Genomic DNA, 57147 nt, shown 5'->3' with positions numbered 1-57147 from the left:
GGAGGCAAGCTTTTCCAGGTTGGCCTTGTATCGGCGAGACCAGTTGGTCGGTTCCTCGGTGTGTGGGGCGCGCAGCACCTGGAAGACCTTGTCCAGACCTTCCTGACCCACTACGTCACGCACGCCGACATATTCGGCATTTTCTGCGGGAACTCGAACTGTGAGGTCGCCCTGCGCCACCTTGAGGACCAGATAGTCCTTCTGCTCGCCTTTGATGGTCCGGGTTTCAATCGCCTCGATTAACGCTGCACCGTGGTGTGGGTATACGACGGTGTCTCCGACCTTAAAGATCATCTGATTTGAGCCCCTTTCGCTACCCCATCCTAACACGTCGCTCAGACGCCGGACGATCAACGGTGCAGGTCAGGGGCATCGCAGGCCCGGGCGAGGGCTTGACAGCAAGGATAAACCGTGCATGACGTGGGCCACCATGGGCCCGTTCGGGGCGGTCGATCACGCTTTAAAGGCGAGCCCGAACCCTGAACTACCGCCGCTATCAGCGTGCTACTACAGTGCATAGTCACAAACCGCAGCGCCGAGCAGGAGGCCTCAAGTGAACCGGTTCAACAGGGTCGTTACCGCGTTGGCCGTCGCCGCGGCGCTCGCCGGGTGCGGTACCGGCCAGATCTCCCAAAGCGCCGACCAGGCGTCCGCGGTCAACGGCGCCTCGGCCACCGTGGGCGAGCTGGCGCTGCGGGATGTGCGGATCCAGGCGGTGCAGGCCGGCGACGCGCTGGAAGCCGGCCAGACCGTGGACCTGGTGTTCGTCGCCAGCAACCGGTCGACCGACACCGGCGATGAGCTCACCGGGATCAACAGCTCGGTCGGCAAGGTGTCGGTGATCGGCGCCAAGTCGGTTCCCGCCGGCGGTGTCCTGATCGTCAGCGCCCCGGCCGGCCCGGACCAGCCGACCGCACCGGCGTCCAAGGCGCTGCCCGAGGTAACCAACGCCAGCACGGCGGCGGCCGCGGTGACGCTGGACAAGGCGATCTCCAACGGGCTGACCTACGACTTCACCTTCGACTTCAAGAAGGCGGGCCCGATCCGGGTGGCCGTGCCGATCTCGGCCGGCACCCTGTTGCACCCCTGACTCCGGGCGTAGCCCCCGCTCACTGTCAGACCCACCGGATACCGTCAGCGGGTGGCTAAAACCTCCAGGGCTCGATCGCTGTATCGCTGTGCGGAGTGCGGGCACACCTGCGCGAAATGGCTGGGGCGCTGCCCGGAGTGCGGTAGTTGGGGCGGCATCGACCCGGTGGCCCAGGCGGCCGCACCGTCGCCCGGACTGCAGCCGGCGGCGCCGGCTCGGCCCGCGGTTCCGATCAGCTCCATCGCGCCCGGCCGCGCACACCCGCAGCAGACCGGCGTGGCCGAGCTCGACCGAGTGCTGGGCGGTGGGGTGGTTCCCGGCTCGGTGACCCTGCTGGCCGGAGATCCCGGCGTCGGCAAGTCCACGCTGCTGCTCGAGGTGGCCCACCGGTGGGCGCTGGCGGGGCGGCGGGCACTGTACGTCTCCGGCGAGGAGTCCGGCGGGCAGATCCGGCTGCGGGCCGAACGCACCGGGTGCAGCCACGACGAGATCTACCTGGCCGCCGAATCCGACCTGCAGACCGTGCTGGGCCACATCGAGGCCGTTCGGCCCACGCTGGTGGTGGTGGACTCGGTGCAGACGATCTCCGCGGCCGACACCGACGGGGTGGCCGGCGGGGTTACCCAGGTGCGGGCGGTCACGGCCGCTCTGACCGCAGCCGCCAAGGGTGGCGACGTGGCGCTGATCCTGGTCGGCCATGTGACCAAAGACGGGGCGATCGCCGGCCCGCGTTCACTGGAACACCTCGTCGACGTCGTGCTGCACTTCGACGGCGACCGTAACTCGGTGCTGCGGATGGTGCGGGCCGTGAAGAACCGCTTCGGCGCCACCGACGAAGTGGGCTGTTTCCTGCTGCGCGACAACGGAATCGAGGGCATCGCCGACCCGTCGGGGCTGTTCCTGGAACAGCGCAGCGAACCGGTGCCCGGCACCGCGATCACCGTCGCGCTGGACGGCAAACGTCCGTTGATCGGCGAGGTGCAGGCACTGCTGGCAGACCCGGTGGGCGGGTCGCCGCGCCGGGCGGTCAGCGGCATCGACCACGCCCGGGCCGCGATGATCACCGCGGTGCTCGGCAAGCACGCGCAGCTGCCGATCGCGGCCGCCGACATCTACCTGTCCACCGTGGGCGGCATGCGGTTGACCGATCCGTCGACGGATCTGGCCGTGGCCATCGCGTTGGCGTCGGCCTATTCCGGTCTGCCGTTGCCGGCGACCACCGTGGTGCTCGGCGAGGTAGGGCTGGCCGGCGACCTGCGCCCGGTCAGCGGCATGGACCGCCGGCTGGCCGAGGCCGCCCGGCTCGGGTTCACCGCCGCGCTGACACCGCCGGGCGCCCCGGCCACCGTGGGCGGCCTGCGCACGGTGGCGGCACCCAATATTGTTGCGGCGCTGCGCAGTCTGGTCGATATCGCCGGTCATCGCCCCACCAGGCCGGCGCCGTTACGGCTGCTGGACCCGAATTAGGACCGATCAGTTGCCCGGCGGCAGGGCGTCTGGCGGCGGGAAGTTCTCGACCGGCGGCGGAGCGTCCGGAGACGGCTCCGTCAGCATGAACGGCACCGTCGCCGATCTCAGATTGCCCAGTTGAACCACCAGGTTGTAGGTGCCCGGACCGATCGGCTGTCGCGGCAGCGGGCATTGCGGCGCCGAACCCATTCCCGTCCACGTCACCGTGGTCGTCACCTGCTCGCCGGGGTCGAAGGTCTTCACCAGGGTCTCGTTCGAGGGCGCGCAGTCGAGGTTCGACCACAGCCGCTGGTTGTCCAGCGAGTAGACGTAGGCCGCCAGCACCGCCGCCCCCACGTCCCGCTTGCAGGCGACCAGGCCGATGTTGGTGACGACCATGGTGAACTGGGGCTGCTCGCCGACCACATACTGCGGACCGGTGATGCCCTTGACCGCCAGCGTCGAATCGGGGCAGTCGTCACCCGGCTTGAGCACCGGGGGCGGGATCACCGCCGCGGTCGGGGTCGCCGAAGGCGGCGGCGGCTGCTCGGCAGGCGGCACCAAGGGCGTCTTGACCTCTTCTGGTGCGGCGCCTTGCGGGTTGGCGTGCTGCCCGGCGGCCGGCGTCTTCGTGTCGGTGTTCTCGGCGCCCGCGCTGCCGTGGACGACAGCGAAGACGATGGCCGCAATCACCCCGATCACGGCGACGGCGATGCCCAGCGCCAAGCCGCGGCGTCGCCAGTAGATCTGCGATGGCAGCGGGCCCTGCGGTTCCAAATCGAGCACGTTCTCACGGTAGGACGTGCTCAGGCAGAGTTGTCCGACCCTTCCCGGCGTGTCGTTGCCGCGTTGTGACCTTCGGCGACTAATCGCCGATATCGCCGAGGTGATCCCGGGTCTGCACCCGCCCGTCGGACAGGTGGTAGGTGGCGCCGACGATCGCCAGCGTCCCGGCCTCGATCTGCTCGGCGATGACGGTCGATCGGGTCGCTAGTTGCCGCACGGTCTCGTTGACGTGGCAGGTCTCGAACTCATCGATGCTGCGCAGGCCTTCGCGCCGGCCGACCAGGATCGACGAGGCGACCCGTTCGGCGATATCACGCAGGTAGCCGCCTGGTACGGCACCGTCGTCGAGAGCCGCCAGCGCGGCCTTGACCGCCCCGCAGCTGTCGTGACCGAGCACCACAATGAGCGGCACGTCGAGTACCGCCACCCCGAACTCGATCGAACCCAGCACCGCTGCATCGATGACGTGGCCGGCGGTGCGGACCACGAACATGTCGCCCAGGCCCTGATCGAAGATGATTTCGGCCGCGACCCTGCTGTCGCCGCAACCGAACACCACCGCGGTCGGCTTCTGGCCGTTGGCCAGCTCGGCGCGGCGCGCGACGCCCTGGCTGGGATGGAGGGGTTCGCCGGCGACGAAGCGCTCGTTACCCTCCTTGAGTGCCTTCCACGCGGATATCGGGTTCGAGTTCGGCATACCCGACATTGTGCACGGCCAGCCGATGAGCATCGACGCCGGCGACCTGCTCGGCTGGTTCGACGCCGCCGAACGCGACCTGCCCTGGCGGGCGGACGGTGTGACGCCGTGGCAGATCCTGGTCAGCGAGTTCATGTTGCAGCAAACCCCGGTGGCGCGGGTGCTGCCGCTTTGGTCGGAGTGGGTGGCGCGCTGGCCGACTCCGTCGGCGACAGCGGCCGCGACCCCCGCCGAGGTGCTGCGGGCGTGGGGAAAGCTCGGCTATCCGCGTCGGGCCAAACGACTCCATGAGTGCGCGACCGTGATCGCGCGCGAATTCGCCGACGTGGTGCCCGACGACGTCGAGGTCTTGGAGCAACTGCCGGGAATCGGCAGCTACACCGCGCGGGCGGTGGCCTGTTTCGCCTACCGCAAACCGGTTCCGGTGGTCGACACCAATGTGCGCCGGGTGGTGGCCCGCGCCGTGCACGGACGCGCCGATGCGGCAGCCCCGTCGGCGAAACGCGACCATGCCGATGTCGGTGCCCTCCTCGCCCTATTGCCCGAAGCCGCTCAGGCCGCCCGCTTTTCGGCGGCGCTGATGGAACTGGGCGCCATGGTGTGCACGGCCCGAACGCCGCGCTGCGCTGTGTGCCCGTTGCGTTCCTGCGCGTGGCGAGACCGCGGGTTCCCACCCGGCAGCGCCGTCAAACGACCCGCCCAACGCTATGCCGGCACCGACCGCCAGGTCCGCGGGCGTCTACTGGATGTGTTGCGCGGCAACGTATCTCCGGTTACCCGGGCCGAGCTCGACGTGGCATGGCCGGTCGACGAGGTCCAGCGCGAACGCGCCTTGGGATCATTGCTGGACGACGGCCTGGTCGAACAGCTCGCCGGCGACCGCTTCGCGCTGCCCGGTCAGGACAGAAACGACTCGACGGCCTCGCGATAGAGCTGCGGCGCCTCGTCGTGCACCAGGTGACCGGCATCGGGAACGCGCAAGTAGGTACTGGCCGAGGCGATGCGATGCATCTCGCTCATCTGGCCCGGGGGCGTCACCGAGTTCCCGGCTTCGATCAGCAACGACGGCACCTGCACCGCGCGCCACTGGCCCCAGTAGTCGCGGGTGCCCCACTCGGCAGCGATCTGCACCCAACGCGCGGGTTGACCGTGCAGCCGCCAGCCGGTAGCGGTGCGGTCGAAGGCTTCCAGGAAGTACCGCCCCGCGACGTCGCCGAATTCGGCCACCACCTGATCTGCCCGGGCGAACTCGACGGGCAGGGCATGCACCCACGGTTCCCACGGCCCGGTGGTGCGGCCCCGGAAGTCCGGCGCCATGTCTTCGACCACCAGCGCGGAGACCAGCTCCGGATGGCGGGCCGCCAGGCACCAGGAATGCAGCGCACCCATCGAGTGACCCACCAGGCGCACCGGGCCCGGCAGCTGCTGTACCGCGGCGGCCAGGTCGGCCACGAAGCGTTCGGTGGAGATCGGATGCGGGTCGACGACGTCGCGGCCACGGTGCCACGGCGCGTCGTAGGTGTAGACCGCCCCCAGCCGGGTCAGCCACGGCAGCTGCCGCGGCCAGGTGCTGCCGCGGCCCATCAGCCCGTGCACCAGGACCAGCGGCGTCCCGTGGCCACCGCGATAGGTCAGCAGCTCGCTCGGCCCGGTGTCCACCCGGGGCACGGTAGCCTAGGCCGTATGGCAGTGGTGAAGATCAACGCAATCGAGGTACCCCCGGGCGCCGGTCCCGAGCTGGAGAAACGGTTCGCCAACCGAGCGCACACGGTGGACTCTTCACCCGGTTTCCTGGGCTTCCAGCTGCTGCGGCCGGTCAAGGGCGAGGACCGCTACTTCGTGGTCACCACGTGGGAATCCGATGAGGCGTTCCAGGCCTGGGCGACCGGGCGCAGCGCCGAGGCACACGCCCAGGCCAGCAAGAACCCCGTCGCTACCGGTGCCAGCCTGCTGGAATTCGAGGTCGTGTTGGACGTTGCCGGAACCGCCGCCCAGGCGTAGGCCCGTGCGGCGACACCTGGCGGTATGGACGGCCACGGTAAGCCTGGCGGCCATCGCTGCCGCATCGGCTGCCGGTTGCGCGCCCTCCCCCGCAGCACCTTCGGAGCCGGACACCGGCCCGGTGACGATCTCCACCAAGACCCCGCCCGGGCTGCGCGCCAAGCAGACCATGGACATGTTGAACTCCGACTGGCCGATCGGCCCGGTCGGGGTGGCCACCCTGGCCGCACCGGACAAGGTGGATCAGGTCGTCACCACCATGGAATCGCTGTGGTGGGATCGACCGTTCCGCCTCGACGGCGTCGACATCCGGGCCGGCACGGCCACCCTGCACCTGACGACCTCCTACGGTGCCCGCCAGGACATCCGGATCCGCACTGACGACAACGGGATGGTGGACCTGTTCAAGCCCACCACCGAGGCCCCACCCATCCACTCCTGGCATGACGTCGACGCGGTGCTGAGTAGGACCGGCGCCCGCTACTCCTACCAGGCCTCCCGCATCGAGGGCGGCGCGTGCACGCCGGTGGCCGGCACCAACACCAGCCAGTCGCTGCCGCTGGCATCGATCTTCAAGCTGTATGTGCTGCTGGCGGTGGCCAACGAGGTGAAGGCCGGGCGGGTGTCCTGGGACGACCCGCTGACCATCACCGGCCGGGCCAAGGTGGTCGGGTCGTCCGGGCTGGAGAAACTGCCCGAGGGCGCCCACGTCTCGGTGCGCAAGGCCGCCGAGAAGATGATCGCCACCAGCGACAACATGGCGACCGATCTGCTGATCGGCCGGGTGGGCACCCGAGCCGTCGAGCGGGCACTGGTGGCGGCCGGGCACCACGACCCGGCCAGCATGACGCCGTTTCCCACCATGTACGAACTGTTCTCGGTGGGCTGGGGCAAACCGGACCTGCGCGAGCAATGGCAGTACGGCTCGCCGGAGCAGCGCGCGAAGCTGCTGCAGCAAGCCAACTCCCGGCCGTATGAACCGGATCCGGTCCGCGCGCACATTCCGGCCTCGGCGTATGGCGCCGAGTGGTACGGCAGCGCCGAGGACATCTGCCGGGTGCACGTCGCGCTGCAAGCCGGTGCGGTGGGCAAGGCCGCGCCGGTCAAGCAGATCCTGTCCGCGGTGCGCGGCATCGACTTGAGCCGCGCCGATTGGCCCTATATCGGCGCCAAAGCCGGTGGGTTGCCCGGCGATCTGACCTTCAGCTGGTACGCCGTCGACGCGACCGGCCAGCCGTGGGTGGTCAGCTTCCAGCTCAACTGGCCGCGTGACCACGGCAAGAGCGTCGGCAGCTGGATGCTGCAGATCGCCAAGCAGGCTTTCGGCCTGCTGCCGGTAGCGCGCTGAGCGGGCGAGCAGTCACGAAAGCCCCCAAATCCTCACGGAAAAGGGGGCTTTCGTGTCTTCTCGGCTATTCGGCCGGCGCGCCTGCCTGAGCCAGATCCGCTTCGGCCGGCTTCTGGCTGCCGACGAAGGTGAACACCGCGCCCTCGGTGGGACCCTCGCCGTCCCAGTTGTCGACGTCGACGGTGACCAGCTGGCCGGGGCCGATCTCCTCGAACAGGATCTTTTCGGAGAGCTGGTCCTCGATCTCGCGCTGGATGGTCCGCCGCAGCGGACGTGCTCCCAGCACCGGGTCGAAGCCGCGCTTGGCCAGCAGCGCCTTGGCCTTGTCGCTCAACGCGATGTCCATGTCCTTGGCCCGCAGCTGCTTGGCCACCCGCCCGATCAGCAGGTCGACCATCTGGATGATCTCTTCCCTGCTGAGCTGGTGGAAGACGATGATGTCGTCGATCCGGTTGAGGAACTCCGGCCGGAAGTGCTTCTTGAGCTCGTCGTTGACCTTGAGCTTCATCCGCTCGTAGTTGTTGTCCCCGCCGCCCTGGGTGAAGCCCAGCCCGACCGCCTTGGAGATGTCGGAGGTGCCCAGGTTAGAGGTGAAGATCAGCACGCAGTTCTTGAAGTCCACCGTGCGGCCCTGACCGTCGGTGAGGCGGCCGTCCTCGAGCACCTGCAACAGGCTGTTGTAGATCTCCTGGTGCGCCTTCTCGATCTCGTCGAACAGCACCACCGAGAACGGCTTGCGCCGCACCTTCTCGGTCAGCTGGCCGCCCTCCTCGTAACCGACGTAGCCCGGAGGAGCACCGAACAGCCGCGACGCGGTGAACCGGTCGTGGAACTCGCCCATGTCGATCTGGATGAGCGCGTCGTCGTCGCCGAACAGGAACTCCGCCAGCGCCTTGGACAGCTCGGTCTTACCGACCCCGGACGGGCCGGCGAAGATGAACGAGCCGGACGGCCGCTTCGGGTCCTTCAACCCGGCCCGGGTGCGGCGGATGGCCTTGGAGACCGCGTTGACCGCGTCGTCCTGGCCGATGATCCGCTTGTGCAATTCGTCTTCCATCCGCAGCAGGCGGGTGGTCTCGGCCTCGGTCAGCTTGAACACCGGGATACCGGTCCAGTTGCCCAGCACCTCGGCGATCTGCTCGTCGTCGACTTCCGCGACCACGTCCAAATCGCCGGAGCGCCACTGCTTCTCGCGCTCGGCGCGCTGCGCGACGAGTTGCTTCTCCCGGTCCCGCAGGCTGGCGGCCTTCTCGAAGTCCTGCGCGTCGATCGCAGACTCCTTCTCCCGGCGAGCGTCGGCGATCTTCTCGTCGAACTCGCGCAGGTCCGGCGGCGCGGTCATCCGGCGGATCCGCATCCGGGCACCGGCCTCGTCGATCAGGTCGATCGCCTTGTCGGGCAGGAACCGGTCGTTGATGTAGCGGTCGGCCAGGGTGGCGGCAGCCACGATGGCCGAGTCGGAGATCGACACCCGGTGGTGAGCCTCGTAGCGGTCCCGCAGGCCCTTGAGGATCTCGATGGTGTGCTCGACGGTGGGCTCACCGACCTGCACCGGCTGGAACCGGCGCTCCAGTGCGGCGTCCTTCTCGATGTACTTGCGGTACTCGTCGAGAGTGGTGGCGCCGATCGTCTGCAGCTCGCCGCGGGCCAGCTTGGGCTTGAGGATCGAGGCCGCGTCGATGGCGCCCTCGGCCGCGCCCGCCCCGACCAGGGTGTGCAACTCGTCGATGAACAAGATGATGTCGCCGCGGGTGTTGATCTCCTTGAGGACCTTCTTCAGCCGCTCCTCGAAGTCACCGCGGTACCGGCTGCCAGCGACCAGCGAACCCAGGTCCAGGGTGTAGAGCTGCTTGTCCTTCAGAGTCTCGGGGACCTCGCCGGCCACGATCGCCTGCGCCAGCCCCTCCACGACGGCCGTCTTGCCGACGCCGGGCTCGCCGATCAGCACCGGGTTGTTCTTGGTGCGCCGCGACAGCACCTGCATGACCCGCTCGATTTCCTTCTCCCGGCCGATCACCGGGTCGAGCTTGCCCTCCATGGCCGCGGCGGTGAGGTTGCGGCCGAACTGGTCGAGCACCAACGAGGTGGACGGCGAGCCGGACTCCCCGCCCCGGCCACCCGTGCCGGCCTCGGCGGTCTCCTTGCCCTGGTAGCCACTCAGCAGCTGGATGACCTGCTGGCGCACCCGGGTCAGGTCGGCGCCCAGCTTGACCAGCACCTGGGCGGCGACACCCTCGCCCTCCCGGATCAGGCCGAGCAGAATGTGCTCGGTGCCGATGTAGTTGTGGCCGAGCTGCAGCGCCTCACGCAGGCTCAGCTCGAGCACCTTCTTGGCGCGCGGGGTGAAGGGGATGTGCCCGGACGGCGCCTGCTGGCCCTGGCCGATGATCTCCTCGACCTGGCTGCGCACCCCTTCCAGGGAGATGCCCAGCGACTCCAGCGACTTGGCGGCCACGCCTTCGCCCTCGTGGATCAGACCAAGCAGAATGTGCTCGGTCCCGATGTAGTTGTGGTTGAGCATCCGCGCCTCTTCTTGCGCGAGGACGACAACCCTGCGGGCCCGGTCGGTAAATCTTTCGAACATCGGCGGCTACCTGCTCTCCCTCACCATCGGTACTTGGTCGGCCTTGGCTCGGCCTCGCGCACCTGCCGTCCACTGTAGTGGGCGGCCGAGCGCGCTGTGACCTGCCGGGCAATGCGTACCGAATCGAACGCTTGCGATGGCAGACCTCGAAAGGCCTGGCACCTGACGCAAGAGAGCAACGCTGGGGCGCCGGAATGCGTTCCGATGGGTCACCCGGTTCGCCAGGAGCGAAATGCCGGGATCGTCGAGCCTCGCTGAACCGCTCGGTTCATGCGGCGGTCCCAGCTTCGGCTCTCCTCCGTCGAGCCTCGCTGAACCTCCGGGTTCATGCGGCGGTCCCAGCTTCGGCTCAGGTGGCAGCGTGAAATGCGTCGATGATGTCGGCCGGGATACGGCCGCGGGTCGACACGTTGTGGCCGTTGCGGCGGGCCCATTCACGGATGGCGGCGCTCTGTTCACGGTCGATCGTTCCGCGGCGGCCACCCCCGGACCGTCCCCGCCGGCGACCACCGACCCGACGGCCCGCGTCGGCCCACTTCTTCAACTCCGCGCGCAGTTTCGAGGCATTCTTGCTTGAAAGGTCGATCTCATAGGTGACCCCGTCCAGCCCGAATTCGACCGTTTCGTCGGCGGCACCCTCACCATCGAAATCATCGATCAAGGTGACGGTCACTTTTTTCGCCATATTAGTTGCCCCTCGGTTAGCTTTCAGCTGCAAACTGTGCGCAAAGCCGCATTCGACCTCGCGGACCAATGTGCCATAAAAATACGCCTGCTTCAACACAACAGGCGAGCGGGCCGATCAGTTGCCGTGACGCCGAACAATCGGGAACAAAACAGTCTCGCGAATTGACAGACCCGTCAAGACCATCAGCAGGCGGTCGATACCCATTCCGGTGCCGGTGCACGGCGGCATCGCGTGTTCCATCGCCGCCAGGAAGTCCTCGTCGAGCGGCATCGCCTCGTCGTCGCCGGCCGCCGCGGCACGCGCTTGGGCCGCAAAGCGTTCGCGCTGCACCACCGGGTCGATGAGCTCGGAGTAACCGGTGGCCAGCTCGACGCCGCGCATGTACAGGTCCCACTTCTCGGTGACACCGTCGATACTGCGATGCTGGCGGGTCAGGGGCGTCGTCTCCACCGGGAAATCCCGGACGAACGTGGGTGCGCTCAGGGCATTGCCCACCGCGTGTTCCCACAACTCTTCGACCAGCTTGCCGTGCCCATAACCACGGTCTCGGGGAATTTCGACTCCCCGCTCGTCGGCGACGGCCCATAACCGGTCGACGGGGGTCGCCGGAGTGATCTCCTCACCGATCGCTTCGGACAGTGACGGATACATTTCAACTGTCGCCCATTCGCCGTCAATGTCGTAGATGCTGCCGTCGGGCAACGGCAGTTGACGAGTGCCGATCACCTCGTCGGCGACCTCTTGAATAATCTCCCGAGTGGCCACGGCCGAGTCGTCGTAGGTGCCATAGGCCTGGTAGGTCTCCAACATCGAGAACTCGGGCGAATGGGTGGAATCGGCGCCTTCGTTCCGGAACACCCGATTCAGTTCGAAGACCCGGTCGAACCCGCCGACAACGCACCGTTTCAGGAACAGTTCGGGTGCGATTCGCAGGTAAAGGTCCGCGTCGAGCGCGTTCGAATGGGTGACAAACGGCCGGGCGGCCGCCCCACCGGCCAACGTCTGCAACATCGGTGTTTCCACTTCGAGGAATCCGCGGCGCTCCAGCGCGTGACGCACCGCGCGAATCACCGCGATCCGCTGGCGGGCCACGGTGCGCGCCTCCGGGCGGACGATCAGGTCGACGTAGCGCTGCCGAACGCGGGATTCCTCGCTCATCTCCTTGTGCGCGACCGGCAGCGGCCGCAACGACTTGGACGCCATCTGCCAGGCGTCCGCCAGCACCGACAGCTCGCCGCGGCGGGAGCTGATCACCTCACCGCGCACGTAGACGATGTCGCCCAGGTCGACGTCGGCCTTCCACGCGTCCAATTCCTGTTCGCCGACGCTGGCCAGGCTGACCATCACCTGCAGCTGGGTGCCGTCACCCTCCTGCAGGGTGGCGAAGCACAGCTTGCCGGAGTTGCGGGCGAACACCACCCGGCCGGCGACGCCGACGACGTCGCCGGTGGTGGTGTCGGCGGCAAGGTCGGGGTAGGAGGCCCGAATCTCGGCGAGAGTGTGGGTGCGATCCACCGCGACCGGGTACGGGTCACGGCCCTGCTCCAGCAACCGCGCCCGCTTGTCGCGGCGGATCCGGAACTGCTCGGGGAGGTCGGGATCCTGTTGCGGCGACGTGTCTGGGGTATCGGCGGAGCTCACGACTGGCCAGCTTAATCAACCGGCAGAAGCTCAGCGCGCCGGCCGCAGCCTGCCCCGTTGACTGTCCCGGTTGCGTTCGAAGACCAATCGCAGCCCGTCCAGGGTGAGGTTGGCGTCGTAGTGGCCGACCGTTTCCAGATCGGCGAGCAACAGCGGAGCGGTGTGCCCGGTGGCCACCACGGTGGCGTCGGCCAGACCGGGCGTATCGTCGCGTACCCGGCGCACCAGCCCGTCGACCAGTCCCGCGAAACCGAACACCGCACCGGCCTGCATGCACTCGACGGTGTTCTTGCCGATCACCGAGCGCGGGCGGGTGAGCTCCACCCGGCGCAGCCCCGCCGAGCGGGCCGCGGCGGCATCCGAGGAGATCTGGACACCGGGTGCGATGGCGCCGCCCAGGAACTCGCCCTTGGCCGAGACGACGTCGACGCAGATCGACGAACCGAAGTCGACGATGATCGCCGCCGTGTTGAACTTGTGGAAAGCGGCCAGGCAGTTGACGATCCGGTCGGCGCCGACTTCTTTGGGGTTGTCGACCAGCAGCGGGATCCCGGTGCGAACGCCCGGCTCGATCAGCACCGAGGGCACCGAGGGCCAGTACTGGTCGAGCATCAGCCGCACTTCGTGCAGCACCGACGGCACGGTGGACAGCGCGGCAGCGCCGGTGAGCTGTTCGCCGTCGTCGCCGATCAGGCCGTCCAGGGTCAGGGCCAGCTCGTCGGCGGTGATCTCCGCTTCGGTGCGAATCCGCCACTGCTGCACGACGTTTCCGTGCTCACCCGACCCGGCGATCAGGCCGATGACGGTGTGGGTGTTACGGACGTCGATAGCCAGCAGCACGGCTACCCCACGCTTCTGGGCGAAAGCAGGTCGGCTACGTCATCCGGCACGAAGGCCGGGTCGTTGCCGAGGTCGACCTGCTTGTTGTCGGAGTCGACGAACACGATCCGCGGCTGGTAGCGGCGCGCCTCGGCGTCGTCCATGGTGCCGTAGGCGATCAGGATCACCAGGTCGCCGGGATGCACCAGATGCGCTGCGGCACCGTTGATTCCGATGACACCGGTGCCGCGCTTCCCAGTAATGGCGTAGGTGACCAACCGAGCGCCGTTGTCGATGTCGACGATTGTCACCTGTTCGCCCTCGAGCAGGTCGGCGGCTTCCATCAGATCGGCGTCGATGGTCACCGATCCGACATAGTGCAGGTCCGCGTGGGTGACCGTGGCACGGTGAATCTTCGACTTGAGCATCGTCCGAAACATCAATTCCTCCGGTTTTCTGCGGGATATCCATCCGAACCGACCGACGCCGAGGCGGCGGTGGTGGAAAGTCCGAGCGTTATGGCGGCGTTGTCGATCAATCGGGTGGTACCGACCCGGGCGGCGATCAGCAGCCGCGCCGGCCCTTCGTCGGGGGCCGGACCGAGATCGACACCGCGCACCTGCACGTAGTCGACGTCGACCCCCGCCCCCGCGGCGCGCCCCGCGGGGGCGGCCTCGAGTGCCGCGGCCGCTCCCGCCGACGCGGCGTGCTCTGCGGCGGCCAGCGCCGCCGACAAGGCTGCCGCGGCTTCGCGCTGCACCGGGTCGAGGTAACGGTTGCGCGACGACATCGCCAGGCCGTCGGGTTCGCGCGCTGTCGGCACGCCCACCACCGTCACGTCCAGGTTGAGGTCGGCGACCATCTGCCGCACCAGCACCAGCTGCTGGTAGTCCTTCTCGCCGAAGAACACCCGGTCGGGTCGCACGATCGACAGCAGTTTGCCCACCACGGTGAGCATGCCGGCGAAGTGTGTGGGGCGGGCGGCGCCCTCAAGCTCGGCCCCCAGCGGACCCGGGTGCACCGCGGTGCGCGGACCGTCGGGATACATCGCACCGGCGGTCGGGGTGAAGGCCAACTCGACACCTTCGCCGCGCAGCAGCGCCAGGTCGTCTTCGAGGGTGCGCGGATAGGCGTCGAGGTCCTCGCCGGCGCCGAATTGAAGCGGGTTCACGAAGATCGACACCACCACCACCGAGCCGGGCATCCTGCGTGCGGCACGCACCAGCGCCAGGTGGCCGTCGTGCAGCGCCCCCATCGTCGGCACCAGCATCACCCGGCGGCCGGTCGAGCGCAGCGCCCGGGTGACGCGAGCGATCTCGTCGGGCCGCGCGTACACGTTGAGCCCACCGGCGGTGAAAGTGGGCGCGTTCGGCCTCACCGGGCCAGCACCGTCAGCACGTCGTCGGCGGCGTCCGCGCAGTGCGCCGTGCGCAGCGCGTTGGTGCGGTAGGCCTCGGCCAGATCGGGGTCCACGTCGGCCAGCGCTTGCAGGTGCCGGGCCAGGGTGACCGAGTCACCCCGGGCCACCGGCCCGGTCAGCGCGGCCCGCCCGTCGCGCAGGGTGTTGGCCAGTGCGGCCCGCACCAGCGGCCCGAGCACCCGCTCGGCGACGCCGTCGGGGTCATTGATCCCCAGACCACCGGGCAGTGCCGCCCGCAATGCTGCCAGGGCGTCGTCGATCACGGTAACCACGTGGTTGCCGCCGTGACACAGCGCGGCGTGGTAGAGGGTGCGGGCGGTTTCGTCGACCCGGAACGGCTCGGCGCCGATCTCCAGGGTCAGCGCCTCGGCGATGGCATAGCCGATTTCGTCGCCGGCGGTGATGCCGAAGCAACTCTCAGTCAGCCGATCGATGTCGGAGTCCGCGCCGGTGAACGTCATCGCGGGGTGGATCGCCAGCGGCAGACAGCCCTGCTCGGTCAACGGCGCCAGCACGCCGATCCCGGTGGCACCGGAGGTGTGCACGACGATCGTCCCGGCCCGCACCGCGCCGGTGGCGGCCAGGCCGGACACGATGCCGTCCAGTTCGGTGTCGGGAACCGACAGCAGCAGTAATTCCGAGTCGCCGGCGACATCGGGGGCCGGCCGCACGAGGGTGTCGGGCAGCCGCCGTCGGGCACGCTGACGCGACTCTTCGGAGATGGCGCTGCACGCCACCACGACGTGGTCGGCCCGCTCCAGTGCGACGCCCAGGGCGGTGCCGACCCGGCCCGCCGAGATGACGCCTACCTTGAGTCGGGCGGGCCGCAGTCCGTCGAACTGCACCATCGCAGACGACCTCGCAAGTTCTCTTGGTTCGTTCCAGTCCCGCGCTGCGGGTACCGGACGGTCGGGCAGAGTGTATCCCGCTCGGCCGCGGCCCGGGGAGTGACATTCGTCGCAGGCGCGGGTATTACTCCTCGCGACGGCGGCGCCGGCGGCCCCCGGAGGGGGTGGCCTGCAGCCGGGCCAGCAGTTCGGCCACCGACTGTCCGCCGGTGGTCGGGGCGGCCTCGGCTCCCGGCTCGGCCCCGGCGGAATGCCGGGCCGCGGGGGCACCGGCGGGCTCCGCCGGCACCGGCTGGGCAGGGCTGCCGGGCGCGTCCGCCGCGTGCCGGGAGCGCGCCCGCCGGCGTCCCTCCCCGTCGCCGCGTTCGGCTGCGTCGGCACCGTTCACCGGACCGCCGGCCGGCTCCCCGGGTTCGGCGTGGCGACCGTGGCGGGACGGTGCCTCGGCGCTGCGCTCGGGCACCGGTTCGCCGGCGTGCCTGGGCTCGGCGACGCCGTGCCGGCCGGAGTCCGCGGGAGTAGCCGGAGTCACCGGAGTTTCGGGGGTTTCCGGGGCCCAGTTGCTGCCCGGCGTGCCCGGCGGAAGCCATTCGCCCTCGGCGCCAACCGGTTTCCAGGCGGGAGCTGCGGTCGGCGCGACCCATGGTGGCGGCGGTGCCGTCGGAACGGGTGGCGGTTCGGGCTCGCGGCGGGACTCGGATTCCCTGCGAGGCTCGGGTGGGACGAAGGGCTGCGGCGGCTGCGCCCAACGGCCCGCGGGTTGCTGGACTTCTTCCGCGGCCCGGCGCGGCGGCTCTTCGGCGGCTCGGCGCGGCGCTTCTTCGGCGGCTCGGCGCGGCGCTTCTTCGGCGGTCCGGCGGTGCGAACCGCGGTAGGGGGTCTCGGCCGGCGCCTGGGGCGACTGCGGCGTCTGCGGCTGAGGCATCGGGATTCCGCCGGTCGGTATCCGCACCTCGGGAACATCGATGATCGGGTTCTCGGCGGTTTGGCTGACCGAGTCCTCGGGGTAGAACGACGCGGCGGCCGGCGTGACCCGGGTGGGGCCGGATTCCCCGCCCGAGCGCGCCCAGTCGCTGTAGGCCCGAACCGTAGTGCGCTCGGGCTCCAGGGCCGGCCGGTGACTCAGGTCGGCGTCGAAGAGGATCTCCAGATTGGTTCGCAGCGCGGCCAGCTCGCTGCGCAACCCGGCGACCTCGTCGGCGGCCTGAGCCCGCAGCTCCGAGGCCAGCTCCCGGCGCAGCTGCGACTCCACCGTCAGCTCGTATTCTCGGCGCGCCGAGATCTCCCGGTCCAGTTGCAGGTCGTAGACCAGCTTCAGGTCGCGGGCCCGGGCCTGGTCCACATCGCTTTGCCGCCGGTAGATCACCGAGACGAACGCGGCGGCGACCGCGGCCCACAGCGCCACGATGACGGCGAGCTTCAACAGCTCCACCCGGCTGGTGAATACCAGGGCCGAACTGGCCGCGATCGCAAGGATCAGCAACGCCGTCATTAACGTCCAGCCGGGCCTGCGAGCACCACGCCGACTTGGGGCGCGGGACAGGACCGAATTCATCTGCGCCGCTCCACCTCGTCGCTTCGCTCATCGTTGCCGGCCGGCATTGCCCGACTGTACCTGGACAAGGTCACTTGGCGTGTCGCCCCGCTCCGGCGATTCTCAGCCGGGTTGGTTTCCGGTCAGCTGCCCGGTCTGGCCGGGATCCTGCGGAGACTTGCAGCAGTTCTGCAGCCACAGCGCGGCGACGAGCAAAGCCAGCGCGCTGGCCGCGGCGACCACGGCGCCGGCGGTGTCCTCGGCGGCGACGTGCAGGGTGGACCGGTGCGGCAGCAGGTAGCCCAGCACGCCCAACCAGAAGCCGAGCACCAGCGCCCCCATCCAGGCCGAGGCCTTGGCGACCACCACGGTGCGGGCCACCGCCAGCGGATGCAGCCACCCGGACCCGACCCCGATCTGGCCGTCATCGATCTTGGCGCGGACGTAGCGACCCCAGGCCGCCTCGGCGATCGCCACCACCAGCAGCGATATCCCGGTCCACACCGTGATCGGCGGGAACCAGCGGTACAACAGCTGCACCGCCAGGTAGCTGAGGACGGCGGCGGCCGCGGCGGCTGCGGCGACGTCTCGCTTACGGGTCGGGCCCATCAGCCGTCTCCGGGGACGGCGCGCCGCTGCAGCACCAGATCGGTCCGCCGCAACCCGTCGCGGTCGGCGGGGTCCAGTTGCTCGAGCAGGTCGGCCACCGCGCAGCGCCGGCCGGCCACCGTCAGCTGCGCCTCCGGTTCGACCTCCAGCCACGGGATCATCACGAAGGCCCGCAGATGGGCCAGCGGGTGCGGCAGGGCCAGCCCCTTGTCACGGGAGAACAGCTCGGTCGATGCGCCGGCCTGGGTGTCGCGGCAGCTGATCACGTCCACGTCCAGGGTTCGCGGCCCCCACCGTTCGCCGCGCACCCGGTCAGCGGCGTCTTCGAGTTCGTGCGCCCGGCGCAGCCAACCGTGTTCATCGATCGCCGGATCTTCCACGATCAGCACCGCGTTGAGGAAGCGCCCCTGGTCCAGGACACCCCACGGTTCGGTCTCATACACCCCCGACACCTCGCGCACCGCGGCGCCGAACCCGTCGAGGGTCGACTGCAGCCGGGCCAGCCGATCACCCAGGTTGGACCCGATGGACAACACAGCGCGCGTCACGCCGGCACCACCGTCCCGCGCCGGTCGCGCCGGGAGCGCCGCGCCACCACCGCGACGTCCGCGAAGGTCAGCGGGATCGGGGCGCGCGGCTTGTGCAGCGTCACCTCGACGGCCTGCACCCGGGTATCGGCCATGACCTCCTCGGCGATCTCGGCGGCCACCGTCTCGATGAGATCGCGGGCCGGGCCGGTGATGATGTCCGCGGCCCGCTGGGCCAGCACCCCGTAGTCGTAGGTGTCGGCCAGTGCATCACTGGCGGCCGCGGCGGACAGGTCCATCCACAGCGTGATGTCGACGATGAAATCCTGACCGTCGGCCCGCTCGTGGGCGAACACGCCGTGGTTGCCGCGAACCTTCAGACCGCGCAATTCGATTCGATCAGTCATCGCTTGTGCCTCCTTGGCCCCGAGCTGCAGTCCAGGCTTCGACGACCCTAAGCGCGTCGACAGAGCCCCGCACGTCGTGCACCCGCACGCCCCAGGCGCCGTGCAGGGCGGCCAGCGCCGAGACCACCGCGGTGGCAGTATCCCGCTCGTCGGGCGACCGCGGCGCGCCATCGGCCCCGGACAGCAGCGTACCGAGGAACCGCTTGCGTGACGCCCCGACGAGCACCGGTAGGCCGGCGTCGACCAGCTGCGGCAGGCCGTTCAGCAGAGCCCAATTGTGTTGCGCCGTTTTGGCGAAGCCCAGTCCCGGATCGACGATCAGCTTCGCCGGATCTACGCCGGCGGCCACCGCGGCATCGACGGAGGCGAGTAGGTCGTTGCGGACCTCGGCGACGACGTCGCGGTAGTCCGGTACGTGATGCGGATGTCCCGGATCGACCGGGCGCCAATGCATCAGCACCCACCGGGCGCCCGAGGAGGCCAGCAGGGACGCCATCGCCGGATCGGCCCGCCCTCCGGAAACGTCGTTGACGATCCTGGCACCGCAGTCCAGTGCGGCTTCTGCCACCGCTGCGTTCATCGTGTCGATGCTGACCGTAACGCCCTGTGCGACAAGTCCTTTCACTACCGGAATAACCCGTTGCGCTTCCGCGTACGGATCGGCACGCACCGCGCCGGGCCGGGTCGATTCACCGCCGACGTCGATGATCGCCGCGCCCTGGGCGGCCAGCGCCAGGCCGTGTTCGACGGCGCGACCGACGTCCAGATAGCGCCCGCCATCGGAGAACGAGTCGGCGGTGACGTTGACCACCCCGACGACCTGGGCGCGTGTGGGGCTCACCTCCGCCGGATGAGTTCCAGGGCTTCGGCGCGCGACGCGCTGTCGGACTTGAACTGGCCGCGCACCGCCGACGTCGTGGTGATCGCGCCGGGCTTGCGCACGCCCCGCATCGCCATGCACAGGTGCTCGGCCTCGACCACCACGATGACGCCGCGCGGATCGAGTTTGCGCATCAGGGCGTCGGCGACCTGACCGGTCAACCGCTCCTGCACCTGGGGCCGCTTGGCGTAGAGGTCGACAACCCGCGCCAGCTTGGACAGGCCGGTGATCCGGCCGTCGTCGCCCGGGATGTAGCCGACATGGGCGACGCCGTGGAACGAGACCAGATGGTGCTCGCAGGTCGAGTACAGCGGGATCTCCTTGACCAGCACCAGTTCGTCGTGCTGCTCGTCGAAGGTGGTCTCCAGCACCGCGTCCGGGTCGGTGTAGAGCCCGGCGAACATCTCCTGGTAAGCCCGGGCCACCCGCGCCGGGGTGTCTAGCAGACCCGGACGGTCGGGATCTTCCCCCACCGCATACAGCAGTTCGCGCACCGCCGCCTCGGCGCGCGCCTGATCGAAGACTGTCGAAACCATCGCCGATCCCACTCTCTCAGTCGCCGGACGGCGGTTCAGACCGATCCTTCTCGCCACCCTGGTGGCCGTCGCCCTCGCCGGGCGGTGCCGGCGGTGGCGGCGGCGCTGCGGGATACGGCTGATAGGGCGGGTAGTGCTGGGCGGGCGGGACGGGCGGGTAACCACCGGGCGACCACTGCTGAGGCGGGTACCAGTAGCCGCCCTGCTGCCCCTGCTGCTGCGAGGGCGGCGGCCAGCCCGGCGCATGCCAGCCCGCCGGGGCGCCGTAGTCGGGTTGGGTGCCCGGCGCCGCGGCGTCACCGGTGGGCGAGCCGTTGATGCCATTGGGCGGGCGACCGGCGGCTTCGGAAGACCTGCCGGCTTCCCGCGAGGCCTGGGCGATGGCGGCCTTGAAGGCCGGCTCCGGGATCGGCTGCGGCCACGGCTCGCCCCGCTCGATGGCCAGCTCGCCGGGTGTCTTGATCGGTGGTTTGTCCGACGGAACCCGGCCGCCGAAGTCATCGAAGACCGTCAGCCGGGGCCGCTTGGCGACGTCGGCGAAGATCTTCTGCAGATCGGCGCGGTGCAGGGTCTCCTTCTCCAGCAGCTCGCCGGCCAGGACGTCGAGCAAGTCGCGATATTCGGTCAGGATCTCCCACGCCTCGGTGTGCGCGGCTTCGATGAGCTTGCGCACTTCGTCGTCGATGTCGCGGGCCACTTCGTGGGAGTAGTCGGGCTGGGTGCCCATGGTGCGGCCCACAAACGGGTCGCCGTGTTCGCTGCCGTAGCGCACCGCGCCGAGCTTGGCGCTCATGCCGTACTCGGTGACCATGGCGCGCGCGACCGCGGTGGCTTTCTCGATGTCGGAGACGGCGCCGGTGGTCGGCTCGCGAAACACTAGTTCCTCGGCGGCGCGCCCGCCCATGGCGAAGACCAGCTGAGCGATCATCTCCGAGCGGGTGCGCAGTCCCTTGTCCTCCTCGGGCACCGCCACCGCGTGCCCGCCGGTTCGGCCGCGGGCCAGGATGGTCACCTTGTAGACCGGGTCGATGTCGGGCATCGCCCAGGCGGCCAGGGTATGTCCGCCCTCGTGGTAGGCGGTGATCTTCTTCTCGTGTTCGCTGATGATCCGGCCCTTGCGCCGGGGGCCGCCGATCACCCGGTCGACGGCTTCTTCCAGCGCTGCGCCGGTGATGACGGTGCCGTTCTCCCGGGCGGTCAGCAGCGCGGCCTCATTGATCACGTTGGCCAGGTCGGCGCCGGACATGCCGACGGTGCGCTTGGCCAGCCCGTCCAGGTCGGCGTCGGGACCGATCGGCTTCCCGGCCGAATGCACCCGCAGCACGGCCCGCCGGCCGGCGATGTCGGGGTTGCTGACCGGGATCTGCCGGTCGAAGCGGCCGGGACGCAGCAGGGCCGGGTCGAGGATGTCGGGACGGTTGGTGGCCGCGATCAGGATGACCCCGCCGCGTTCCCCGAAGCCGTCCATCTCCACCAGCAACTGGTTGAGGGTCTGCTCACGCTCGTCGTGGCCGCCGCCCATGCCGGCGCCGCGCTGGCGGCCGACGGCGTCGATCTCGTCGACGAAGATGATGCACGGACTGTTCTGTTTGGCCTGCTCGAACAGGTCACGAACCCGGGAGGCGCCCACCCCGACGAACATCTCCACGAAGTCCGAACCGGAGATGGTGAAGAACGGCACGCCGGCCTCACCGGCCACCGCCCGGGCCAGCAGCGTCTTGCCGGTGCCCGGCGGGCCGTAGAGCAGCACACCCTTGGGAATCTTGGCGCCCAGCGCCTGGTACCTGCTGGGGTTCTGCAGGAAGTCTTTGATCTCGTAGAGTTCCTCGACCGCCTCGTCGACGCCGGCGACGTCGGCGAAGGTGGTCTTGGGCATGTCCTTGCCGAGCTGCTTGGCCCGTGATTTGCCCATGCCGAAGCCCATCCGGGCGCCGCCCTGCATCCGGGAGAACATCACGAACAGCCCGATCAGCAGCAGCATCGGCAACATGTAGATCAGCAGTGAGCCCAGCATGCTGCCCTGGTTGACGACGGTGTTGATCTCCGCCTTCTTTTTGGTCAGCGCGGTGTAGAGCGGAACCGCGTACCCGGTCGGGTACTTGGCGATCAGCTTGTCGACCTTCTCCGCCTTGCCGGATTTGGCCGGTTTGTCGCCGGTGTCGGACACCTCGGCGCTGTCCAGTGGGTTCTTCAGGACCAGCCGCAGCTGCTGCTCACGGTCGTCGATCTGGGCGCTTTTGACATTGCCGCTGTGGATCTGGGCGACCGCGAGCGAGGTGTCGACCGGCTTGTATCCGCGGGTGTCGTCACTGAAATAGAAGAACGACCAACCGAGCAGCAGCACCACTGCGATCGCGGTGATGGTGCGGATCACGTTTTTGCGATTCATCAGGCATCGGCCGAACTCGGCCCAAATCCTTCCAGTACATGCAGCTGGGCATGTTCAGGTTACCGTTCCGTGGCAATTGCCAGCTCGGCGGAGCCGAGCGCAGCAGTTTGCCACTATCAGGTCGGGTTCATGCGACGGTCCCAGCTTCGCCTCGCCTCCGTCGAGCCTGGCTGAACCGTCGGTTCAGAGCGGGCAATCCCTTCTCCGCCGGAGTCCGGGTGTGCTTTGGTGAGACCGTGGTCGGTACAACCCAGCGCCTTGTCGACACCAACGGCATGACCCTGCGGGTCACCGAGGCCGGCGAGCGCGGCGCCCCAGTGGTGTTGTTGGCGCATGGCTTCCCGGAACTGGCCTATTCATGGCGACACCAGATTCCGGCGCTGGCCGACGCGGGTTTTCATGTGCTGGCCCCCGATCAGCGCGGCTACGGTGGCTCGTCGCGGCCGGATGACATCGCGGCCTACGACGTGGCCGCGTTGACCCGGGACCTGGTCGGCCTGCTCGACGACGTCGGGGCCGACCGAGCGGTTTGGGTCGGTCACGACTGGGGCGCTCCGGTGGCGTGGAGCGCCGCGCAGCTGCACCCCGAACGGGTCGCGGGTGTGGTCGGCCTCAGCGTCCCGCCGGTGCCCCGCCCCCAGGTTCCGCCGACGGCCGCCTTCCGCAGCATCTTCGGGGAGCACTTCTTCTACATGCTCTATTTCCAGCAACCCGGTGTCGCCGACGCTGAACTGGACTCCGACCCGGCGCGCACCATGCGCCGGATGATGGGCGGGCTGCGTCCCCCCGACGCCGACGCGGCGGCGCGGATGGCCGCTCCCGGGCCGATGGGCTTCATCGAGCGGCTGCCCGAGCCGGACGCGTTACCGGACTGGATCAGCACCGACGAGCTCGACCACTACATCGCCGAGTTCACCCGCACCGGTTTCACCGGCGGACTCAACTGGTACCGCAACCTCGACCGCAATTGGGAGATCATGGCCAATCCACCGTCGGCCACCATCGACGTCCCCGCAATGTTCATCGCCGGCACCGCCGACCCGGTGCTGGCTTTCACCCGGCGCGACCGGGCCACCGAACTGGTGAGCGGCCCCTACCGGGAGGTGCTGATCGACGGCGCCGGCCACTGGCTGCAGCAGGAACGGCCCGGCGAGGTCAACGCGGCGCTGCTGGAGTTTCTGGGCGGGGTGCAGCTGTGACCCCGCCGCTGCGCTTCGGGGTATTCATCACCCCGTTCCACGCGCTGGGCCAATCACCTACGGTCGCACTGGAATACGACCTGGAGCGGGTAGTCGCCCTGGACCGGCTGGGCTTCGACGAAGCCTGGTTCGGCGAGCACCACTCGGGTGGCTACGAGCTGATCGCCTGCCCCGAGGTGTTCATCGCGGCGGCCGCCGAACGCACCAAGCACATCCGGCTCGGTACCGGCGTGGTCTCGCTGCCCTACCACCACCCGCTGATGGTGGCCGACCGCTGGGTGCTACTGGATCATCTGACCCGCGGCCGGGTGATGTTCGGCGCCGGGCCTGGCGCGCTGCCCACCGACGCCCACATGATGGGTATCGATCCCGTCGAACAGCGCCGGATGATGCAGGAGTCGCTGGAGGCGATCCTGGCGTTGTTCCGCGCCGAGCCCGGCGAACTGATCACCCGGCACTCGGACTGGTTCACGTTGCGCGACGCCGCGCTGCACATCCGGCCCTACACCTGGCCTTACCCGGAAGTCTCGTGCGCGGCAATGGTTTCTCCGTCCGGTCCGCGGCTGGCCGGCGCACTGGGCACCTCACTGCTGTCGCTGTCGATGTCGATTCCGGGTGGCTTCGCCGCGCTCGAGAGCGCCTGGGAGGTGGTGCGCGAGCAGGCTGCAACGGCCGGCCGCGACGAGCCGGACAGGGCCAACTGGCGGGTGCTGAGCATCATGCATGTCGCCGACACCCGCGAGCAGGCCCTGGACGATTGCACCTACGGCCTGCAGGATTTCGCGAACTACTTCGGTGCGGCCGGCTTCGTCCCGCTGGCCAGCTCGGTCGCGGGCGAATCGCAGTCGCCGCGGGAGTTCGTCGAGGCCTACGCCGCCGCCGGCAGCTGCTGCATCGGCACCCCCGATGACGCGATCGAACACATCACCGACCTATTGGACCGCTCCGGCGGGTTCGGCACCCTGCTGTTTCTGGGACACGACTGGGCGTCTCCGGAGGCCACCTACCACAGCTATGAGCTGTTGGCTCGCAAGGTGATTCCGCACTTCAAGGGACAACTCATCGCCCCCCGGGCATCGCACGAATGGGCCAAGGGCATGCGCGACACCTTGTTCGGCCGGGCCGGCGAGGCGATCAAGAACGCCGTGGTGCAGCACGCCGCCGAGCACACGGACGGAACCGGGCCGCGTTGATGCGTGCGGCGGTGCTGCGCGACGGCCGGATGGTCTACCGGGACGACGTCGCGGAACCCACGCCCGGCCCGGGCCAGGTGCTGGTCGAGGTGACCGCCTGCGGCATCTGCGGTTCCGATTTGCACTTCGCCGCACACGGCGAGGCGGTGCTGGCCGCGACGAGGGCCATGAGCGGCATCCCGGCCGCCGACACCGCCGTCGACCTGGGCGCCGATGTCTTCATGGGCCATGAGTTCAGCGCGCGGGTGCTGCAGGCCGGGCCCGGCACCGACACCTTCCCCGTCAACACACCGGTCACCTCGATTCCGGTCCTGTTGGCCGCCAAAGGCATTGAACCGATCGTCTACTCCAACACCACCATGGGCGGCTACGCCGAGAAGATGTTGCTGTCGGCTCCGCTGCTGCTGCGGATTCCAAACGGCCTGGATCCACGACATGCCGCGCTGACCGAACCGATGGCGGTGGGACTGCATGCGGTCAACAAGTCCGGTATCGCCCCCGGCGAGACGGCGCTGGTGCTGGGCTGCGGCCCGATCGGGATGGCTATCATCGCCGCCCTGTGCACTAGCGGCGTGGAAGATATTGTGGCCGCGGATTATTCGCGCGCACGCCGTGAACTCGCGAGCGTGATGGGGGCGCATCACTGCATCGACCCGGCCGAGGGGTCGCCGTTCGACACGGTCAAGCCGAAGGTGATCTTCGAGGCGGTCGGCGTGCCGGGCATCATCGACGATGTGCTGCGGCGCGCGCCGGCCGGCAGCCGGCTGGTGGTCGCCGGGGTGTGCATGCAGCCCGACACCGTGCACCCGTTCTTCGGTATCGCCAAGGAGATCAGCGTGCAGTTCGTGCTGGCCTACGAGCCCGCGGAATTCGCCGCGTCGCTGCAGGCCATCGCCGAGGGGCGGATCGACGTGGCGCCGCTGATCACCGGCGAAGTCGGACTCGACGGCGTCGGGGCGGCGTTCGATGATCTGGCCGACCCCGACCGGCACTGCAAGATCCTGGTCACGCCTTAGGAAAGGCGCCGGTCTCACGCAGCCGTTTCGACCACCCGCCGACCAGCTCGACCAGCTCGCCCAGGTCGTCGCCGAGGCGGGCGACGATCGGGGCACACGCCGCATCGGTGGCCGCCTCGACCGACTCGCGGGCCGCGCGCCCCGCCTCGGTGAGTGCGCCATCGCGCGCCAGTCCCCGCTGCGCCAGCCGCGCCTCACCGGTGCTGAGTTCCGCATCGGTCCACGCCCTGGTCCGCACGTAGCTGCGCGGCGGGAATCCTCGATAGAGTTCGGTGATCAGGCCGATCTCGACCCCGTCGAATCCCTCTGCAGTCCAAGCGTTCACGTGTGCGTCGCCGCGGTATTCGCGCAGTTGATCGGCGAGCTGCCAGGCATCTGTGAGCGGATCGCCGGCCAGTCCGTCGGCAACCAACCCGGCGAACAGTGGCTTGCCGGCCAACGAGAGCCCGTCAGCAGCGCGGCGCAGCAGCTCTACTGCGCGATCGAGACCGTCCGGAGACTCACCGAGGACCCGGCGCAGCTGGGCCACCGAGCCGTCGGTGCGGGCCGCGCGGATAGTCGGGGCGTCGGTCAGCGTCCATCCGTAGGCGACGGCCGGCACCACCACCGCCGGGTTGAACACCGCAAAAGTCGCGGCGATCACCTCACCGGGCGCCTGCCCCAGCGCCGAGCCGCGGCTGCAGAAGTAGGCCGGCCCGTCCGGCATCTCGACACCACCGGATGTCGCGGGACTGGGCCGAAAACCCAGTGCCGCGTAGCCACGGTGACACTCCGGGGCGAAGTACACCTGCCCGGCGAAGGCTTCGATGGCGTTGGACAGTGCTCGGGAAGGCGCGGCGGTCATCGCCCCAGTGTGCCGCATCATGCTTTTACGCAGGCTCGCGATCGACTCCGCTAGGGTGCCATTCATGCCGACACGCAGCGCCCTGAAGGTTCTCCGCTGGTCGACGACGCTGGCCCTGGCCGGGCTGACAGGCGTCGCGATAGCCGGCTGCGACGCCGCGCCGGGTGTCGTCGGCGCGGATCTGGCCCGGCAGGTGACCGTAGTGGGATCCGGTGAGGTACAGGGCATTCCGGACACCTTGACCACCGAGGCGGGCATCGAGTTCGTCGCCGGCGATGTCACCAACGCGATGAACCAGACCAGTGAGCGCCAGCAGGCGGTGATCGACGCACTGGTGGACGCCGGGGTGGACCGCAAGGACATCAGCACCACCCAGGTGAGCCTGCAGCCGCAGTACGGCAACGCCGAGCCGGGTGGGTCGGCGAACATCACCGGCTACCGCGCCAGCAACACGATCCGGGTCAAGGTCGAACGCGATTCCGCCTCCCAGGTGCTGGCCGTGATCGTGCGGGCCGGCGGAGACGCCACCCGGATCAACGGGGTCAGCTACTCCATCGAGGACGATTCGCAGCTGGTGCGCGATGCCCGCGAGCGGGCCTTCAACGACGCCAAGGACCGCGCCGAGCAGTACGCGCACTTGTCCGGGTTGCGCCTGGGCCGGGTGATCTCGATCTCAGAGGTGGCCGATGGCACGCCGCCGACGCCGGTCGGGATGCCGATGCCGCGCGCGATGGCCGCACCCCCCGTGGAACCCGGCCAGCAGACGGTGAGCTTTTCGGTGACCGCGGTGTGGGAGCTGGACTGACGTCGCGTCACCGCTCGGTGGCGTACGGTTGATCCCACGGTGATGCTCCACTTCATCTGATCGAAGCCCGATCGCAACGAGGTGCTGTTGCACCACCGCGACCAGCGGGATCGTCGCCGACCCGAAGATGCGAGGCGAAGGCAACCCTCCGCGGTATCTGGACCTGAATCAACGAGATTCACCCAGCCGAACCGATGTTCTCGCGTAACCCTCCTGCATCGTCCCGCGGTGCCCGTATTAGGCCTGGAGTTGTTCGCTGATGTTGATTCCCATGTCCCCAACCGATTCGATGTTCCTGCTGGCGGAGTCGAAGAACTGTCAGATGCAGGTCGGCGGTCTGGCGTTGTTCTCCCCGCCCGACGGTGCCCGCGCCTCGGATGTGCGCCAGATGTTCGCCGCGGCCGTCGCCCGCGACGACGTGGCCGGCATGTGGCGTAAGCGCGCTCGCCGGTCGTTGACGTCGCTGGGTCAGTGGGGCTGGGATACCGGCACCGGTATCGACCTCGACTGCCATGTGCACTACTCGGCATTGCCGCCGCCCGCCGGGATGGCAGATTTGTGGACGCTGGTGTCGTGGCTGCACGCGACCCCGTTGAGCCGGGACCGGCCACTGTGGGAGCTGCACCTGATCGAGGGCCTCGCCGATGGCCGATACGCGGTGTACATCAAGGTCCACCACGCGCTCGCCGACGGCGTGTCCGCGATGGGAATGCTGCGCGCGGCGCTGAGTGCAGACCCGGCCCGGCGCGGTCAGCCCGCACTGTGGGAGCCGGACGGGACCACACGGGAGCCGGCCTCGTCACGGGGCGGCCTGGACGTGCTCGGGCTGCCGGGTTGGATGGCGGGCAAGACCTGGGACGTGGCCCGGGGGACCGCCGGGCTGATCCCGGCACTCGCGGGCGTCCTCAGACAGGCCCTGCGCCACCGCGGTGGGACGCTGTCGTTGACAGCACCGCACACGATGTTCAACGTGCCGATCGGCGGCGCTCGGTCGTTCGTCGGGCGCTCCTGGCCGTTGGAGCGACTGCGCCTGGTCGCCAAACACAGCGACGCGACCGTCAACGACGTGGTGCTGGCCATGTGCGGCGGTGCGTTGCGCAGCTATCTGGCCGGTAGGGGCGCGCTGCCGTTGGCCCCGCTGGTGGCGATGGTCCCGGTCTCACTGCGCACCCCGCGGCCCGACGGTGGCCGGGACGACGCCGCGTACACCGGGAACCGGCTCGGGTCCTTGATGTGCGGGCTGGGCACCAACCTGGCCGACCCCGGCAAGCGGCTGGCGGCCGTGCATGCCGGCATGCGCGAGGGCAAGGCCGCGCTGGGCACCCATAGTCAGCTGCAGATCCTCGCGATGAGCGCGCTGGGTTCGGCGCAGCTGGCGCTGGGCATGGTCTTCGGTCACTATGGGCTGCTGCGACCGCCGAACGTGATGATCTCCAACGTCTCCGGTTCTGCAGTGCCGTTGTATTGGAACGGCGCCCGTCTCGATGCGCTTTACCCGCTGTCGATCCCGGTCGACGGACAGGCACTGAACATCACCTGTACCAGCACCGACGACACGATCGCGTTCGGGCTCACCGGCTGCCGCCACGCCGTCCCCGGCTTGAGCGCGGTGACCGGGCTACTCGACGACGAACTCCGTCTGCTCGAGCACGCCGCTGGACTCTGACCACTCCGCCGCCCGGGTGCCGCCGGGCAGTGCATCGTCTCGCAGCCAATCGGATTTTCCGGCTAAAGGTGCATGGCAACGACAAATGATGGCCCGGTTTTCAAAAGCCTTCAGCGATTTCGAAATTGACGACACTGGCCGAGTCGCTTTTCGTCCAGGCCAGCCGCTGGCCCACCCCCTGCGAGCCAGATTCAGGTAGACTGCGTATATCGGCGGTCTTTAGTATCTGACCGCATTGGTTTGCATCGCCGTCGATTTGAAAGTTATCGGCCGATTCGCGGCCAAGTCAGGAACGTCGTCATGACGCTGCAAGATGTCCGCTCACCAGTGGGTCGTCACCCCACGCCACCCGAACTCAGACCGCGGTTGCGATTGAAGCCGAAGGCGTCGCCGACCGGAATCGTCGACGGGGCGTGGTGGCCGTGGCGTGACACGCTCACCACCGAGCTTCCTGGCCTGCTCTCGGTGTTGTCGGTTCGCGGCGAGGGCATTCAGCGCGTGAGGTACAACCCCGGCGAATGGGCGTCGGCGCCTGCCCAGCTCGTCACTGACGGGCGAACGGTGCAACTCGAGGGTCACGGGCGTCAGCCGGTCAACACACTGGAGGTTGTGGGTGCGGACCGATCGCGGGTCATCCTGCTCGTCGTTCCGCCCCATACCGACGCCGATCAGGCACACGAAATGATGATGACCGCCGCCGCCCCCGGTAACGACTCCAGCGTCGACACCCTTCTCATGATCAGTGAGAGCGACAGGTCATCCCGCGACCAGAGGACCGAAGCGGAAGCGCAGTGGGTCTCCGATGGCGGTCTCCTCGGCTAGTCGGTCACCTCTTGTCTCCTCGTGGCCGATCAACCGACGACAGCTCCGACGAAAAGAGCGGGCGCATCCGTATTCTCGGATTCCGCCCGCCGTCAGCGGCCAAAACTAACCAGCGTGCAAAATAGTGAAAGCAGAAGAAAAAATCTCGGTTCCAGCAGTAATGAAAGGCAAAACCCACAATCATGGCGCGCCCTGGTTGTGGCGCATCGTCGATGACCTCACCGGCGAGCTCATGGCACCTGATTGCCACACCATCTACACCGCTATCGCCAGCGGCGTGGCCAACGGATGGCGACCGACCCGAGCCGAGATCGTCAACCTGGTGGAATTCGGCAGACAGCAGGCCGTCGCAGCACAGCACAGCCCTTCCGTCCGAAGGATCGCTCCACGCAGTGCCGGCTAGCGTTTCGCTGCGCTGCCTCAGCGGTGTTCAGCCCTGGTAGACGCGCGGGTCCAGGGTGCCGATGTAGGGCAGGTCGCGGTAGCGCTCGATGTAGTCCAGGCCGTAGCCGACCACGAAGTCGTTGGGGATGTCGAAGCCCACGTAGGCGATGTCGACGGCGGCGCGCGCCGCGTCGGGTTTGCGCAGCAGGGTGCACACGCGCAGCGACCGGGGCCGCCGGGCGGCCAGGTTGCGCAGCAGCCACGACAGGGTCAGGCCGGAGTCGACCACGTCTTCGACGATCAGCACGTCGCGGTCGCTGATGTCACGGTCGAGGTCCTTGAGGATGCGCACCACTCCCGACGACGACGTGGAGGACCCGTAGGAGCTGACCGCCATGAACTCGAACTGGGTGGGCAGCGGGATCGCCCGGGCCAGGTCGGTGACGAACAGCACCGCGCCCTTGAGCACGGTGATCAGCAGCAGGTCCCCGCTCTCGGCGCGGTCGCGCCCCTCGGCGTAGTCGGCGGCGATCTGTGCACCGAGCTCGGCGGTGCGGGCCCGGATCTGCTCCTCGGTCAGCAGTACCGATTTGATGTCACCGGCGTATGACTCGGGTGTTTCTCCCGGCGAGAACGCAGCCACCAGCACAGCGTGCCATGCGCGATGTTCGACAACCAACTCCCACCGCACAAATCACGCCCGATGCTCAGATCGGCTCCCGGTGCAGGCGCAGCACACCCTCGCCACGAACCGCGAACAGCCGCTGTTCGCGCAGCTCCGATCCGACCGCCACACCGCCTTGCCCGCGCCAGTGCGTGACCAGCCGCTCCACCGCCCGGATCTGCTGGTCGGTCAGCCCGCGGCCGCCACCGGCCAGCAGCCAGCGCCGGATCACCGCGCGGCGCACCGGGCCGGGCAAGGCGGCCAGCGGGGCGGTGTCCAGGCCCTCCGCGACATCGGGCAGCGCTTGGGCGGCCAGCGCATCGATGAGCTCGGTGTTCTCCCGCAGCGCCGTCGCGGTGCGGGCCAGCGCCTGGGCCACCCCGCCGCCGAGCACGTCCTCCAGCAGCGGCAGCACCTCGGAGCGCAGCCGCGCCCGGGTGAACCGCCGATCGCTGTTGTGCGGGTCGAGCCACGGCGTCAGGCCCAGCTCGGCGCAGGCATCCCGGGTCACCTCCCGGCGCACCCCCAGCAGCGGCCGGCACCACGGCGGATCGTAGGGCCGCATCCCGGCCATCGAGCGGGGCCCCGAGCCGCGGCCCAGCCCCAGCAGCACCGTCTCGGCCTGATCGTCGAGGGTGTGACCCAGCAGCACGGGAGCCTGGTCGCGGGCCTGGTCCAGGGCGGCGTAACGGGCGTTGCGTGCCGCCGCCTCCAGGCCGCCCTCTGCCCCAACGCTCACCGGGATGATTTGTGCGGCAACGCAGCCCAGCTCAAGGGCGTGGCTTTGGGCGAGCTCGGCCACTTGCGCCGAGCCGGCTTGCAGGCGGTGGTCGACAATGAGCGCCGTGGTGGGCCGCGCGCGCGCGGCGACGGCGGTCAGGGCCAGCGAGTCCGGCCCGCCCGACAGCGCCACACACCAGCGGCCGCCCTCGGGCAGCTGCTGATCGGCGAACGCCACCAATGCGGCGCGCAGCCGGGCTAGAGCACCCGATCGATCCACTGCTGCGGCTCTTCGATCTCGGCGGGCAGCGGCAGGGTCTGCGGACCCGACCAGACCGCGTTGAACCGGTCCATGCCGACCCGGCCGACCACGGCGTCGACAAACGCTTTGCCGCGGGTGTACTGGCTCAGCTTGGCGTCGAGGCCGATCAGCGCCCGCACCAACCGTTGCAGCGGCGGCTGGCTGCGCTGACGACGTTCCTCAAAGCGGCTGCGGATCGTCGCCACCGATGGCACCGCAGCCGGCCCGACGGCGTCCATCACGTGGTCGGCGTGGCCCTCGAGCAGTGTGCCCAGGGTCAGCAGCTGGTCCAGGGCGGTGCGCTGCTCCTCGGACTGCACGGCCCGCACCAGGCCCAGAATCCCCGACGGCGCAGTGCCATCGGCGGCGTCTCGGCCGCGGCGCAGGTAGTCGGCCAGCCGGCCCACCACCTGGGTGAGGTCCGGGGTGGCATCGCCGGTCAGCACCGCCAGGGCGTCTGACATGTAATCCGGCAGCCACGGGTTCACCGAGAACTGCACCCGGTGGGTTACCTCGTGCAGGCACACCCACAGCCGGAAGTCGGCCGGCGTCACCCGCAGCTGCCGCTCGATGGCGATCACGTTGGGGTAGACCAGCAGCAGCGCGCCGCCGTCGGGGCAGAACGGGTCGTACTGGCCGAGGATGCCCGAGGAGACGAACGCCAGCAGTGCACCGGTCTGCGCCCCGGCCAGCCGGCCGGTGAGGAACCCGGCGGACTTCTCGGTGCCGCCGGTCATCAGCCGCATCGACTCCGCCGCTGCGGCGATCCACTGCGGCCGGTCGATAACCCGCGCCTCGGGGACCGGACCGTCGGCGCCCAGTCCGGTCACCTCGCGCACCAGCGGTTCGGCGGAGGCGGCGCTGCGGTGCAGGTCGCCGATGACCTGTTCGCGGGTGTAGTCGGTCATCGGCGGCGCCGGGCGCGCCAGCCAGCCGCCGACCGTTGCGGCGAATCCCCAGTCCACCGCGCGTCCGATATCGAGCTCGCTCATCCGCATCCGCAGGTCCGTAGCACTGCGGCCAGCGCGTCGATGGCGGTGCGCCCGGTCGGTCCGGCATCGTTGGAGATGAACGCGAACGTCAGCACCCGGCGGTCGCGGTCGGTGACGACTCCGGCCAGCGCGTTGGTGCGGGTCAGCGAGCCGGTCTTGGCCCGCAACCAGCCGGCCGCGCCGCGCCCGGACTTCGGGTCGAGGAAACGCTCGGACAAGGTGCCGCTGCCGCCGGCGACCGGCAGCATGTCCAGCAGCGGTCGCAGCTCGGGCTGGTCGGGACCGGCCGCCGCCTGCACCACTGCGTCCAGCGTTCGCGCCGACAAGCGGTCGTCGACCGACAGCCCACTGGCGTCCATCAGCGTGGCCCCGCTGACCGCGATGTGGGCGGTGGCCAGCCGGTTGGTGACCGCGTCGACCGCACCGGCGAAGGACCGCGGCCGGCCCATCGCCGCGGCCACCTCCCGGGCGATGCTTTCGGCCATCACGTTGTCCGAGGCGTTCATCATCTCGCCCAGCCGCACCACCAGCGGCGCCGAGGAGACCGAACCCAGTTCGCGGCCGGTCACCGAACTGGTCGCGATGCTGACCTTGTCGGTGTCGACGCCGAGCGCCGCGGCCAGCGCCTGTCCGGCGTCCAGAGCCGGGGTCAGCGACCGCCGGGACTCCACGGTGGTCGGCTGGGTGCGGCCGCCGTCGACCATCACCGATTCGATCGGGGCGATGTCGCCGCCTTCGATGTCGTCGGGATCCCAGCCCGGTGCCATGCTCGGGCCGGTGAACGCCGACGTGTCGACCTGGACCTCGGTGGGCGTCACTCCGCTGCGGCGGACCTGATCGGCCAGGTCGCTGATCCGGGCGGCGTCGCGGTACCAGGTGTCTTGGCCGACCTCGGCCGTCGACAGCGTCGGGTCGCCGTCGCCGACCAGCACCACGACGCCGGGCTGGTCCCCGGTGATCACCCGGGTGGTGACGCGGGCGCCGCGATCCAGCGCCAGCAGTGCGGCCGCCGCGGTGAGCACCTTGTTGGTCGACGCCGGCTGCATCGGGAGATCTTCCTGCTGCGTCCACAGCGCCTTGCCGCTCAGCGCGTCGGTGATCCGGCCGGTGAGCCGGCCCAGGTTGGGGTCGGCCAGCGCGACCGACATGGCCGCCGCCAAGGCGCTGCCCGTCGGGACCGGGGCATCGTCGGTGACCGGCACCACCCCCGGGTTGGCGGTCGCCAACGGCGCCGGCGGCATGGAATGCGCGCCCGCACCGGACTCGTCCGGAAGCACGACCGCTGCCAGCACCACCACGGCTGCGGCCAGCGCCAGGACCGCTGCGGCAATACCCAGACGGGTGCTGCTGCGTCGCCACCGAGTGGAGTCCATGTCTCTCCTGCCTGTCGGGGCCAATTCTGCCGGACGGGCGGAGCCCGGGCATGAATGCGGGCCGCTCTAAAGCGTGTCGAACAACTCTGGTGGGGTGTTCGGCACCGCCCTTCTCGGGCGTCGTCTGTTCAGGCCGCTGGTGCGGTGTGAACGTCGGTTCCCGCGTCGTCCAGGCTGGTTTCACCGGCACTCGTGGGGTGCTGGTCAGAGCCGTCCTGTCGGCGGGCCTTGGTAGCCCGGCCTCCTGCTTGGGGGTCCGGGGGTCGGTGGTGGTCGTGGTGGGTTTGGCCCCAGCGGGCCAGGTTGGTCGCCGCGTTGAGACGGGTGTCGTCGTGCACGGTGATCTGGCCGATGCCGGGCATGGTGACCGACCGCGGCCGGTCGTTGTCGCCGACGCGGATCGCCGCGGGCTTGCCTTTAGGGTGCTTGTTGCGCAGTCGAAACGACGGCACCGCGGCGGTTTTCTTCTTCAACCGCGGGAACCCCGCCCGGCGGCCGCGGCATTTTGCGGGCCCGGGAGTCAGACCACGCTTTCAATCCCTTGCCACAGTCGACGGCGGCCTCCTCGAACACCTGCTGACAGACCTGCGTGCGCCACGCCAAACCGGTCACCACCCACTCGGCCACTCCGGCGATGTCGACGGTGAACACCCGCCCAGCCGCATCGGTCTTCTTCCAGGCGTTGAAGGCGTTGATCAAGTCGAAACCGGTCCAGGGCACCTTTACACCGGGATCGGTACGACGCTCACTCAGCCTGGTTTTGACGATCCGCAGGCACTGATTGAACGCAAACCGGCATCCCCTCGGCGGCAGTTGTGGACTCGTCATCGGTGAAGGCATCCCCGGCGACTGGGCCGTGCGGCTTCGACGGCGCCAAAAAGGCTGACGGCATCAAACGCCACATCCTCGTCGACACCGTCGCCCTCCCGGTCTCCGCTGTGGTCACCGCCGCGGATGCGCAGGACCGCGCCGCCATCCCGGCTCCGCTGCGCAAGGCAACCAAGATCGCCCCGACCATCGCCCACGTCTGGCGCAACAAGGGCTACACCGCCCAGTTGTTCGACACGCTCTAGACTGACGCGGTGCAATTCGACGTGACCATCGAAATCCCCAAGGGCCAGCGCAACAAGTACGAGGTCGACCACGCCACCGGGCGGGTCAAGCTCGACCGCTACCTGTACACGCCGATGGGCTACCCCGCCGACTACGGCTTCATCGAGGACACTCTCGGCGAGGACAACGACCCGTTGGACGCCATGGTGCTGCTGCCGCAGTCGGTGTTTCCCGGCGTGCTGGTGGAGGCCCGCCCGGTCGGGATGTTCCGGATGACCGACGAGGCCGGCGGCGACGACAAGGTGCTGTGCGTGCCGGCCGGTGACCACCGCTGGGACCACATCTCCGACATCGGTGACGTGCCCGAGCACGAGCTGGACGCGATCAAGCACTTCTTCGTGCACTACAAGGACCTCGAGCCGGGCAAGTTCGTCAAGGCCGCCGACTGGGTGGGCCGCGCCGAGGCCGAAGCCGAGGTCTCCCGGTCGATCGAACGGTTCAAGACCTCGGGTCACTGATCCGGCGGTTCAGCGAGGCTCGACGAAGGAGAGCCGAAGCTGGAACCGCCGCGTTAATCCGACGGCTGCGCGAACACCTGCAGCAGCAGGCCGAGCTGGGCGTCGAACACCGCCCCCGGTTGCGTCAGAGTGTCGGCGCCGTACCCACCGAAGACCTCCAGGCTGATCGCGCCGACCACGGCGGCCCAGAGCAAAAAGCACTTCGCGACGACGGCGTCATCGCCGGCGAAGCCGAATTCCTCCCGAACGCGATCGAAGTCCGACGACACCGGTTGCGCTGCAACGGCATTCACGGACGCGATATATCCGGCGGTGATGCCGTCGAAGACCGCGTCGAAGAACGCCCGCACCACCCGGGTGCCCGGGGCGACGGTGCGTTCAGCCGGCGCGTGGTACCCGGGGACCGGGCTGCCGTACAGCAGTGCCCACCGGGCCGGGTGCGCGAGCGCCCAGTCCCGCACGGCGTGGGCGATGGCGACGATGTCGTCGCGCCACGATGACGACGGCGGCGCCGAGGCGCGGGCGGCGTCGACCGTGTCGGCCAAGTCCGAATAGGCGTCGACCAGCAGCAGGGTGAGCAACTCGTTGCGGCTGGCCACGTAGCGGTAGACCGCCGATGACACCATTCCGACGTCGCGCGCGACGGCGCGCAGTGACAGCCCCGCCGCCCCGTAGCTGAGCAGATGGCGCCGACCGACCTCGATGATCTGCGCTTCGATGCGTTCCCGCGACGCCTGCCGTTTGCCCACTCGGCCGAGTCTGCCAGATTCGCGAGCACTGCTCTTGTTTTTCCCATCCCGCCCTGTCAGGATCACCGTTAAACGAGAGCACCGCTCTCATTACGAAAGGGCAAGAGATGGCGACCCGATACGACCGACCCGGCGCACCGGCCCGGTTCGCCAATGCGGTGATCCGCCGGCTCGCCGAAGCGGGCCTCAGCATCGCCGGCACCCGCGCACTGGCCGTCCGCGGCCGTAAGACCGGCAAGCGCCGCGGCGTCGTGGTCAACGTGCTGACCGTCGACGGCGTCGACTACCTCGTCGCGCCGCGCGGCAACACCGAATGGGTCCGCAACGTGCGGGCCGCCGGCCAGGTGCAGCTCGGCCCGCGCTGGCGCCGCGCAACCACCCGGGTCACCGAAGTCGGCGACGACGACAAACCGGCGCTGCTGCGCGCCTATCTGCAGCGGTGGTATTGGCAGGTCAAGGGGCACATGGCGGGTCTGACGCCGCGGTCCAGCGACGACGACCTGCGTCGTGCGGCGCCCTCGCTGCCGGTCTTCTCACTCGGGTGACGGGCTGGTGGAAGCCCCACGGGTCCGGTACAGGCTCGCCACGGTCGTCAGCACCAGCACCCCGACCACGACCGCCAGACTCGCCGGCGTGGGGATCTCCGGGACGTTGAAGTTCCGGCCGCCGTTGATGAACCACACCTCGTTGGTGCGCAGCGCGTGCAGCACCATCCGTACCCCGATGAACCCCAGGATCAGCGAAAGGCCCTGGGAGAGGTACACGAACCGGTTCAGCAGCTTGCCGAGAATGAAGTAGAGCTGACGCAATCCCATCAAGGCGAACACGTTGGCGGTGAACACCAGGTAGGGCTGGCGGGTCAGCCCGTAGATGGCCGGGATGGAGTCCATCGCGAACACCAGATCGGTGGTGCCCAGCGCCAGCGCCACCAGGAACATCGGGGTGACGGCCCACGCCCCGCTGCGGTCGCGGACGAAGAACCGTACCCCGGCCCAGCGATCGGTGACGTTGAAGTGGGTGCGGGCGAACCTCACCACGACGTTGTTGCCGCCGGCTTTGCCGCCGTGGTCGCCGCCGGTCACACCGTGGTCGCTGTGGCGGAGCAGTTTGATCGCGGTGTAGGCCATGAAGGCGCCGAACAGGTAGAACGTCCAGGACAGCCGTTGCACGGCGACACCGCCCAGCGCGATGAACACCGCCCGAAACGACAGCGCCAGAACGATGCCGACGAACAGCGCCTCCTGCCGGTATTTCTTGGGCACGTTGAAGCTGTTCATGATGATCACGAAGACGAACAGGTTGTCCACCGACAGGCTGTACTCGGTGAGCCAGCCGGCGAAGAACTGCATGCCGTACTTCGCGCCGTGGTGCCACCACACCCAGACGCCGAAGGCCACCGCCAAGCTGACGTAGAACGTCAACCGGGTCGCGACCTCGCGGATCGTCGGCTCATGCACCCGGCGGGCGACCAGGAACAGGTCGAAGCCCAGTACCGCGGCCAGTCCCGCGAACGTGACCATCCATTCCAACAGCGACGGGTCCAAGGTGGGCCTCCGGTCGTTCAGCAGTGTCGAATTGGGGCTTGTGCCACCTTGTGCAGCGGGACGCCCGACCGTACCCCGCAGCCCGCTTAGTATTTTCGCCGTGGTGACCGATATCGGGGGTACCGGCGTCCCCAGTGGCGTGCCCGCCGGCCCCGTCACCCGCGCAAGTGTGGCCCGGGTCGGCACCGCGACGCTGCTCAGCGCATTATGCGGCTACACCGTGCTGTACCTGGCGGCACGCGACCTGGACCCGGCCGGCTTCTCGGTGTTCAGCGTGTTCTGGGGGGCGTTCGGCCTGGTCACCGGGGCTGCCAACGGCCTGCTGCAGGAGACCACCCGCGAGGTCCGGTTCGCCCGGGAGGCCGGGGCGAGCCGCCCGTCGACTCGGCACACCCGGCCGCTGTGGGTGGCCGGGCTGACCGGACTGGTGGCGGCCGGGCTGGTCGCCGCCAGCTCGCCGCTGTGGAGCAGCCATGTTTTCGTCGAGGCCCGCTGGCTGTCGGTGGGGCTGCTGAGTTTCGGGCTGGCCAACTTCGCCGTGCACGCCGCCCTGCTGGGCATGCTGGCCGGCACCAATCGGTGGACCCAGTACGGCGCGTTGATGGTGACCGATGCGGCAATCCGGGTGGCGGTGGCCACCGCGACGTTCGTCATCGGCTGGGGTCTGGTGGGGTTCTTGTGGGCCACCGTCGCGGGCGCGGTGGCTTGGCTGCTGTTGCTGGTCACATCTCCCGCAGCCCGATCGGCGGCACGGCTTTCGACTGCGGTGGGCACCGCGGACTTCCTGCGCGGCGCGGCGCATTCGATCACCGCGGCCGGGGCCAGCGCGATCCTGGTGATGGGTTTTCCGGTGCTGCTGCAGGCCACCTACGGCGAACTGGGCGCCGAGGGCGGCGTGGTGATCCTGGCGGTCACCGTGACCCGCGCGCCGCTGCTGGTGCCGTTGACGGCGTTGCAGGGCAACCTCATTGCACACTTCGTCGACCAGCGCGGACGACGACTGCGCGCGCTGGCCACGCCGGCGGCATCCGTCGCCGTGCTGGGCGCGGTAGGTGCGGTCGCAGCCGGCCTGGCCGGTCCGTGGCTGCTGCGCACGGTCTTCGGCCAGGACTACGACACCGGCGGGTTGCTGCTGGCCGGCCTGACCACCGGGGCGACCGCGATCGCACTGTTGACGCTCACCGGCGCGGCGACCGTGGCCACTGCGCTGCATCGCGCCTACGCGCTGGGCTGGGTCGGCGCGACGGTGGCGTCCACGTTGCTGTTGCTGCTTCCGCTGGACCTGTCGACCCGAACCGTCGTCGCACTGCTGTGCGGGCCGCTGGTGGGAATCGCCGTGCATCTGGCCGCGTTACGCGCGGCCCCCTGAGTGCGGACGTGTATTTTTTAGGCATCGATACCAGGTCAGAGACCCCTCACCCCGACGTCTGGATCATCGTCCCGGCCTTCGGCGAGGCAGCCGTCATCGGCGACGTGATCACCGGAATCCGGTCGGTTTTCGCTGCGGTGGTCTGCGTGGACGACGGCAGCACCGACGACACCGCCGCGATCGCCCGGCGCGCCGGCGCCCACGTCGTGCGTCATCCGGTCAACCTCGGCCAAGGCGCGGCCATCCAGACCGGGGTCGAGTTCGCCCGCCGGCAACCCGGCGCCCGACTGTTCGCCACCTTCGACGCCGACGGTCAGCACCGGGTGGCCGACGTGGTGCGCATGATCGAGCGTCTCGACGGCGCGGACCTCGACATCGTCATCGGCACCCGGTTCGCCGCACCCGAGGCTGCCGCCGCGGTACCGCTTCTCAAACGGCTGGTGCTGCGGGCCGCGGTAGCGCTGAACCCGCGGATCCGCCGGCTGGGGCTCTCCGATGCCCACAACGGCCTGCGGGTGTTCAACCGGCGGGTCGCCGACGGGCTGGACCTCACCATGAACGGGATGAGCCACGCCGGGGAGTTCATCGCGTTGATCGCCGAAAACGGTTGGCGGGTAGGTGAAGAACCGGTCGAAGTGCTCTACACCGACTATTCCAAGGCGAAGGGCCAGCCCCTGCTCAACGGCGTCAACATCCTGTTCGACGGCTTGCTGCGCAAGAGGATGTCGCGATGAACTGGATCAAGGTGTTGCTGATCGCAGCGGTGATGGCACTGTTGATCTACCTGCTGCTGTCCCGGCGGTCCGCCCAGTCGCGGGCCTGGGTGAAAGTGGGATACCTGGTGTTCGTGGTGGCCGGCATCTATGCGGTGCTGCGCCCGGATGACACCACCGTGGTGGCGAACTGGCTCGGGGTGCGCCGCGGCACCGACCTGATGCTTTACGTCCTGATCATCGCGTTCGCCTTCACCACGCTGAGCACCTACATGCGCTTCCGGGACCTGGAACTGCGCTATGCCCGGCTGGCGCGGGTGATAGCGCTGGCGCAGGCCCAGCCGCCGGACCCGCCGCATCGAACCGGCGGTTCAGCAAGGCTCGACGAAGGAGAGCCGAAGCTGGACCCGCCGCATCGAAGCCAGTAATTCGGCGACTCTTGGCCTGCTGGTAACAGAAGATTTGCCCCGTGTCTCGCTGCGGCGGCCACCCTAGGGCTCATGAAGGCGACCGAAATCCTGGCGGATCCGCTGGTCGACGTCACGGCGACGTTATTGACGGCGCCGGCGCGGGAGTTGTACGCGTTGCTCTGGCGTGCCCGGCTGCTCGAGGTGCGGCATCCCGCACCCCAGCGCCCGGCGGCCGAAGTCCGAGAACTTCGGCCGGCCGGATGAAGCGGCTGGGTTTCAGCGCACCAGTTCGAGCTTCGCGGACGTCTTCTTCGCGGCAGCCTTCTTCTTGGCCGCCGCGGCCTTCTTCGCCGGAGCTTTCTTGGCCGCGGTCTTCTTGGCCGCGGTCTTCTTGGCCGCCGGAGCTTTCTTGGCCGGAGTCTTCTTGGCCGCCGCAGCTTTCTGCGCCGGGGCCTTCGTGGCCTCCAGCGCCTTGTTCGGCGTAGCCGCCTCGACCGGGGCCGCTACCAGCCTGGAGTTCTCTTCCCCGGGGCCCGCGAACCGGCTCGCCACGGCCACCGCGGCAGTGGCTGCCGCGGCCGTGCCCAGGGCCTGCGCCCAGCCGATCGGACCGACCGGCGTGCAGCCCAGCAGCTGACTGACACCCGGGGTGCTCACCATCGCAGCGAACGCGGCGAACGAGCCGGCTGCGGTGAGCAGCACCAGCGGCGCCCGCGAATCGACCACGGTCTGGCCCAGTTCGGTGGAGACCAGCGAGATCAGTGCCACCGTAGCGGCCCGCTGCGGCATGCCCGTCACCGAAGCCATCGCCCAGGCGGCGGTGCCCGCGGCCGCGGTGACCCCGCCCCGGAATGCCACCGCACGCCACAGCTTCTTCTCGTCGAGACCGCGTACCGCACCGCCGATCGGGCCCGCCGGCGTGCTGACCGCCACTGCGGTGGCCGGCAATGCGTCGGTCAAGGTGTTCATCAGCAGCAGCTGCCGAGTGTTCAGCGGCGAGTTACCGGTGACCGCTGTGCCGATGACGGAGAAGATCACCTCACCGGCGTTGCCGCCGAGCAGCCCGGAGATCGCCAGCTGGACGCCCTTCCACAGCCGGCGGCCCTCGTCGATCGCGTCGATCAGCGACCCGATCTTGCCTTCGGTCAGCACCACGTCGGCGGTGGTGTGCGCCGAGTCGCTGCCGTGCGCCACCACACCGAGTCCCACGGTGGCGGCCCGGATGGCGGCGGCGTCGTTGGCGCCGTCACCCACCATCGCCGACACCCGCCCGGCGCGCTCCAGCGTCTGGACGATCTGCACCTTGTTCTCCGGGGACATCCGGGCGAAGATCACCCGCTCGCAGACCACCCGCTCTTGTTCCTTGCGGTTCAACGCATTCCACTCCGAGCCGGTGATGACCTGCTCGGCGTCGACGGTGACACCCATCTCGGCGGCGATCGCGGTCGCCGTGATCGGGTGGTCGCCGGTGATCATCCGGATGTCCACCCCGCGGGCGGTGAGATCGGCCAGCAGCTGCGGCGCGTCGGCCCGGGGGGTGTCGGCCAGACCGAGGAACCCGATCAGCGTCAGCCCCGAGCCGGCCATCTCGACGATCCGGTCGGAATCCTGCGACACCAAGCGCACCTGCGCGGCGGTCAGCGTGCCCTGCGCCACCGCGATCACCCGCAGACCCTGGGCGGCCATCGCGGTCACCTGCTGTTCCTCGGCCTCACCGGCGTTCTTGCAGGCCGGCAGCACTATTTCCGGTGCACCCTTGACCAGCAGCTCCGACCCCAGCACCGACGCCGAGAACGCCCGGCCCGACCGGAACGGCAGGTGCGCGTCGGGCTCGATCCACGCGCGGGCGCCGGGCGCGGCGACCGCGCCCTCGACGATGGCCTGGTCGGTGGCGTGCGCATGCGCCGCGCCTTCGGGCGCCGGCGCCGCCTGAGCGGCGGTGCCGAGCACGTCGTCGGCGGAGTGTCCGCGCAGCGGGCGCACCGTGGTGACCCGCAGCCGGTTCTCGGACAGCGTCCCGGTCTTGTCGAAGCAGACCACGTCGACCCGGCCGAGCGCCTCCACCGAGCGTGGGATGCGCACCAGCGCACCGGATTTGCTCAGCCGCTGCGACGACGCGTGCTGGGCCAGGGTTGCCATCAGCGGCATCCCCTCCGGTACCGCGGCGATCGCCACCGCGATCGCATTGCCGAGCGCCGCCCGCAGCCCGCCCTGACGCAGCAGGCCCAGCGCTCCGACCGCCACACCGCCGGCAGCGCTGTACGGGAAGGTCCGGTACATCAGCTGCGAAAGGTGATGCTGCAGACCAACTTCGGGCAGCTCACCGGAGGCCAGTTCGGAGGCCCGGCGGGTCTGGGTGTCGGCGCCCACCGCGGTCACCATGGCCAGCGCCTTCCCGGCGATCACGGTGGAGCCCGCATAGAGCATGGAGCTGCGCTCGGCCAGTTCGGCGCCCGGGGTGGGTTCGAGTTGTTTGCCGACCGACAGCGATTCGCCGGTCAGCGACGACTCGTCGACCTCGACGTCGGTCTCCTCGATCAGGCGGGCGTCGGCGGGCACCACCTCGTTGCTGCGCACCTCGATCAAGTCACCGGGCAGCAGTTGCTCGGCGACGATCTCGCGGTACTCCCGGGCGCCGTCGGCACCGGTCAGCACGACCCGCGCCGGCGGGGCCTGCTGCGCCAGCAGGATGTTCAGCCGGTTCTCGGCCCGCAGTCGCTGATAAGCCGCCAGCATGGCGTTGCCGGTGAGCACCGTCCCCACCATGACGGCGTCGATCGGCGAACCCAACATGGCCGTCGCCGCCGAGCACAGCGCAAGGATCGGGGTCATCGGGTCGGACAGTTCGGCGCGGACGGCGTGCAGGAACGGCCAGAACATGCCCTGCGACACCGTCTCGGCCGGCGCCCGCTCGGCCAGTGGTGTCAGCTGCTCCGGGGTCAGCAATTCTCGCACCTGCTCGATCGACATGGCGTGCCACTCGTAGGCCGGTGCCGGCTGCGGTGCGCGAGCCCGCAGCGTGCGGCGGGCCAGCAGGTAACCCGACAGCATCCCGGCGCCCGCGCCGATGGTCACCGGTCCGGGGCCGCGGCCCTGGCCAGACCCGAGACCGGGGATCGTCGCCCGGACCCCGCGCACCAGCAGCAGCCCGGCGATCGTGGAGGCGCCGATCGAGATCGCGACACCGCGCTCGCTGGCCTCGCGCGCAGCCGGCAGTGCGCGCAGCACTTGCCAGGCGCCGGCCAGGTCGGCCAGCAGCAGGTCTGCGTAAAACGGCGGTGCGGTGTCGGCGTCGGCCTCCGGCATGACGCCCAGGCCCACGTCCGCCGATGCCAAGGCCTGCGCCGCGACACTGGACAGCACCGCCACGGTGCGGCCGGCCTGCTGCAGCTCGGTCACGGCCGTGGCCAGGGCCGCGTCGATATCCTGGTCGGCGGGCCGCGCATGCACGTCGTCGAAGCCGGGGCGCAGCTCGCCCAGGATGTCGGTGTCCACCGTGACCAGTTCGGCTCCGGAGGCGCGCGCCTCGAGCACCACCGCCGAGGCCAGCGCGTGGTGCGCGGGCAGGATCAGCGCCTCCACCGGGTCCTTGCGACCCGAACTCCGTGCGTTCATGCGCGGTACCCGGTGCCAGCCCGGACGCAGCCCGGGCTTGTCGAGCAGGCTCTGCGCGTGGCGCCAGGCCAGTGGCAGTTCATGCTCACCGGCGCCGCGGATCTGCACCACCCGCCGTTGTTCGCCGGCCAGCACCCGCGGGTCGATGAGCACGGTGTCGACCTTGTCGAGGCGGCGCAGGCTGTCCGGCCGCAGCGGTAGCACGCCGTGCTGGTCCGCCAGGCCCTGGCCCAGGGTCGCGGCGAAGGACTCGCAGCTGGTGCGAACCGCTTTCGGGGAGGCCGCCAGGATCGCATTCGAGGTCATGTCCAGGTTGCGGGTCAGCGCCCCCACCACTCCGGCCCCGACCACCTGCGCCAGCGCCGTCCGTTTCAGGTGGCGTTCCACCGCGCCGTCCGGACGCGGGACCGGACGCGCAGTGGTGTAGACGTCGGGGTGCTCGGCGTAGCGGGCCAGTTCCGGCTCATAGCGGTTCCACGCCACCGCGCCGGCGCGGGACTCGGCGGCTTTGAGTCCCTCCACCATCAGGTCCACCGCCAGAATCGCCGGCGACATGGTGATGACGTGCGACCCGAGCGAGGCCAGTGAGAGCACGGTGTCGGTTTTGGCGCGCCCGATCCGGCTTTCCAGCGCGTCGCGGACCAGCGGCTGATAGCGGGCCACCGACGCTGCGGCGTCGAAGATCTTGGGCGCGGCCGGCCAGCGCAGCACGCTGCCCGCCGTCGCGATCGCCAGCCCGAGCGCGTTGGCGCCGACCATCGCGCCCTTGGCGGCCAACAACAGCCCGTCGCCCGGCAGCGCAGCACCGTCGGTTGCGCTGAGCTCGGCCGCTTTTTCGACGCTTTCGACCGCGGCGCACAGGTCGGCCAGCGACGTGGCCTCGCTTTTTTCGAAGTCGATTTCGACGACCACCCGGGACAGCGGGCGGTTCAGCCGCACCGAGGTGACGCCGGGCCGGTCCCGCAGGGCTTCGAGCACCGCGGGGCCGAGGTCGGGGCCGTCGCCGTCGAGCCCGCGGACTTCGATCCAGGCCCGCCCGGCACCGCGCCAGCTGCGCCGGCGGGTCAGGTCGGAGCGCTCACCGGCCAGGATTTTGGCGCCTTCGCGCAGCGGGATGGCAGCCAGGTCCAGGCTTGCCGATGCCACCGTGCCGACGGCGTCCAGACCGAAGCGTCCGATCGAGAACACGTCCATGGATTACCTCCAGCGTCTGTGATGCGCTGGAGGTCTCTTCCGCCGGTCACCGGCCCGCAGCACCGGTCGTCCGATGACGGGCGACGAGTTGACGACACTGCAGCGAAGGAATACTCCCCTCCGTCGAGGAAGTATGCCACAGAAGTTCAGGCCGACTTCACCTGCCGAAAATAGGCGACCGTGCGTGCCACCCCGTCGGCCAGCGCGACCTGCGGTTGCCAGCCCAGCACCTCACGCGCCCGGTCGATGTTCAGACAGGACCGCTTCAGGTCGCCCAGCCGCGGCGGGTGGAACTCCGGGTCATCGGGTGCGCCGACCGCGGCAGCTACCGCCGAATGCAGTTGCCGGTCCGAGGTTTCCACCCCGGTCCCGACGTTGAACCGCTGCCCGTCGCCTACCGGGCCGGCCGCCCGCACGAAGGCGTCCACCACGTCGTCGACGAACACGTAGTCGCGGGTGTTGGATCCGTCCCCGAACACCTTGGTGGGGCTGCCTTTCAGCAGGGCCTGGGCGAAGATCGCCACCACGCCGGCCTCGCCGTGCGGGTCCTGTCGAGGGCCGTAGACGTTGGCCGGCGCGATATGTGAACACTGCAGCCCGTAGAGGTGCCGGAAGGTGTTGAGGTAGATCTCACCGGCTACCTTGCCGGCGGCATACGGCGAAGCCGGATCGGTCGGGTCGTCCTCGCGGGTTGGATAGCGCGGCGGGGTCCCGTAGATCGACCCGCCCGAGGAGGTGTGCACGATCTTGCGCACGCCCGCGGCGCGGGCCGCCTCGGCGAGCCGAACGGTCCCGACCACGTTGACCGAGGCGTCGTGCTGTGGGTCAGCCACCGAATGGCGCACGTCGATCTGGGCGGCCAGATGGAAGATCACCTCCGGGCGAGAACGCGCCAGCACCTCGCCCAGGTCGGCGGTGACGATGTCGGCCTCGACGAAGCTGAAGTCGGCGTCTCCGGTCAGGTGCTCGATGTTGGTGGCCCGCCCGGTCGCGAAATTGTCCAGTCCGACGACCGGATGCCCGTCCGCCCGCAGGCGGTCGACCAGCGTTGATCCGATGAACCCGGCTGCTCCGGTGACCAGTGCTCGCACCGGGCCACCATACCGACAGGTAAGAAAGACGGATGCGCACCCGGATGGCCGCCCTGCCCTGGGTCTGCTGGGCGGCGGTGGCGCTGATCGCCGCGCAGCTGGTGGTCCGGGCGGTGGTGGCGTTCGGCGGATACTTCTACTGGGACGACCTGATCCTGATCGGTCGGGCCGGCACCCACGATCTGCTGTCACCGGCATATCTGTTCGACGATCACGACGGTCACGTGATGCCGGGGGCGTACCTGGTCGCCGGTGCGCTGAGCCGGGCGTGGCCGTTGCAGTGGGCGGCAGCGGCGGCCAGCCTGGTGGTGCTGCAACTACTGGCGTCGGGTGCGCTGCTGCGGGCGCTGTGGGTGATTTTGGGCTGGCGCCCGGTGCTGCTGGTGCCGCTGATCTTCGCGCTGTTCTGCCCGCTGGGTCTGCCGGCATTCGCATGGTGGGCGGCGGCGTTGAACTCCTTGCCCATGCTGGCGGCGCTGGCCTGGGTGTGCGCCGACGCGATCCTGTTGGCGCGCAGCGGGAATCGGCGCTACGCGCTCACCGGCACGCTGGCCTATGCGGGTGGCCTGCTGTTCTTCGAGAAGGCCGCGGTGATCCCGTTCGTGGCGTTCAGTGTGGCGGCACTGCTGCGCTACGTGGCCGGTGAACGGAGTGCGATCGCGCAGGCATGGCGGGCGGGGACCCGGCTGTGGATGGCGACGCTGGCGGTGACCGGTGGCTGGATCGCAGTCTACCTGACGGTGGTCAACCAGAAGCGCTGGAGCTTCGATCTGGACATGACCCGCGAGTTGCTCCTGCGCTCGATCACCCACGGCATCATTCCGAGCCTGGCCGGTGGCCCGTGGACGTGGGCACGCTGGGCGCCGGCCTCGCCGTGGGCCCTGCCGGGCACGGTGGTGATGACGCTGGGCTGGCTGGTGCTGGCGGGCCTGCTGGCGGTGTCGCTGGCGCGCAAGCATCGGCTGGCACCGGTGTGGCTGGCCGCGCTCGGCTACGCCGCGGCCTGCCAGGTCCCGATCTACCTGATGCGGTCCTCGGCGTTCACCGCGCTGGAACTGGCCCAGACCCTGCGCTACCTGGCCGATCTGGTGGTGGTGCTGGCGGTCCTGGGCGCCGTCGGATTGTGTGCGCCCAACCGGGAGTCATCCCGGTGGCTGGACGCCTCGCCGTTGCGCACCGTGGCGGTGACCGGCCTGGCGGTGGCCTTCACCGCCAGCAGCCTGTACTCGACGGTGACGTTCCTGGCTCGCTGGCGCGACGACCCGGCCCGGGCGTATCTGGCCAACGCCCGCCATGCGCTGTCCGCGGCGCGCGCCGACTCCGATGCGCCGCTGCTCGATCAGGAGGTCGACCCGCTGGTGCTGCAGCGGGTCGTCTACCCGGAGAACCTGGCCAGTCACCTCTTCGCGCTGGTTCGTGACCGGCCGGAATTTGCTTCGGCGACAACGCGGTTGCGGATGCTCACCAGCATCGGCATGCTGACCGACGCGCAGGTGACCTGGGTTCGGTCCATCGTGGCCGGGCCGGTGCCCCGCTGCGGCTATCTGGTACAGCCGGACCTGCCGGCCACGCTGGGACTCGACGGTCCACTGCTGCCGGCCGACTGGACGGCCGAGATCAACTACTTGGCCAACGTCGACGGTGCGATGACGCTGGCGCTGTCCGACGGACCCGATGTGCGGGTCAAGGTGCATCCGGGACTCAACCGGGTCTACGTGCGGCTTCCCGGCGCCGGCTCCAGTGTCACTGCCCGCGCCGACACCGCGGCACTGTCGGTGTGTATCGCCGCGGGTCCGGTGGGGTACGTCGCGCCACGGTAAGACCCTCGAACAGGCGCACATATGCGTTTCGTATGAGTCTCGGCTCTCAAGTTGCCCGGCCGGCCCGGCCGAAAATAGCTTCGGATATCGGCGATTTGAGGAGTAGCCGATGAATTTTGCAGCGTTGCCGCCGGAGGTCAACTCTGCGCTGATGTATTCCGGCGCCGGATCCGGCCCGATCCGCGCCGCCGCCAGCGCCTGGAAAACCATGGCCGCCGAACTGGAAACCGCAGCCCACTCCTACCGCACCGTCATCGCCGGACTCACCGACGAAACCTGGCAAGGCCCCGCCGCCACCGCCATGGCCGCCGCCGCAGCACCCTACGCCGCCTGGATGAGCACCACCGCCGCCCAAGCCGGACAAGCCGGCACCCAAGCCAGCGCCGCCGCAGCCGCCTACGAAACCGCCTTCGCCATGACCGTGCCCCCCGCCGTCATCGCCGCCAACCGCACCCAACTGGCCACCCTGATCGCCACCAACTTCCTCGGCCAAAACACCGCGGCCATCGCCGCCAACGAAGCCCTCTACGGGCAAATGTGGGCCCAAGACGCCACCGCCATGTACGGCTACGCCGGCACCGCCGCCACCGCCACCCAACTGCCCACCTTCACCGCACCGCACCACACCGCCACGCCCACCCCCACCACCACCTCGGCCATGCAAACCGCCGGCAGCGCCGCCGCCAGCCACGCCCTGACCACCGCCGCCCAAATCGCCGGCTCCACAGCCGAATCCGCCGATGCCATCTCCCCCGGCTTGGCCTTCGATCTGGCCGGCGCGGTTCTGGAGGTGGCCAGCGTCGGCCCGTTCGGCGGAATCGGCCTGGGTGGGGCGTTCGGCGGTCTAGCGATCACCTTGGGCGAGTTGGCCTTTCCCGAAGGCGCGGAAGGTCTGGGAGCGCTGGGCGGCCTGGGTTTGATCGGCCAGGCCACCCCTGCCGTCGGCGCGCTGGGATCCGCGGCCGGCCCGGTCGGTGCGACGTGGGCCAGTGTGGGCAAGGCGGTACCGCTGGGCCCGCTGTCGGTCCCGCAGGCCTGGGCCGCCGCCGCACCGTCGGCGCTGCGCGAAGTCGCCTTGATCTCAGCGCAATCGGGCAGCGCCGCAGCGGCCGCTGCCGGGGCCGAAGCCCCCTACGCCGAGATGGCCCTGTCCAGCATGGCCGGGCGCGCCATGGCCGGCTCGGCGGCACCGGGGCGCGGAGTAGCGGTCGCCAGCCAGCCCAATCCCAGGCCGGCAGCACCGCCCAAGCCCGCCGAGGAACCCGAGGAGCCGGACAAGCCGGCCAAGGCGAAGGCGATCGGCGTCGTCGCCGAACTGCGCGCCCTGGTCGAACTGCGGGACTCGGGAGTTCTGACCCAGGAGACGTTTATTCAGCGGAAGCAACGGCTCCTGGGCGAATGATCTCGACTCCGGGGTGGAAAATGGGGACCGATGTCGGGTAACACGGACCACCGGAGTCCGCGCAAAGCGATCCTCGGGCAACTGCCGCGGATCAATCGGCCCGACGGATCAGCGATCCGGGTGCTGCTGGTCGACGACGAGCCGGCCCTGACCAATCTGGTGACGATGGCCCTGCACTACGAGGGCTGGGTCGTCGACGTCGCGCACAACGGCCGCGACGCCGTCACCAAGTTCCACAGCGGCGAGCCCGATCTGCTGGTTCTCGACATCATGCTGCCCGACGTCGACGGGCTGCAGATTCTGCAGCGGGTCCGCGAATCCGACGCCTACATCCCCACGCTGTTCCTCACCGCCCGCGACTCGGTCACCGACCGGGTCACCGGTCTGACCTCCGGCGCCGACGACTACATGACCAAGCCGTTCAGTCTGGAAGAGTTGGTGGCGCGGCTGCGCGGACTGCTGCGCCGTTCCGCCCAGCTGATGCCACCGGTCGACGAGGTGCTCACCGTCGGCGATCTGACACTCGACGGCGCCAGCCGGCAGGTCAGCCGCGGCGGTGTTCCGGTGTCGCTGTCCACCACCGAGTTCGAGCTGCTGCGGTTTTTGATGCGCAATCCGGGGCGGGCGCTGGCGCGCGCGGAAATCCTGGACCGGGTCTGGAATTACGACTTCGCCGGCCGCACCAGCATCGTCGACCTGTATATCTCCTACCTGCGCAAGAAGATCGACGTCGACCCCCCGATGATCCACACTGTGCGCGGGGTGGGGTACATGCTGAAGCCGCCGCAATGACTGGCTCCTCGCCGTGGTGGCGTCCGCAGGCCCTGCGCCGGCAGTTGGTGCTCGGCGTGTCAGCCGTGGTGACGGTGGCGTTCGTGGCCGTCGGCGTGGTGTCGGTGCTGAGCCTGCGCAGCTACGTCACCGCGACCAGCGACGCCGATCTTTCCGAGTCGCTCAACGCCTTCAGCCACTCCTTTGCCAAGTATCGCCGCGTCGAGAACGTCACCGGTCCCGACGGTATGTCGAACATCGGGCGGGCCATGTTGGGTTTCAACGATCAGACGCCGGGCAACGTGCTGGCGGTGCTGCGTGACGGCAAGGTGATCGGTTCGGCGGTGTTCACCGAGGAGGAGCCCTATCCGGCGCCCGCCGACGTGGTCGCCGCCATCGACGCCCATCACTGGCACAACGGCCCGCCGCAGTCGATGGAGTTGGGCAGTCTGGGTTCCTACCGGGTGGAGACCCGCGTCGCCGACGAAAACGACCTGTTGTTCATCGGCGGGTCGCTGAACCTGGCGAACCGCACCGTCGCCCGTCGAATGGCCTCGGCGGCAGGGCTTTACACGGTGGCGCTGCTGATCACCGCCGGTCTGACGATCACCGTGGTCAGCTACGCGTTGCGCCCACTGCGCCGGGTCGCGGCCACCGCCGCCTCGGTGGCCGCGATGCCGCTCACCGACGGCGACGAACGCATCACCATCCGGGTCGCCGCCACCGATGTCGACCCCGACAACGAGGTCGGTATCGTCGCCGGCGCGCTGAATCGCTTGCTGGACAACGTCGATAGCGCACTGGCGTATCGCAGTGAAGCCGACCGGCGGATGCGGCAGTTCATCACCGATGCCAGCCACGAACTGCGCACGCCGCTGGCCGCCATCCAGGGCTACGCCGAGCTGACCCGTCAGGACAGTTCCACGCTGCCACCGACCACCGAATACGCGCTGGCCCGCATCGAATCCGAGGCGCAGCGGATGGCGTCGCTGGTCGAAGAGCTGCTGCTGCTGTCTCGGCTCAGCGAAGGCCAGGACCTGGACATCGAAGACGTCGACCTGGCCGATTTGGTGCTCGACGCGGTCAACGACGCCGCGGCGGCCGCACCGAGCCACCACTGGGTCAAGAACCTGCCCGAGGCCCCGGTGTGGGTCCGCGGTGACCGCGCGCGGCTGCACCAGGTCGTGACCAACCTGCTGAATAACGCCTGGGTGCACACGCCGCCCGGGGTCACCGTCACGACCGCCATCGCCGAGGACAGCCGCGGGGTGGGTGGGCCGGTCGCGGAGTTGACGGTGGCCAACGATGGCCCGGCGATCGATGCCGCCATGGTGCCGCACCTGTTCGAGCGGTTCGTGCGCGCGGACAAGGCCCGCTCCGGCGAGCTGGGCAGCACCGGGCTGGGGCTGGCGATCGTCGCCTCGATCGTCAGCGCGCACCGCGGCTCGGTGGACGTGGAATCGGCCCACGGGGCCACGGTATTTCGGGTTCGGCTGCCGGTGGTTGAGCGCGCGGAGCGAGGTCGCCCGGCCAGTTGAACCGCGTAGAAGGAGTCTGTCGTGACTGAGAAGGACTACCCCGACTACCCAGCGGGCTTGCACGTCCGTCGAGATACCGGAGAACCGGGGACGGTCGTGGAGCAGCAGAGTGAGATGATCACCGTGGAAAGGGAATCGGGCGGAAAAGTCCCCGCCCCCGATCCACTGGTCTCGCCGCCGGACGGCAAGGTGTTTGCCCGCCTCTCAGCGACAAGCTTTGTCAATTCCGTTCCAGCGCAGCAGTTGTCGCTGAGAGGCGGGCAAACACCACGTGGCCGAGATACCTGGCCTTCCGTCTCCGCGGCCAACCGAAGCGCAGCCGCATTGCCGAAAGACGCAACATCAGTCACCCGTAGCGTGAGGTAGCCCGAAAGTAGTCGGCCAGGGGGGAGATGTGCTACCGGCCGGGCCGGCTTCAGTCCATGGTTCAACTTTAACGCGATTAGGTTGAACGTCCCCGCGAAGGCTAAACCTAAGTTGCGCACCATGGCGCACGTTCAACCAATCGTCCTACTTGGTTGAACTACATACGTGTAGGTTCAACCTGGGCGGGCTTCCCGAGCTGTACGGACAGATGGGCCGGCGGGCCGGTTTGCAGCCTCCGGTCAGGCACTGCGATCGGGGTTTTCGCTGGTGGGTGGAGCCGCCTAGGAGAATCGAACTCCTGACCTATTCATTACGAGTGAATCGCTCTACCGACTGAGCTAAGGCGGCGTGCCCCGACCGAGACCGGGACCAGCCGAGTTTACAGGTCGGCCCGCAGCGCCTGACCGATGGTGGCGACCATAGCGCCGACGGCGAACCGGGGCTTGACGTTGACCGCCAGCGCCTCGCGGCATTCCAGCACCGCCTCGATGCAGCGCAACAGCGCATCCGCCGGCGCATGCGCGGCCATCGCCGCCACGGCATCGGCCATGTCCGGATGGTTGGGCCGGGCAGTGCCAACGCCCGCCGCGGCCAGCAGGGCGTCCCGGAAATAGGTGGCCAGATCGATCAGAGCCCGGTCCAGCGCATCCCGCGATGCCCTGGTCTGGCGCGACTTCTGCCGGCGCTCCAGATCCTTGATCACCCCGGCGGTGCCACGCAGCGTTCCGGCGGTGCCCTTGCCGGTGCCGCCGGCCCCTAGCGCGGTGCGCAGCTCCTCGGTCTCGGCCTCGGCGCGCTCGGCGGTCAGATCACGCGCCTCGGACTCCGCGGCGGCCACCAGCTGGTCGACCGCGGCGAACGCCCGCGACGGGGTGGCCGCATCGCGGGCCAGCGCCAAGGCCCGCTGACGGCGTTGACGGGCCTCGGGGTCGGTGGCCAGCCGCCGGGCCCGGCCCACGTGGCCGCCGCTGACCGCCGCCGCCCAGTCCGCCGTATCGGCGTCGAGCCCGTCGGTGGCGATCAGCACCTGGGCGATCGCCGTCGGTGCCGGTGTCACCAGTGCCACGTGCCGGCACCGCGAGCGCAGGGTGATCGCGATGTCCTCCGGATCGACCGACGGGGCGCACAACAGGAACACCGTCGAGGGCGGCGGCTCCTCGACGACCTTGAGCAAGGCGTTGGCCGCGCCCTCGGTGAGCCGGTCGGCGTCCTCGATCACCACGATCTGCCACCGGCCGGTCCCGGGCCGCCGGGAGGCGACCTGCACGATGGCCCGCATCTCGTCGACGCCGATGGACAGCCCTTCGGGCACCACCCGCCGCACGTCGGCATGCGTCCCGGCCATCGTGGTGGTGCAGGCCCGGCACCGCCCGCAGCCCGGCCCGCCTTCGGCGTCCTCGGCGGTGCACTGCAACGCTGCCGCAAAGCACACCGCCGCAATCGAGCGGCCCGAACCCGGCGGCCCGGTGATCAGCCAAGCGTGCGACATGCCCCCGGCGGTCACCGCACTGTGAGCAGAATCACGACGGGATGACCGTGCGGCGGCCAGCAGCTCGGCCTCCACCGCCTGCTGGCCCACCAATCGTGCGAAAACCCCGGACATCATCGGTCACAGTAGTGGCTGGCCGCGACAATCGAACTCCGGCTTTGTCGTCCCGCCGGATACGGTGTGCTGGTGAGCACCACGACCTTGGGCGGGCGGATCAGCCGATTCGTCCGGTGGGTGGTGCGTACGCCGTGGCCGGTGTTCACCCTGAGCATGCTGCAGGCCGACATCATCGGTGCGCTGTTCGTGTTCGGCTTCCTGCGGTTCGGTCTGCCGGATGAGGACCGGATCAACCTGCAGGACCTGCCCCGCGCCAGCCTGGTGGTCTTCGCCGTCACTCTGCTGTGCCTGTTCGCCGTCGGCTTCACAGTGAGCACCTCGGTGCTGATGCCGGTGTTCCGCTGGCAGCGCCGGGAGGCGCGGCTCACCGGCCCCGACCCCGACGCCGACTCCGCTGACACCGAGCTGGCCCGGTCCCGGGCGCTGCGGATGCCGTTCTACCGGTCGCTGATCAGCATCGGCTACTGGACAGTGGGCGGAGTGGTGTTCGTCATCATCAGCTGGCCGGTAGTGAACGACGTAGTGCCGGTGGTGATCACCGCCACCGCGCTCGGTGCCGCGGCCACCGCCATCATCGGTTATCTGCAATCCGAGCGGGTGCTGCGGCCGGTCGCCGTCGCGGCGCTGCGCGGCGGGGTACCGGAGAACCTGCGGGCACCCGGAGTCCTGCTGCGGCAGCTGCTGACGTGGGTGCTCTCGACCGGGGTGCCGCTGCTGGCGATCGTGGTGTCGGTGCTGGCCGGCAAGACGTCACTGCTCGATGCCTCGCCGGACAAGCTGTTCACCCCGATCCTGCTGATGGCGTTGGCCGCGCTGGTCATCGGGCTGGCCGGCACCGCGCTGGTGTCGATGTCGATCGCCGACCCGCTGCGCCAGCTGCGCTGGGCGCTCGGGGAGGTGCAACGCGGCAACTACAACGCCCACATGCAGATCTACGACGCCAGCGAACTCGGCCTGCTGCAGGCCGGGTTCAACGACATGGTGCGTGATCTCGCCGAGCGGCAGCGGCTGCGCGACCTGTTCGGGCGCTACGTCGGCGAGGACGTGGCCCGGCGTGCGCTGGAGCGCGGCACCGAGCTGGGCGGCCAGGAACGCGACGTCGCGGTGCTCTTCGTCGATCTGGTCGGCTCCACCCAGCTCGCCTCGACACGCCCGCCCAGCGAGGTGGTCAACCTGCTCAACGAGTTCTTCCGGGTGGTGGTCGAGGCCGTCGGGATCCACGGCGGTTTCGTCAACAAGTTCCAGGGCGACGCCGCGCTGGCGATCTTCGGCGCGCCGATCGAGCACCCGGACGCCTGCAGCGCCGCACTGGCGGCGGCCCGGGAACTGCACGATGGCCTGCTGCCGGTACTCGGGTCGGAGGAGTTCGGCATCGGCGTCTCGGCCGGCCGGGCCATCGCCGGGCATATCGGCGCCCGGGCCCGCTTCGAGTACACCGTGATCGGCGACCCGGTCAACGAGGCCGCCCGGCTGACCGAGCTGGCCAAGCTGGAGGAGGGGCACGTGCTGGCGTCGGCGGTCGCGGTCAGCGGCGCGGTCGACGCCGAGGCCCTGTGCTGGGAGGTCGGCGAAATCGTCGAACTGCGGGGCCGCGCCGTGCCCACTCAGCTGGCTCGGCCGTTGAACCTTGCGGTGGCCGAACCGATTCCGGCCTCAAACGACAAGGCCGCAAAAACCTCCGCCGCGGACTGACTCAGCGCCCGGCTGACTTCTTCGCAGCAGCCTTCTTCGCCGGCGCCTTGCGGGCGGTCTTCTTGGCGGCCTTCTTGACCGGCCCCTTGGCCCGCCGGTCGGCGAGCAGCTCGGCGGCACGCTCGTCGGTGATCGACACCACCTCGTCGCCCTTGCGCAGGCTGGCGTTGGTCTCCCCGTCGGTCACATACGGACCGAACCGGCCGTCCTTGATCACCATCGGCTTGCCGGTCGCCGGGTCGGCACCCAGTTCGCGCAGCGGCGGCGCCGAAGCGGCTTGGCGGCCACGGCGTTTCGGCTCGGCGTAGATCTTGAGCGCTTCCTCGAGGGTGATCTCGAAGATCTGTTCCTCGCTGGACAGCGATCGAGAGTCGGTGCCGCGCTTAAGGTATGGGCCGTAGCGGCCGTTCTGCGCGGTGATCTCCTCATTCGAGCCCGGGTCGAGCCCGACCACCCGGGGCAGCGACAACAGCTTCAGCGCGTCCTCGAGCGTCACGGTCTGCAGGTCCATGCTGCGCAACAGCGACCCGGTGCGCGGCTTGGGCCCGGTCGGCTTCTTGCCCTTCTTGGCGGTAGCGCCCGAGTCGTCGTCCGGCGGAGGCGGCAGCACCTCGGTGACGTACGGGCCGTACCGGCCGTCTTTGGCCACAATCTCATGCCCGGTGACCGGGTCAACCCCGAGCGACCGGCCTTCCTGCGGGGTGGCGAAGCGTTCCTCGGCCAGCGCCAGGGTCAGTTCGTCCGGCGGCAGCGAGTCGTCCAGGTTGGCCCGTTGCGGGGTCGGCTCGCCGTCGTCGCCGGTGATCATGCGCTCCAGGTACGGGCCGTTCTTGCCGACCCGGACATACACCGGTCGGCCCTGCTCGTCGTCGAACAGCTTGATCGAGTTGATCTCGCGGGCGTCGATACCTTCCAGGTTGACCCCGACCAGTTTCTTCAGGCCGCCGGCGCGGGCGATCGAGTCGTCCACGCCGTAGTCGCCGCCGAAGTAGAAGTTGTGCAGCCAGTCGATGCGGCGCTGCCGGCCGGCGGCGATCGCGTCGAGCTCGTCTTCCATCGCCGCGGTGAAGTCGTAGTCGACCAGTCGGCGGAAGTGCTGTTCGAGCAGCCCGGTGACGGCGAACGCGACCCAGGACGGGACCAGCGCGCTGCCCTTCTTGTAGACGTAGCCGCGGTCCTGGATGGTCTTGATGATGGACGAGTAGGTCGAGGGCCGCCCGATGCCCAGCTCTTCGAGCGCCTTGACCAGCGAGGCCTCGGTGTAGCGGGCCGGCGGGTTGGTGGAATGCCCGTCGGGGGTCAGCTCGGTGGCGTCCACCCGCTGGCCCTGGCTCAGTTGCGGCAGCCGCCGCTCGGCGTCGTCGGCCTCACCGCCGGCCAGCTCGTCGACGGTCTCGACGTAGGCCTTGAGGAACCCGGCGAAGGTGATGGTGCGCCCGCTGGCGGCGAACGTCACCTGCTGGG

Annotated in this window: 55 protein-coding genes and 1 tRNA gene (2 of these 56 cut by a window edge); 24 read left to right on the top strand and 32 right to left on the bottom strand. The window is 69.4% G+C overall.

Annotated features, from left to right (window positions below):
• Positions 1 to 294, bottom strand: partial view of an RNA polymerase-binding transcription factor CarD gene (gene carD / locus A5771_RS15490; protein WP_046316144.1) — the 5' portion only. Its footprint begins 195 nt before the window's first position; 294 of the gene's 489 nt are visible here — the first part of the coding sequence; it begins with the start codon at positions 292 to 294; its stop codon lies off the left edge, out of view.
• 259 nt (positions 295 to 553) lie between these two features.
• On the opposite strand from carD, the gene A5771_RS15485 reads away from it, so the two are divergent.
• Both A5771_RS15485 and radA read left to right on the top strand, forming a co-directional pair.
• Positions 554 to 1090, top strand: coding sequence for a hypothetical protein (locus tag A5771_RS15485; protein ID WP_064856076.1), 537 nt, complete (start codon positions 554 to 556; stop codon positions 1088 to 1090).
• A 51-nt stretch (positions 1091 to 1141) separates the two neighbouring features.
• Positions 1142 to 2557: a DNA repair protein RadA gene (gene radA, locus A5771_RS15480; protein WP_064856075.1), complete on the top strand. Its 1416-nt coding sequence runs from the start codon at positions 1142 to 1144 to the stop codon at positions 2555 to 2557.
• A gap of 6 nt (positions 2558 to 2563) precedes the next feature.
• Here radA and A5771_RS15475 read toward each other — a convergent pair whose 3' ends face one another.
• Together A5771_RS15475 and A5771_RS15470 are read right to left on the bottom strand one after the other, a co-directional pair.
• Entirely contained in the window at positions 2564 to 3325 is a 762-nt protein-coding gene (locus A5771_RS15475) for a hypothetical protein (protein ID WP_064856074.1), read from the bottom strand.
• Between the two features lie 79 nt (positions 3326 to 3404).
• Positions 3405 to 4022, bottom strand: coding sequence for a carbonic anhydrase (locus tag A5771_RS15470; protein WP_064856228.1), 618 nt, complete (start codon positions 4020 to 4022; stop codon positions 3405 to 3407).
• Positions 4023 to 4047: 25 nt separating this feature from the next.
• On the opposite strand from A5771_RS15470, the gene A5771_RS15465 reads away from it, so the two are divergent.
• Positions 4048 to 4953, top strand: a complete 906-nt coding sequence (locus A5771_RS15465) for an A/G-specific adenine glycosylase (RefSeq protein ID WP_064856229.1) — start codon at positions 4048 to 4050, stop codon at positions 4951 to 4953.
• Here the strand turns inward: A5771_RS15465 and A5771_RS15460 are convergent.
• A complete protein-coding gene (locus A5771_RS15460) occupies positions 4920 to 5681 on the bottom strand; it encodes an alpha/beta fold hydrolase (protein WP_428844414.1) in 762 nt (253 codons plus the stop codon). The genes A5771_RS15465 and A5771_RS15460 overlap by 34 nt on opposite strands.
• A 24-nt stretch (positions 5682 to 5705) precedes the next feature.
• Here A5771_RS15460 and mhuD point away from each other — a divergent pair, with 24 nt between their 5' ends.
• A complete protein-coding gene (gene mhuD, locus A5771_RS15455; RefSeq protein WP_064856072.1) occupies positions 5706 to 6023 on the top strand; it encodes a mycobilin-forming heme oxygenase MhuD in 318 nt (105 codons plus the stop codon).
• 4 nt (positions 6024 to 6027) lie between these two features.
• Positions 6028 to 7371, top strand: coding sequence for a serine hydrolase (locus A5771_RS15450; protein ID WP_109401160.1), 1344 nt, complete (start codon positions 6028 to 6030; stop codon positions 7369 to 7371).
• Between the two features lie 64 nt (positions 7372 to 7435).
• Here A5771_RS15450 and clpC1 read toward each other — a convergent pair whose 3' ends face one another.
• From clpC1 to ftsH, 14 genes are all read right to left on the bottom strand, one after another.
• Positions 7436 to 9955, bottom strand: a complete 2520-nt coding sequence (gene clpC1 / locus A5771_RS15445) for an ATP-dependent protease ATP-binding subunit ClpC (RefSeq protein ID WP_064856071.1) — start codon at positions 9953 to 9955, stop codon at positions 7436 to 7438.
• Between the two features lie 349 nt (positions 9956 to 10304).
• Positions 10305 to 10640 carry a histone-like nucleoid-structuring protein Lsr2 gene (lsr2, locus tag A5771_RS15440; protein WP_064856070.1) on the bottom strand — a complete coding sequence of 112 codons (336 nt, stop codon included), beginning with the start codon at positions 10638 to 10640 and terminating at the stop codon, positions 10305 to 10307.
• 117 nt (positions 10641 to 10757) lie between these two features.
• The gene (gene lysS, locus A5771_RS15435; protein WP_064856069.1) at positions 10758 to 12284 is read right to left on the bottom strand and encodes a lysine--tRNA ligase; all 1527 of its coding nucleotides are present in this window, start codon (positions 12282 to 12284) and stop codon (positions 10758 to 10760) included.
• 30 nt (positions 12285 to 12314) lie between these two features.
• Complete coding sequence (locus tag A5771_RS15430; protein ID WP_064856068.1) at positions 12315 to 13124, bottom strand: type III pantothenate kinase; 810 nt, start codon at positions 13122 to 13124, stop codon at positions 12315 to 12317.
• A 2-nt stretch (positions 13125 to 13126) separates the two neighbouring features.
• The gene (panD, locus tag A5771_RS15425; protein WP_064856067.1) at positions 13127 to 13543 is read right to left on the bottom strand and encodes an aspartate 1-decarboxylase; all 417 of its coding nucleotides are present in this window, start codon (positions 13541 to 13543) and stop codon (positions 13127 to 13129) included.
• On the bottom strand, positions 13543 to 14481 hold the full coding sequence (panC, locus tag A5771_RS15420) for a pantoate--beta-alanine ligase (RefSeq protein WP_064856066.1): 939 nt from the start codon (positions 14479 to 14481) through the stop codon (positions 13543 to 13545). The genes panD and panC overlap by 1 nt, the downstream gene beginning before the upstream one ends.
• A complete protein-coding gene (locus A5771_RS15415) occupies positions 14478 to 15371 on the bottom strand; it encodes a Rossmann-like and DUF2520 domain-containing protein (RefSeq protein ID WP_064856065.1) in 894 nt (297 codons plus the stop codon). The genes panC and A5771_RS15415 overlap by 4 nt, the downstream gene beginning before the upstream one ends.
• Before the next feature lie 124 nt (positions 15372 to 15495).
• Positions 15496 to 16926, bottom strand: a complete 1431-nt coding sequence (locus A5771_RS15410; RefSeq protein WP_064856064.1) for a DUF6779 domain-containing protein — start codon at positions 16924 to 16926, stop codon at positions 15496 to 15498.
• 102 nt (positions 16927 to 17028) lie between these two features.
• The gene (locus A5771_RS15405; protein WP_064856063.1) at positions 17029 to 17514 is read right to left on the bottom strand and encodes a DUF3180 domain-containing protein; all 486 of its coding nucleotides are present in this window, start codon (positions 17512 to 17514) and stop codon (positions 17029 to 17031) included.
• Positions 17514 to 18062: a 2-amino-4-hydroxy-6-hydroxymethyldihydropteridine diphosphokinase gene (folK, locus tag A5771_RS15400; RefSeq protein WP_064856062.1), complete on the bottom strand. Its 549-nt coding sequence runs from the start codon at positions 18060 to 18062 to the stop codon at positions 17514 to 17516. Before folK ends, A5771_RS15405 begins: the two co-directional genes overlap by 1 nt.
• Positions 18059 to 18448 (bottom strand): dihydroneopterin aldolase, encoded by a 390-nt coding sequence (gene folB / locus A5771_RS15395; protein WP_064856061.1) that lies wholly within the window; start codon positions 18446 to 18448, stop codon positions 18059 to 18061. Before folB ends, folK begins: the two co-directional genes overlap by 4 nt.
• Positions 18441 to 19289 carry a dihydropteroate synthase gene (folP, locus tag A5771_RS15390; protein WP_064856060.1) on the bottom strand — a complete coding sequence of 283 codons (849 nt, stop codon included), beginning with the start codon at positions 19287 to 19289 and terminating at the stop codon, positions 18441 to 18443. The genes folB and folP overlap by 8 nt, the downstream gene beginning before the upstream one ends.
• Positions 19286 to 19864, bottom strand: coding sequence for a GTP cyclohydrolase I FolE (gene folE, locus A5771_RS15385; RefSeq protein ID WP_064856059.1), 579 nt, complete (start codon positions 19862 to 19864; stop codon positions 19286 to 19288). Before folE ends, folP begins: the two co-directional genes overlap by 4 nt.
• A 16-nt stretch (positions 19865 to 19880) precedes the next feature.
• Positions 19881 to 22253, bottom strand: coding sequence for an ATP-dependent zinc metalloprotease FtsH (ftsH, locus tag A5771_RS15380; protein WP_064856058.1), 2373 nt, complete (start codon positions 22251 to 22253; stop codon positions 19881 to 19883).
• 275 nt (positions 22254 to 22528) lie between these two features.
• On the opposite strand from ftsH, the gene A5771_RS15375 reads away from it, so the two are divergent.
• From A5771_RS15375 to A5771_RS15365, 3 genes are read left to right on the top strand one after another with little or no spacing between them, the layout of a single operon-like run.
• Positions 22529 to 23452: an alpha/beta fold hydrolase gene (locus A5771_RS15375; protein WP_064856225.1), complete on the top strand. Its 924-nt coding sequence runs from the start codon at positions 22529 to 22531 to the stop codon at positions 23450 to 23452.
• Positions 23449 to 24645, top strand: coding sequence for an LLM class flavin-dependent oxidoreductase (locus A5771_RS15370; RefSeq protein WP_064856057.1), 1197 nt, complete (start codon positions 23449 to 23451; stop codon positions 24643 to 24645). The genes A5771_RS15375 and A5771_RS15370 overlap by 4 nt, the downstream gene beginning before the upstream one ends.
• Positions 24645 to 25661, top strand: a complete 1017-nt coding sequence (locus A5771_RS15365; RefSeq protein WP_064856056.1) for a zinc-binding dehydrogenase — start codon at positions 24645 to 24647, stop codon at positions 25659 to 25661. Before A5771_RS15370 ends, A5771_RS15365 begins: the two co-directional genes overlap by 1 nt.
• Here A5771_RS15365 and A5771_RS15360 read toward each other — a convergent pair.
• Complete coding sequence (locus A5771_RS15360; RefSeq protein ID WP_064856226.1) at positions 25651 to 26505, bottom strand: SCO6745 family protein; 855 nt, start codon at positions 26503 to 26505, stop codon at positions 25651 to 25653. The genes A5771_RS15365 and A5771_RS15360 overlap by 11 nt on opposite strands.
• Before the next feature lie 64 nt (positions 26506 to 26569).
• Here A5771_RS15360 and A5771_RS15355 point away from each other — a divergent pair, with 64 nt between their 5' ends.
• The 4 genes from A5771_RS15355 (at position 26570) to A5771_RS15340 (ending at position 30201) form a co-directional block, all read left to right on the top strand.
• Entirely contained in the window at positions 26570 to 27310 is a 741-nt protein-coding gene (locus A5771_RS15355; RefSeq protein ID WP_064856055.1) for an SIMPL domain-containing protein, read from the top strand.
• A 259-nt stretch (positions 27311 to 27569) separates the two neighbouring features.
• Positions 27570 to 28976 carry a WS/DGAT/MGAT family O-acyltransferase gene (locus tag A5771_RS15350; RefSeq protein ID WP_064856054.1) on the top strand — a complete coding sequence of 469 codons (1407 nt, stop codon included), beginning with the start codon at positions 27570 to 27572 and terminating at the stop codon, positions 28974 to 28976.
• Positions 28977 to 29276: 300 nt separating this feature from the next.
• On the top strand, positions 29277 to 29798 hold the full coding sequence (locus A5771_RS15345) for a DUF5994 family protein (RefSeq protein ID WP_064856053.1): 522 nt from the start codon (positions 29277 to 29279) through the stop codon (positions 29796 to 29798).
• Between the two features lie 124 nt (positions 29799 to 29922).
• The gene (locus tag A5771_RS15340) at positions 29923 to 30201 is read left to right on the top strand and encodes a hypothetical protein (protein ID WP_131808921.1); all 279 of its coding nucleotides are present in this window, start codon (positions 29923 to 29925) and stop codon (positions 30199 to 30201) included.
• Positions 30202 to 30228: 27 nt separating this feature from the next.
• Here the strand turns inward: A5771_RS15340 and hpt are convergent, their stop codons facing one another.
• The 6 genes from hpt to A5771_RS15310 form a co-directional block, all read right to left on the bottom strand.
• Entirely contained in the window at positions 30229 to 30873 is a 645-nt protein-coding gene (hpt, locus tag A5771_RS15335) for a hypoxanthine phosphoribosyltransferase (protein WP_109401158.1), read from the bottom strand.
• Positions 30874 to 30889: 16 nt separating this feature from the next.
• Positions 30890 to 31846 (bottom strand): tRNA lysidine(34) synthetase TilS, encoded by a 957-nt coding sequence (gene tilS / locus A5771_RS15330; protein WP_064856051.1) that lies wholly within the window; start codon positions 31844 to 31846, stop codon positions 30890 to 30892.
• Positions 31825 to 32859 (bottom strand): zinc-dependent metalloprotease, encoded by a 1035-nt coding sequence (locus A5771_RS15325; protein ID WP_082947273.1) that lies wholly within the window; start codon positions 32857 to 32859, stop codon positions 31825 to 31827. Before A5771_RS15325 ends, tilS begins: the two co-directional genes overlap by 22 nt.
• On the bottom strand, positions 32856 to 34232 hold the full coding sequence (dacB, locus tag A5771_RS15320; protein WP_064856049.1) for a D-alanyl-D-alanine carboxypeptidase/D-alanyl-D-alanine endopeptidase: 1377 nt from the start codon (positions 34230 to 34232) through the stop codon (positions 32856 to 32858). The genes A5771_RS15325 and dacB overlap by 4 nt, the downstream gene beginning before the upstream one ends.
• Before the next feature lie 128 nt (positions 34233 to 34360).
• The gene (locus A5771_RS15315) at positions 34361 to 34705 is read right to left on the bottom strand and encodes a hypothetical protein (protein WP_131808920.1); all 345 of its coding nucleotides are present in this window, start codon (positions 34703 to 34705) and stop codon (positions 34361 to 34363) included.
• Complete coding sequence (locus tag A5771_RS15310; protein ID WP_131808919.1) at positions 34650 to 34931, bottom strand: hypothetical protein; 282 nt, start codon at positions 34929 to 34931, stop codon at positions 34650 to 34652. Before A5771_RS15310 ends, A5771_RS15315 begins: the two co-directional genes overlap by 56 nt.
• Positions 34932 to 35029: 98 nt before the next feature.
• Between A5771_RS15310 and A5771_RS15305 the strand changes: the two genes are divergently transcribed.
• A complete protein-coding gene (locus A5771_RS15305; protein ID WP_082947247.1) occupies positions 35030 to 35305 on the top strand; it encodes a transposase in 276 nt (91 codons plus the stop codon).
• Positions 35306 to 35314: 9 nt separating this feature from the next.
• Entirely contained in the window at positions 35315 to 35803 is a 489-nt protein-coding gene (locus tag A5771_RS15300; RefSeq protein ID WP_064856045.1) for an inorganic diphosphatase, read from the top strand.
• Positions 35804 to 35856: 53 nt separating this feature from the next.
• On the opposite strand, the gene A5771_RS15295 is transcribed toward A5771_RS15300, so the two are convergent.
• Entirely contained in the window at positions 35857 to 36552 is a 696-nt protein-coding gene (locus tag A5771_RS15295; protein WP_064856044.1) for a TetR/AcrR family transcriptional regulator, read from the bottom strand.
• Between the two features lie 107 nt (positions 36553 to 36659).
• Here A5771_RS15295 and A5771_RS15290 point away from each other — a divergent pair, with 107 nt between their 5' ends.
• Positions 36660 to 37097 (top strand): nitroreductase/quinone reductase family protein, encoded by a 438-nt coding sequence (locus A5771_RS15290; RefSeq protein WP_064856043.1) that lies wholly within the window; start codon positions 36660 to 36662, stop codon positions 37095 to 37097.
• Here the strand turns inward: A5771_RS15290 and A5771_RS15285 are convergent.
• Positions 37086 to 38096, bottom strand: a complete 1011-nt coding sequence (locus A5771_RS15285; protein WP_109401157.1) for a TerC/Alx family metal homeostasis membrane protein — start codon at positions 38094 to 38096, stop codon at positions 37086 to 37088. The genes A5771_RS15290 and A5771_RS15285 overlap by 12 nt on opposite strands.
• Positions 38097 to 38199: 103 nt before the next feature.
• Here A5771_RS15285 and A5771_RS15280 point away from each other — a divergent pair, with 103 nt between their 5' ends.
• The 4 genes from A5771_RS15280 (at position 38200) to A5771_RS23420 (ending at position 40852) form a co-directional block, all read left to right on the top strand.
• Positions 38200 to 39465 carry a hypothetical protein gene (locus A5771_RS15280; RefSeq protein WP_064856222.1) on the top strand — a complete coding sequence of 422 codons (1266 nt, stop codon included), beginning with the start codon at positions 38200 to 38202 and terminating at the stop codon, positions 39463 to 39465.
• A gap of 8 nt (positions 39466 to 39473) precedes the next feature.
• A complete protein-coding gene (locus A5771_RS15275) occupies positions 39474 to 40199 on the top strand; it encodes a glycosyltransferase family 2 protein (protein WP_064856042.1) in 726 nt (241 codons plus the stop codon).
• The gene (locus A5771_RS15270; RefSeq protein WP_064856041.1) at positions 40196 to 40606 is read left to right on the top strand and encodes a DUF2304 domain-containing protein; all 411 of its coding nucleotides are present in this window, start codon (positions 40196 to 40198) and stop codon (positions 40604 to 40606) included. Before A5771_RS15275 ends, A5771_RS15270 begins: the two co-directional genes overlap by 4 nt.
• Positions 40607 to 40678: 72 nt before the next feature.
• Complete coding sequence (locus tag A5771_RS23420; protein ID WP_165606141.1) at positions 40679 to 40852, top strand: Rv1535 domain-containing protein; 174 nt, start codon at positions 40679 to 40681, stop codon at positions 40850 to 40852.
• A 12-nt stretch (positions 40853 to 40864) separates the two neighbouring features.
• On the opposite strand, the gene A5771_RS15265 is transcribed toward A5771_RS23420, so the two are convergent.
• Both A5771_RS15265 and A5771_RS15260 read right to left on the bottom strand, forming a co-directional pair.
• Positions 40865 to 45397, bottom strand: coding sequence for an HAD-IC family P-type ATPase (locus A5771_RS15265; protein WP_064856040.1), 4533 nt, complete (start codon positions 45395 to 45397; stop codon positions 40865 to 40867).
• A gap of 146 nt (positions 45398 to 45543) precedes the next feature.
• Positions 45544 to 46488: an NAD-dependent epimerase/dehydratase family protein gene (locus A5771_RS15260; protein WP_064856039.1), complete on the bottom strand. Its 945-nt coding sequence runs from the start codon at positions 46486 to 46488 to the stop codon at positions 45544 to 45546.
• A 44-nt stretch (positions 46489 to 46532) separates the two neighbouring features.
• Between A5771_RS15260 and A5771_RS15255 the strand changes: the two genes are divergently transcribed.
• The 4 genes from A5771_RS15255 to A5771_RS15240 all read left to right on the top strand — a co-directional run bounded on the left by A5771_RS15255 (position 46533) and on the right by A5771_RS15240 (position 52019).
• Positions 46533 to 48308: a hypothetical protein gene (locus A5771_RS15255; RefSeq protein ID WP_064856221.1), complete on the top strand. Its 1776-nt coding sequence runs from the start codon at positions 46533 to 46535 to the stop codon at positions 48306 to 48308.
• A 109-nt stretch (positions 48309 to 48417) separates the two neighbouring features.
• A complete protein-coding gene (locus A5771_RS24365) occupies positions 48418 to 49710 on the top strand; it encodes a PPE family protein, SVP subgroup (protein WP_064856038.1) in 1293 nt (430 codons plus the stop codon).
• Between the two features lie 30 nt (positions 49711 to 49740).
• On the top strand, positions 49741 to 50502 hold the full coding sequence (locus A5771_RS15245; protein WP_064856037.1) for a response regulator transcription factor: 762 nt from the start codon (positions 49741 to 49743) through the stop codon (positions 50500 to 50502).
• Complete coding sequence (locus A5771_RS15240; RefSeq protein ID WP_064856036.1) at positions 50499 to 52019, top strand: sensor histidine kinase; 1521 nt, start codon at positions 50499 to 50501, stop codon at positions 52017 to 52019. Before A5771_RS15245 ends, A5771_RS15240 begins: the two co-directional genes overlap by 4 nt.
• Positions 52020 to 52657: 638 nt before the next feature.
• Here A5771_RS15240 and A5771_RS15235 read toward each other — a convergent pair.
• A tRNA-Thr gene (locus A5771_RS15235) sits at positions 52658 to 52733 on the bottom strand.
• 31 nt (positions 52734 to 52764) lie between these two features.
• Entirely contained in the window at positions 52765 to 53988 is a 1224-nt protein-coding gene (locus A5771_RS15230) for a DNA polymerase III subunit delta' (protein ID WP_109401168.1), read from the bottom strand.
• A 30-nt stretch (positions 53989 to 54018) separates the two neighbouring features.
• Here A5771_RS15230 and A5771_RS15225 point away from each other — a divergent pair, with 30 nt between their 5' ends.
• Positions 54019 to 55683, top strand: coding sequence for an adenylate/guanylate cyclase domain-containing protein (locus A5771_RS15225; protein ID WP_109401155.1), 1665 nt, complete (start codon positions 54019 to 54021; stop codon positions 55681 to 55683).
• 1 nt (position 55684) lies between these two features.
• On the opposite strand, the gene topA is transcribed toward A5771_RS15225, so the two are convergent.
• Positions 55685 to 57147, bottom strand: the 3' portion of a protein-coding gene (gene topA, locus A5771_RS15220; protein WP_234783063.1) for a type I DNA topoisomerase. It continues 1291 nt past the right edge of the window; the window shows 1463 of its 2754 coding nt (coding positions 1292-2754); its start codon lies off the right edge, out of view; the stop codon is at positions 55685 to 55687.

The organism is Mycolicibacter sinensis (genome assembly GCF_001667375.1).
Classification (GTDB): domain Bacteria; phylum Actinomycetota; class Actinomycetes; order Mycobacteriales; family Mycobacteriaceae; genus Mycobacterium; species Mycobacterium sinense_A.
Note: the sequence above shows the minus strand (reverse complement) of the source record. Positions and strands in the feature narration are given on the sequence as shown.

Coding starts and splice junctions, on each gene's coding strand:
- A5771_RS15470 (WP_064856228.1), bottom strand. CDS start 4,022: ATGCCGAACTCGAACCCGATATCCGCGTGGAAGGCACTCAAGGAGGGT.
- A5771_RS15465 (WP_064856229.1), top strand. CDS start 4,048: ATGAGCATCGACGCCGGCGACCTGCTCGGCTGGTTCGACGCCGCCGAA.
- mhuD (WP_064856072.1), top strand. CDS start 5,706: ATGGCAGTGGTGAAGATCAACGCAATCGAGGTACCCCCGGGCGCCGGT.
- clpC1 (WP_064856071.1), bottom strand. CDS start 9,955: ATGTTCGAAAGATTTACCGACCGGGCCCGCAGGGTTGTCGTCCTCGCG.
- lsr2 (WP_064856070.1), bottom strand. CDS start 10,640: ATGGCGAAAAAAGTGACCGTCACCTTGATCGATGATTTCGATGGTGAG.
- panD (WP_064856067.1), bottom strand. CDS start 13,543: ATGTTTCGGACGATGCTCAAGTCGAAGATTCACCGTGCCACGGTCACC.
- A5771_RS15415 (WP_064856065.1), bottom strand. CDS start 15,371: ATGGTGCAGTTCGACGGACTGCGGCCCGCCCGACTCAAGGTAGGCGTC.
- A5771_RS15410 (WP_064856064.1), bottom strand. CDS start 16,926: ATGAATTCGGTCCTGTCCCGCGCCCCAAGTCGGCGTGGTGCTCGCAGG.
- A5771_RS15405 (WP_064856063.1), bottom strand. CDS start 17,514: ATGGGCCCGACCCGTAAGCGAGACGTCGCCGCAGCCGCCGCGGCCGCC.
- folB (WP_064856061.1), bottom strand. CDS start 18,448: ATGACTGATCGAATCGAATTGCGCGGTCTGAAGGTTCGCGGCAACCAC.
- folE (WP_064856059.1), bottom strand. CDS start 19,864: ATGGTTTCGACAGTCTTCGATCAGGCGCGCGCCGAGGCGGCGGTGCGC.
- ftsH (WP_064856058.1), bottom strand. CDS start 22,253: ATGAATCGCAAAAACGTGATCCGCACCATCACCGCGATCGCAGTGGTG.
- A5771_RS15375 (WP_064856225.1), top strand. CDS start 22,529: ATGACCCTGCGGGTCACCGAGGCCGGCGAGCGCGGCGCCCCAGTGGTG.
- A5771_RS15365 (WP_064856056.1), top strand. CDS start 24,645: ATGCGTGCGGCGGTGCTGCGCGACGGCCGGATGGTCTACCGGGACGAC.
- A5771_RS15360 (WP_064856226.1), bottom strand. CDS start 26,505: ATGACCGCCGCGCCTTCCCGAGCACTGTCCAACGCCATCGAAGCCTTC.
- A5771_RS15355 (WP_064856055.1), top strand. CDS start 26,570: ATGCCGACACGCAGCGCCCTGAAGGTTCTCCGCTGGTCGACGACGCTG.
- A5771_RS15350 (WP_064856054.1), top strand. CDS start 27,570: ATGTTGATTCCCATGTCCCCAACCGATTCGATGTTCCTGCTGGCGGAG.
- A5771_RS15345 (WP_064856053.1), top strand. CDS start 29,277: ATGACGCTGCAAGATGTCCGCTCACCAGTGGGTCGTCACCCCACGCCA.
- A5771_RS15325 (WP_082947273.1), bottom strand. CDS start 32,859: ATGAGCGAGCTCGATATCGGACGCGCGGTGGACTGGGGATTCGCCGCA.
- dacB (WP_064856049.1), bottom strand. CDS start 34,232: ATGGACTCCACTCGGTGGCGACGCAGCAGCACCCGTCTGGGTATTGCC.
- A5771_RS15290 (WP_064856043.1), top strand. CDS start 36,660: ATGGCGACCCGATACGACCGACCCGGCGCACCGGCCCGGTTCGCCAAT.
- A5771_RS15270 (WP_064856041.1), top strand. CDS start 40,196: ATGAACTGGATCAAGGTGTTGCTGATCGCAGCGGTGATGGCACTGTTG.
- A5771_RS23420 (WP_165606141.1), top strand. CDS start 40,679: ATGAAGGCGACCGAAATCCTGGCGGATCCGCTGGTCGACGTCACGGCG.
- A5771_RS15265 (WP_064856040.1), bottom strand. CDS start 45,397: ATGGACGTGTTCTCGATCGGACGCTTCGGTCTGGACGCCGTCGGCACG.
- A5771_RS15255 (WP_064856221.1), top strand. CDS start 46,533: ATGGCCGCCCTGCCCTGGGTCTGCTGGGCGGCGGTGGCGCTGATCGCC.
- A5771_RS24365 (WP_064856038.1), top strand. CDS start 48,418: ATGAATTTTGCAGCGTTGCCGCCGGAGGTCAACTCTGCGCTGATGTAT.
- A5771_RS15245 (WP_064856037.1), top strand. CDS start 49,741: ATGTCGGGTAACACGGACCACCGGAGTCCGCGCAAAGCGATCCTCGGG.
- A5771_RS15240 (WP_064856036.1), top strand. CDS start 50,499: ATGACTGGCTCCTCGCCGTGGTGGCGTCCGCAGGCCCTGCGCCGGCAG.
- A5771_RS15230 (WP_109401168.1), bottom strand. CDS start 53,988: ATGTCCGGGGTTTTCGCACGATTGGTGGGCCAGCAGGCGGTGGAGGCC.